The following is a 57302-nucleotide window of genomic DNA, read 5'->3' on the forward strand; positions in this document are numbered from 1 at the left end:
GGCAGATAGCCCGGATAGTCCCTCCACCTCGGCACCCTCAGTCGCTGCGTCTGAAGGTGCTGCCCCGAACATACAAGCCCGGATGCAATCCGGGGTTCACTGTGGACGCTGAGACCCCGGATTTCATCCGGGCTACCGGTCAGCCGAGGCTGGGCAGCATCACCCTCGGCTCGAACTTCGCCCGGTGCACGCTGAAATAGCTCTTCACATTGCGCACGTTCGCATCTTGCGTGAACAGGCGCTGCACCAGCGAGTGATAGGCCGGCATATCGGCCACCTGGACGATCAGCACGAAGTCGGGGCCGGGGGCGACGCGGTAGCACTGCTGCACCGCTGCGTCGAGCAGCACACGCTGCTCGAAGGCCTGCAGATGCTCGGCACCCTGGCGGTCCAGCGTGATTTCGACGATGGCCGAGAGGCCGACACCCAGCTTCTCGGGTGACAACAGGGCCACGCGACGCTCGATCACGCCGCTGTCCGTGAGGCGCTTGACGCGGCGCAGGCAGGTGGCCGGTGAGACATGGGCACGCTGGGCCAGATCCTGGTTGGACAGCGAGGCATCCTGCTGCAGCAAATCCAGCAGGCGCAGATCGGTGGCGTCCAGTTCAATCGATGTGACGGAATCATTCATATGTCATCGATGTGTGAATTAATTCATCACGAATTGCATTGGGTGGTTGATTGTTGCAATTTATGTCGAATTTTGAAAGCAACTAATTGGCAAGTCTGCCTACGATGCCGCCAGAGTTCAATTCACCGGAGTCAAACCATGTGTGGCATCGTCGGCGCAGTCAGCAATCGCAACATCGTTCCCATCCTGATCGAGGGCCTGAAGCGGCTGGAGTATCGTGGCTATGACTCCTGCGGCGTGGCCGTGCACCAGGACGCCGAGCTCAAGCGCGCCCGCAGCACCTCGCGCGTGGCCGAGCTGGACGCCCAGGTGGCCGAAGACCATATCCACAGCGGCACCGGCATCGCCCACACCCGCTGGGCCACCCATGGCGTGCCGGCGGTGCACAACGCGCACCCGCACTTCTCCAAGGGCCCCGGCGTCGACCCGCAAGGGCCGGGCCGTATCGCCCTGGTGCACAACGGCATCATCGAGAACCATGACGAGTTGCGCGCCGAACTGAAGGCCCGCGGCTACCAGTTCGACAGCCAGACCGACACCGAGGTCATCGCCCACCTGGTCGACCAGCTCTATAACGGCGATCTGCTGGAGGCCGTGCAGCAGGCCCTGCTGCGCCTGCGCGGCGCCTATGCCATCGCGGTGTTCTGCCGCGACGAGCCGCACCGCGTGATCGGCGCTCGTCATGGCTCGCCGCTGGTGCTGGGAGTTGGCGAGACCGAGAACTTCGTCGCCTCCGACGCGATGGCCCTGGCCGGCGTGACCGACCAGATCGTCTATCTGGAAGAGGGCGATGTCGTGGATCTGCAAATGGGCAAGGTCTGGATCTCCAACCGCGATGCCCAGGGCCGCTACCAGGCCGTGCAGCGCGAGGTGCGCACCGTGCACGCCCATACCGGCGCGGCCGAGCTGGGCCCCTATCGCCACTACATGCAGAAGGAGATATTCGAGCAGCCGGTGGCGATAGCCAACACCTTGGATTCGGTTGAGGGCATCTCGCCCGAGCTGTTCGGCGATGGCGCCTATCGCATCTTCAAGGACGTCGACTCGGTGCTGATTCTTGCCTGCGGCACAAGCTACTACGCCGGCCTGACGGCCAAGTACTGGCTCGAGAGCATGGCCAAGATACCGACCAGCGTCGAGGTGGCCAGCGAGTACCGCTATCGCGACAGCGTGCCCAACCCGCGCACCCTGGTGGTGACGATCACGCAAAGCGGCGAGACGGCCGATACGCTGGCGGCACTGAAGCACGCGCGATCGCTAGGCATGGAGCACACGCTGACGGTCTGCAATGTGTCCACCAGCGCGATGGTGCGCGAGTGCAGATTGGCCTACATCACCCGCGCGGGTGCCGAGATCGGCGTGGCGTCGACCAAGGCCTTCACCACCCAGCTGGTGGGCCTGTTCCTGCTGACGCTGGCGCTGGCGCAGACCCGCGGCCATCTGAATGACGAGCAGGAAGCCGAGCACCTGAAGGCGCTGCGCCATCTGCCGGTGGCCGTGCAGGCGGTGCTGGCGCTGGAGCCGCAAATCATTGCCTGGAGCGAGGAATTCGCGCGCAAGGAAAACGCCCTGTTCCTGGGCCGCGGCCTGCACTACCCGATCGCGCTGGAAGGCGCGCTCAAGCTCAAGGAAATCAGCTACATCCACGCCGAGGCCTACCCGGCCGGTGAACTGAAGCACGGCCCGCTGGCCCTGGTCACCAGCGCCATGCCGGTGGTCACCGTGGCGCCCAACGACGCACTGCTGGAAAAGCTGAAGAGCAATATCCAGGAAGTCCGCGCCCGCGGCGGCGAGCTGTTCGTGTTTGCCGACAGCGATACGAAGATCGAGAGCGAAGCCGGTGTCCATGTGATCCGCATGCCCGAGCACTACGGCGCCCTGTCCGCCATCCTGCACACGGTGCCGCTGCAACTGCTGGCCTATCACACCGCCTGCGCGCGGGGCACGGATGTGGACAAACCACGCAATCTGGCCAAGAGCGTGACGGTCGAATGACCGACGCTCAATACACGACCTTGCCGCAGTGGCCCAACGCTTATCCGGCCAGCGGCGCCAGCGCCACGCTGAAGCTCCTCAACGAGGATTTCATCGTGACCGAACTGCCGCAGCAGCTGCCCTCCGGTGAGGGCGAACACATCTGGCTGGACGTCGAAAAGAACGGTGCCAACACCGCCTTCGTCGCCCAGCAACTGGCCGAGGCCGCCGGCGTGCAGGAAAGGGACGTGGGCTATGCCGGCCTCAAGGACCGATACGCCATCACCCGTCAGTGGTTCAGCATCTATCTGCCGAAGGGCGAGACGCCCGACCTGGCCCAGCTTCGGCACCCGGAATTCAAGGTGCTGACTCAGAGCCGCCACGTGAAGAAGCTGCGCCCCGGTGATCTGCAGGGCAACCGATTCCGCATCGTGCTGCGTGACGTGGCCGGAGACCGCGAGGCCATTGAGGCCAATCTTCAGGCCGTTGCGTCACAGGGCGTGCCCAACTATTTCGGCGCTCAGCGTTTCGGCTTTGAGGGCGGCAACGTCGAGCAGGGCCGCGCCATGCTGGCGCGCGAAATCCGCGTGCGCAACCCGAAGAAGAAGGGCATCTACCTGTCGGCGGTGCGCTCCTTCGTCTTCAATGAAGTGCTGGCGCTGCGAATGCGGCAGGGACTCTGGGGCAAGACCCTGCCCGGAGACGTGATGGACGAGGCGGGCCGGCCCACCGGACCACTCTGGGGACGGGGCCGCGTGATCACCACCGATCAAGCGCAGGCCCTGGAAATGGGCGTGGCTGAACGTCACGCCACCCTGTGCGACGGCATGGAACACGCCGGTCTGGATCAGGCGCGCCGCGCCCTGGTGGCCAGGCCGGTGGACATGTCATGGGATTGGCCGCAAGCCGATCAACTGGTGCTCACGTTCTCTTTGCCCGCCGGGAATTACGCCACTTCCGTTCTGAACGAAATCCTCCGCACCACGGAGCCTGAGCGGCACAACGAGTCTGCGGCTGTCGAATGACGTTGTCCTCACCTTGGGTCGAGGGTCCAGACCCTGTTTCTGGCACGGACGACAGCGGGTACTGACCTCGCACGGGGCGGGCAGCAGTCTGCGCGATCGTTGCATCGCTGCAGTGGCCTAGTCAACTCGAAACGGCCATTCAAATCAAGGGCTTGGAGGCTCCAGCGTCGCTCCCAGCAGCAAGGCGGGCGTGTCGGGATCGTCGGCGTCGGTCACCATCAGCAGTTGCAGCAGGCCGCTCTCGACCGTGACGGCAATGCCTTCTGTCTTGCATCTCAAGGACAGGGGCAGCAAGGTGCGTAGTTCGCCATTGCCAGCGACGATGCCGACTGCGGACCCGTGGCAAGGGCCGTCGGCATAGTTGTCGTCGGTGGCTTCGGCTGCAGCACAAAACACCCAGCCACCATCCGGCAGCGCTGCGCCATCGGTGAAGCATAAGGGCACGCCGTCAATGTCGCCGAGGTCGTACCGGGTGCTTGATACTGGCTGAGGCGCTGGGCCAACGCCACGCAGCCAGGCCTGGGTCTCAGCCCAGTCAAAGGCGATCAGGGCATTGATCGGGGCGGCTTCATTGCCCCGTTGCAGAAGGCAGAAAGCGCCTTCGCTGACAAAGGCGCCTTCGATATTCAGTTGTTCGTGCCGCGCGTGCAGCGGGGCATACAAGGGCGAAAGATCGAGCTCCCGGACGGCGCCATCGACCTCACCTGCGTCGTCAAGCGCCAGCAGAGCGGCGCGTTGTCGATGAATGCGCGACCCCGACCCCAAGGCCAGCAACGCGCCGTTCGGGCAGCCAGGGAATGCTGGCAGCAAGGCAAGCGACTCAAGGTCCGGCTTGGCGGCTTTGCGAGCCTTGCGCGAGGATGGCAACTCGCCATCGAAGATGCGCACAAGCGTGCCGGCTTGATCGTCCGCGAGGCCGAACATGCCAAGCTTGTTCTCGTCATCGGCGACGACATACAACCGGAGGCCGATCCGAACCAGGCCGCTGGCTGCGCTGAGCTGCCCTGGTCCCGCTTCGGTATCAACCAGCAGTGTTCGTCGCACCTGGACAGTCAGCATCGCACGGCCTTGAGGGAAAGCATCCCCGATGGTAATCATCTCGCCCCGCTGATCGACCCGGACGGGCACCTGTGGGGCGCGTTCTGGATGGATCCGGCGGCGCTGGGCCCCTTGGACAGGCCCTAGCACGATGAAGCTCCAGCTGTGCATCGATGACCAGACCGCCAGCGAGGTGGCGGATGGCAGGGTCGAGCCCGTCTCCGAAGGGAGCTGGAGGTACTTCGGCGCCTGAGCCTGCCCGCCGGCGCGTTCAGCGGGGTGCGCGCTTGCGGCCGACGGCGAATGCACCCAGCAGGGCAATGCTCACCAGCGCGAGGCTGGCCGGCTCCGGCACCTGGCCGGCCGCATCGCGCCAGGCGAAGATGCCCACCGCGCCATGGGTGGTGTCGCGCGACCAGTTGGTGCCATTGGTGCCGGTGTCGAAGGTCGCGGTGCCGGTCGTGCGGCCAATGGCCTCACCCACGGCGAAGCGTGCAATCGTCAGGCTGGTGCCGTTGCCGTAGTCCTCGTAGCCGTGGACCCAGGGGTTGCCGCTGCTGTCGAGCCACGGAATTTGATGCTCCATCAAGTCATTGAGCAGCACCGCCGCCGCATAGCTCGCGCTCACCGGGTTGAAGTTACCGTTGGCGTTCACTGCGGACGCCCCGGCATTCAGGAAGAACTGCGTGATGTCGGCGGTGGTGCCCAGGTGGAAGCCCTTGCCGGCATAGATGCTGGAGGTCAGGAACTGGTTGACCGACATATTGGTCGTGTGCGTGACGTCGACCCACTCCCGTTGGGTCAGCGAGTCGAAGATCAGCAGGCCGTCGTTGGCCGAGGTGAGATCGTGCTCCACGAGTGCCGCCTGGGCACTTGCCGAGACCAGCCCCAGCAGGGCGAAGAGGGCGGTCGAAACGGGCTTGCGGAGCAGGGGGGTCATGTGTTGATCTCTAAGGTGGGAGTGCTCCGATGATTGTGGGCGGGGCCATTGCCAGCAATCCTGTGCATCGGGGGGGGGCCACGCGGACCGTGATGTTTGGCACGATCAGGACATGTCATTGATCTCGACCCTGCTCGAACATCCAGCCCGGAGGCCGGACGGCCGATGGCGGAACTACTTCAAGGCAAATCGCACCTGGATCGCCTTCTTGCCGGGCAGCATGACCGTGGCCACGGCCTTGCTGCCGGGGGCGAGCTCGAACGCACCCCTGGCCTCCAGGCGCTCGCCCGCCGGGGCCAGCTGCAGCTCGCTTTTCTCTGTGCCGCTGAGCAGGGTCAGCCTCGCACTGGCGCCTTGCAGGCCGACCGGCTTGCCATGGTCACGCACAAGCAGGGCGATGACATCGGCCCTGGCCACCAGTTCCAGTTCCAGGTGGGCGGCCTCGGCCACGACGCCGCCGTGCAGCGGCTTGGGCTCGTGGCCGTGCTCATCGGCGGCGAAGCCGCTGCCGGCCAGCGCCAGCAGGGCGGCAGCGATCAGGAGTTTGTTCTTCATCATGGGTCCTTGGTTGAAAATCAGAAGGCTTCGGCGTTGCGGTCATTCATCAACGCTTCAGCATCGCGGCGGCCGAACAGCCAGAACATGGCCGGGGTCAGAAAGGTGTCGAGCAGGGTCGAGCTGATCAGGCCCGAGAAGATCACCACCGCCACCGGATGCAGGATCTCGGTGCCTGGGCGCTCGGCCTCGAACAGCAGCGGCGCCAGCGCGAAGGCCGTCACCAGGGCCGTCATCAGCACCGGGCTCAGCCGTTCGATCGAGCCGCGCACAACCATTCGGTGGTCGAAGTTCTCGCCCTCGAAGCGCATCAGGTTGATGTAGTGGCTGACCTTCAGGATGCCGTTGCGCACCGAGATGCCGGCCAGCGTGATGAAGCCCACCAGGGCCGCCACCGACAGCGGCTGGCCCGACAGGCCCAGCCCCACGACCGCGCCGACCAGGGCCAGCGGGATATTGGCCATGATCAGCAGCGCTAGCCGCGTGCTCTTGTAGCGGCTGAACAGCACCACGAACATCAGCCCCGCCGAGACGATGGACAGCAGGCCCACCAGGCGCGAGGCCTGCTCCTGGGCCTGGAACTGGCCGCCCAGGGTGACGAAATAGCCCTCCGGCAGCTTGGTCTCGGCGACCGCGGCGCGGATGTCGGTGACGATGTCGGACAGCGCCCGGCCCTGGGCATTGGCCGACAGCACGATGCGGCGCTTGCCATCGTCGCGGCTGACCTGGTTCGGGCCGTCGCCGTCCTCGATGGTGGCCAGCTTCGACAAGGGCACGCTGCCCGAAGGCGTGGCGATCAGTATCTGCGCCAGGCCCTCGACCGAGCGGGCGCTCTCGGGCAGGCGCACGACCAGCGCAAAGCGCCGGCCGGCCTCGACGATCTGCGTCACCTTTTCGCCCTCGACCAGGGATTGCAGGGTGGCGAGGATCTGCGGCGCCGGAACGCCATAACGCGCGGCGGCCGCGTAGTCGATGCGCACCTTGATCTGCGGCGCCAGCACCTGCTTCTCGATCTCCAGATCGGCCACGCCGGGGATGGCGGCCAGCCTAGCCCGCAGCACATCGGCCTGGCCACGCAGAGTGTCGAGGTCGTCGCCAAAGATCTTGATCGCGATCTGCGAGCGCACGCCCGACAGCATGTGGTCGATGCGGTGCGAAATCGGCTGGCCGATGCCTATGGCCGCCGGCAGATTGACCAGGCGGGCGCGGATGTCGGCATTGATCTCGTCCATCGAGCGGGTGATCTCGCTGCTGGGCTTGAGCCCGACATCGAGCTCGCTGACATGCACGCCCTCGGCGTGCTCGTCCAGCTCGGCGCGGCCGCTGCGACGGCCCACGTGCGTGACCTCGGGCACCTGCTTGACCAATACCTCGGCCTGGCGCGCCAGCGCCGAGCTCTCGGCCAGGGTCACGCCCGGGTTGAGCCGCAGGCCCACCAGCAGGGTGCCCTCGTTGAACGGCGGCAGAAAGGTGGTCGGGAAAAAGGGCACGGCCGCCGCCGCCGCCAGCACCGCCAAGGTGCCGGCGGCGATGGCCGCCTTGGGGTGGTTCAGCGTGGCCTGCAGCGCGCCACGATAGCGCACCTTCAGCCAGGCCAGCAGCCTGGTGTCGCCATGGTCCAGCGACTTCATCCGCGGCAGCAGGTACAGGCTCAGCACCGGGCTGACGGTGACCGAGACGATCAGGCTGGCCAAGGTGGACACAATGAAGGCAATGCCCAGCGGCACGAACAGCCGCCCCTCCATGCCCGGCAGCGCAAACAGCGGCACGAACACCAGCACGATGATCACCGTGGCATAGAGGATGGCCGAGCGCACCTCCAGCGTCGCCGCCGCCACCACCTCAAGCGGGTTCATTCGGTGCTCGGGATGCTTGATGCGGTCTTCCTTGAGCCGGCGCATCACGTTTTGGCTGCGGCCGGCCGCTGACGCGTCCTTCACATCGGCTGCGCCGATATGAGCCTGCGCCGAAATACGCTGCCGCGCCTCTTTGAGGCGCCTCAGCGTGTTTTCAATGCCCACCACGGCATCGTCCACCAGGCCGCCGATCGCGATCGCCAGGCCGCCCAGGGTCATCGTGTTGATCGACAGCCCGAAGTACCTGAACACCAGGGCGGTGATGAAGATGGACACCGGAATCGCCACCAGCGCGATGATGGTGGTGCGCAGATTGCCCAGGAACAGCAGCAGTATCACCGCCACAAAGGCCGAGGCGCCGATCAGCTTGCCTTGCAGGGTGGTGATCGAGGCCTCGATAAAGCTCGCTTGGCGGAAGGTGACCTTGGGCGCCTCCATGCCGGAGGGCAGCGAACGCTTCATCTCGTCGAGCGCGGTCTCGATGGCCTTTGTGACCGCGATGGTGTCGGCGGTGGGCTGTTTCTGTATGCCCAGTATCACGGCCGGCCGGCCCTCGAAGCCGGCGTCGCCGCGCTTCAGCGCCGCAGCGAACGTGACCTCGGCGAGCTGGCGCAGCAGGATGGGCTGGCCGTTGCGCGCGGTCAGCGCGAGGTTCTTCAGATCCTCCAGATTCGAGGTGCGGCCCAGATGGCGTATCAGATACTCGCGGCCGTTGAGCTCCAGGAATCCGCCCGAGCTGTTGGACGAATAGCCCTTCAGCGCTGCCTCCAGCTGTTCATGGGTGATGCTCAGCTCGGCCATGCGGGCGGTGTTGGGCTGCACCTGGAACTGACGCACCTCGCCGCCTATCGGAATCACCTGGGCCACGCCGGCAATCGACATCAGGCGCGGGCGTAACACCCAGTCGGCGTACTCGCGCACGGCCATCGACGACAGCTTGGCCGTGTCGATAGGAATCGCCACCTGCATGATCTCGCCCATGATGGAGCTGATGGGCCCCATGCGCGGAATCACGCCCTCGGGCAGGCCTTCCTCCATGGCCGAGAGCCGCTCCGACACCATCTGCCGGGCGCGGAAGATGTCGGTGCTCCAGTCGAAGGTGACGTACAGAAAGGACAGGCCGGCGCTGGAGGTCGAGCGCACCGACTCCACGCCGGGCAGACCATTCATCGTGGTTTCGAGCGGGAAGGTGATCAGCTGCTCCACCTCCTCGGCGGCCATGCCGCCTGCCTCGGTCATCAGGGTGACGGTGGGTTTGTTGAGATCGGGGAACACATCCACCGGCGTGCGTGACAGGGTGAACGCGCCATAGGCCATCAGCACGAGGCTGGCGATGATGATGAGCAGCCGGTTGGCCAGGCTGCTGTCTAGGAGCCACTTGAACATGATGGTGAAGCTCCTTAGCGGATCTGGTTGAGCAGGGCGGCGCCAATGGCGACCACGCGCTCACTCGACTTCAGTCCGGAGGTGATCGCAATAGAAGCGCCGTCCAATGGCTCGACCATCACGACTCTTGGCTCGAAGCGCTCCGCCGCTGTCTTGACCCAGACGATGGACTGGTTGGCCGGGTTCTTCATCAGCGCTGTTGCCGGCACTGCCACGCCAGAGACCTTGCTGCGCGATTGCACGACCACCTTGACCGGCTGACCGACCGCCAGCTGGGTCAGCCCTTCACCATGGGCCTTGAAGCTCAGCGGCAGGGCCTGGTCGCGCAGGCTGCGCGCCGCGCCGACAAACGTCAGCGCGACCTTGGCGCCGCCGCCGACCGGGATGTAGGCGCTGTGCACATCGCCGGCCACGGCCGCGTCATAGGCCAGGGCCTCGACCCGCAGCTGCTGCGGATCCACCACCTCGAACAGCAGCTCGCGCGCATCGACCACCTGGCCGGCCACCGCATGGGCCGAGGCGATCACGCCGCTGGCAGGCGCCAGCAGGGCCTCGCGGCCGGACAGCCCGCCGCCCACGGCCTGCGCACGCTCGCCAAGGCTGGCGACCTCGCTCTCCAGCGCCTCGATGTCCTTGCGCGGCACGGTGTCGGCCAGCTCGCGCAGGCGCGCCAGGCGCTTCTCGGCCAGCTGGCGTGCCGCGTGCAGCTCTGCCAGCTGGGCGATCTGGTTGGCGCGCTCCAGGCTGCTCGCCGAGGGCGTCACATAGGCCAGCAGCTCGCCCTTGCGCACGGTCTGCCCGAGCGAGGGCAGGCCGCGAGGGCCGGGCTCCAGACGGCCGGCGGCCATGGCCTGTACCTTGCCGCCGGCATTGGGGTCCATCACCACCAGGCCGTTGAGTTCCAGCGAACGGGGCAGCTGTTGCTCGGTGCTGACCAGGGTGCGCACGCCGATCTGGCGCTGCGCCGGTTTGGGCAGGAAGACCGAGCCATCGGGCAGACGCTGCGGGCCGTTGGAGTTGCTCGCGGCGGGCGCATCGCCATGGTCATGGCCCTCACCGCCCTGTGCGGGGCCCTGGGCCATCAGCAACGTGGCGGCCAGCAGCGTGGCAGGAAGCAGGCGCCTGTTCATGCTGCAGCTCCGGTGCGCAGCGCGCGAGCGCCGATCAGGCGACGCGCCAGCAGGCCCACGGCGATCAGCGCGGCCAGGGCCGAGCCCGTCCAGATCGCCCACTCCTTCGCGCTGTGCACATGGGCCTCTTCGGCATGGGCGGCTTCGTGGATGTCGAGCTCGCCGGCCAGCAGATCGGAGTCGCTGGCGGTGGTGACCGTGGCCATCACCGCCAAAGCGCCAGGCTGGGGCTCGGCATCCAGCGTCAGCGTGAACTCGCCATCGCCATGAGGCTTGGGCGTCAGCTTGCGCGGGCCGAACTCCAGTTCCAGCTTGGCGTTCTTGACCGGGGCATTGCTGTCCGCGTGGTCCAGATACAGGGTCAGCTGCGTGCCCTGGAGCACGCCCACCAGCTCGAACAACTCGGAGCTGGCGGTGAAACGCGGCAGGGCCGGGCCGGCGGCAGCGGCCGGGGCTTCGCCATGGTCATGGCCTTCGCCGGCGCGTGCCGCGCTTGAAGCGAAGAAGAGGACGACGGCCAATAGCGCGGCCGCGGGAGAGAGAGGGAATCGTTGCATGGAGGTGTTCTCTTGAATGGATGTGTTGTTCATAGCGGCAGCAGGCCAAGCGCCTGCCGCAGCGCCGAAATGGCCTGGCTGACGCCAATGCCGGCGCGGGCCTGCTGGCGCTCGGCCTCGAAGGCCTCCTGCTCGACGCGCAAGCGGCTGGGCAGGTCGGCCTCGCCGAGGCGGAAAGCCTTTTCGATGAAGCCGCGGGTCTCTCGCGCCAAGATGGCGCGGCGGGCTGCCGCCTCGGCGCCGGCCCGCGCGGCCGTCAGGCGTGCCTGGGCGCTCTCGACCTCGGCCCGCAAGCGCCGCTGCTCCAGGGCCAGCAGGGTTTGCGCCTCGATCTGATCGGCGCTGGCGCCGGCCTGGCGGGCTTGATGGGCGCCGGCCGATCCGAATGGAATGCGCAGGCCCAGCATCACCGTCTGCGCCGAAGACTCGCCATGGCTGGCCCGCTGGCGCGTGGTGCTGAGCAGCAGCTCGGGGTTGCCGCGCCGCTGGCGGCTGGCCAGTGCCAGACTGCGCTCGGCCAGCCGTGCCCGGTCGCTGAGTTCCCGTAACGCCGGATGGGCGGCTTCGAGCTCGCGTGCCTCGGGATTGGGCTCAGGAAGGGCCATGTCTTGCCGAGCCAGGTCGGGCGCCAGCCCCCAGCTGCGCAAGGTCTGCGCGGCCTGGGCCAGTGCCGCCTGCGCCTGGGCAGCTTCCGCCTCGGCCGTGGCCACCGCAGCATCGGCCTGGTGCTGGTCGGCGCGGGACAGGTCGCCAGCGGCAACACGGCGCGTGACGTCACGGGCCAGCTGCGCCGCTGCCGTGATACGTGTCTGCGCCGATTGCTGGTCCAGGGCGGCGAGCTGCAAGGCCCACCAGGCCTCGCGCACCGCGCCGGCCAGTCGCCAGCGGGCCGCGAGCTGCCGGCTGTCGAGCGCGCCCAGTTCGGCGTCGGCCAGGGCCAGGGTGAGCTGGCGCTCGCCCGGCAACCACAGCGCCGCGCTGACGCCCAGCTCGATCTCGCGGCTGCCCTGGTTGCGGTTCAGCCGGTCACTGCGACCGGAGAGCTCCAGCACCGGCGGTGCGGCCGTCCAGGCCCCAGCGGCGTTCTTGCGGCCCTGGGCCGCATCGCGCCGCGCCGGGGCGGCGGCGCCTTCGGCTTGCTGGCTCCAGGCCTGCTTGAAGGCTTGTGCCAAGGTGGCGGGGATAGCTTCATTGGCCCGCGCCTGGCCGGCGCCCAGCCACAGGGCGGCGCTGCATGCCAGCAGCGCCCCCATAGGGGATCTCGATGTCATGTGTGTCCTCGTTCTCGACGGACAGCGTCCGCCGATGCCAGATCGGCGCCGCGCGCAGCGCGGCGATGGCGGCGCGCAGGCTCAGGGCCTTGCGCGCGCGTCGTCGATCAATGGCTGAGGTGAGGAGGGCGTATCAGCCGCTCGGGCAGGCCCTGGGTGATGGAGCGCCGATAGGGGGTGAGCGCGGCGTCCTGCGCGGCCAGTGGCGGCGGCAGCTCGATGGCCACCAGCAGCGCGCTCATGCCGGCATGGCAGGTTGCGCAATCGGCGTGGGCCACTGTGTCGGGTGACGGTGTGTCGGCCGAATCGTCCATGTGCTGGTGCTCATGGTGACCCAGATGTACGGCTGCGCTGCCCATCTCATGCTCGCACACGCTGGCCACCGCCGCCCAGGTCCATTGGGCGGACAGGATCAGCATCAGGAGGACCAGCAGGGTGCGGCGCATGGGTCGGCAGTGTAATCGCTAGCCGTCAGCCTGGCTTCAGCCAAGGAACACCGGCTCGCCCAGGTTCAGCATCAGCCGGTTCGCCCAGGCGAAGATGGCCACAGCGTGTATCAGGTCCAGCACCTCCAGCGCCGAAAGGCCGGCGGCACGCACCGCCTGCAGCTGGGCTGCGCCAAACTGCGCCGGCCGCAAGGTCAGGTCTATGGACAGCTGCACGATGGCGCGCTCGCGCGCATTGGTGCCGGCGCCATGCGGCTCGGTGAACACCTGGTGGATCACATCATTGCGCTTGGTGATCTGCTCGAAGCGCTGGGCATGGACCGAGGCGCAATAGACGCAGCCGTTGACGCGCGACACCACCGCGCTGGCCAGCTCGCGCTCGGCCCGCGACAGGCCGCCCGGCGCATACATGATGGCGTTGAAGACGATGGAGCGCTCTTCCAGGATGCGCGGCTGCTGGGCCAGGGTCAGGTAGTAGTCGCTGCTCTTGGCCTTCGGATGGCTGGCTTCCAGCACCGCCAGCTGGGCGGGTGTGGCCTGATCCAGCTGCAGTACCGGCAGCCAGGCCTTCCAGTCCAGCGTCTCGCTGGTGAAGCCGTTGACGCGCAGCGGCTCGCCGGGCTTGGGCAGATTCGCCGGGTGGACGAAGGGCGCTTCGGGGGCATCGGCCACGGCGGGCGTATCGCTGGCACCCGATTCGACCAGCGCCTGCAGACCGGCGACCACGCGCAGCTGGTAGGCGACATAGGCGATCAGCTGGGCCAGCGCCACCACCTCGGCCGTGCTCAGGCCGGCGGCCGGCAGCTTCAGCAGTGCGGCCTTGTCGCCGTCCACCGGGCGCTCGGTCAGCGTGCGTGTGAAGCTGAGGATGGCCTGCAGGCGGCCGTCGACGGCCTTGCCATCGAGCGCGGCCCTTTCGCTATCGGTCAATGCGGGCAATGCCAGCAGCTGCTCACGGTAGTGCGCCTGCAGCACCTCGCTGCCGGTGAGGCCTGCGATCAGATGGGCCGCCAGCAGGCGCTCCGCCAGCGTGGGCCCGCCCAGCGCCGGGTCGAAGATCGCGTCGTGGCTGCCCTGCGTGCCGGCGACGACCTTGTCGCGCTGATGGCGCACGGTGTGCACGGCGCTGTCGGCGGCCAGGCGGGTGAGGGCATCGATCAGATCTGTGGTCATGGTGTTGTTTCCAGGAGGGCCCTCAGGCCTATTTCGACTGCACGGCAAGATTGAGAAAGCGCAGCACGCCGGCCCAGGAGGCCTCGTCGGCCTGCGCGTTGGCAGCGGGCGCGCCGCCGGTGGTGCTCAGCCGCCCCGACACCGGATGGGCATAGACCAGCTGCGTGGTCGGCACATAGGGAAAGACGATCGAGTGGCCGGCACCCGCGAAGTCGAGATGCTCGACCGGGTGCGGATGCTTGAAACCCCGCAGCCGCTCGACGACCATGGCGCCGTAGAGGCTGGACGGCCAGGAGCCGTCGTCGGTGGCGCTGAGCAGCATCACCGGCCCGTTGATGTGCTCCACTCGTATGCGCGCCCGCTCGACCGCGTCCGCATCCTGCAGCGCAGTCAACAACGCATTCGTGTGGCGGCGCGGCTGCGGGCCTTCGTCCCAGGGCTTCCAGCTCGCGGTGCGGTTGTTCTGCCACAGATGGGGCAGCGGCTGGCCACGGAAGATCCAGGCCGGGCCTTCGCGACCGGTGGCCGGATCGCAGGCGTTCTGCGCGCTGTGCACGACGGCGCCCGGCACATAGCCGATCACCGCCGAGACCAGATCCGGGAACAGCGAACCCAGCAGCAGCACCAGTTCGCCGCCGCGCGACTGGCCGCTCAGCGCGACGAAGCCATGCTTCGGCTTCACCTCGTCGTGCAGCCAGTGCAGCGCCGTCTCGAACAACTCGAGCCGCGTGTTCGAGATGTAGTCCGACAGTCCCGGCGCCTTGAAGTAGCCCAGCGCCAGTGCCGCGTAGCCATGCGAGGCGTACAACGCCGCGCGCGGCTCGTTGATGCCGCCGCCGGAGCCGTTGAGCACCATCACGGCCGGATGCGGGCCGGCGCCTGCGGGCAGGAACAGCGTGCCGACCAGGCCCTGCTCGCGGATCTCGCGGCGCGTCACGCCGTCTGCAGAGAGGCGCTGCACGAACGAGCGCTGCAAGGTTGTCGCGTCATCGCGTGTCACGGTGATCTCGGTCACCAGCGCCGCCGCCGGCTCGGCCGCGAACACCTCGCGCGGCGCGCCTTCGACTTCGGGTGCCTGTGACCAGATCAGGCCCATGGCCGATACGCCCGTGTAGCTGCCCGACACCGGCGCATCGCGCGTCAGGTCCACTGCGCCAGCCTCATCAGCGCGGAAGTTCGCCGACGATTGCCACTGCACGCCCGGCCCGCGCACCGTGCGCGTGCTCAAGGTGACTCCCTCGCCCGGCCGCAGGCCTTGCACCGCGATGCGCCGCGGCACATCGATCAGCGCATCGTCCGGCGTGATAGTCAGCAGCATGGCCTTACTTGCCGACCTTGGTGACCTGCATAGCCGTCGTGCGGTCGCTCAGCAGCGGCACGACCTTCAGCCCCTTCTTGGCGGCCCAGATGTTCTGGTAGTGGAACAGCGGGATGTGGCCGACGTCATCGGTGACCAGCTTGACCGAATGGCGGAACATCGCGGCGCGCCGGCCGGCGTCGAACTCGACGGTGGCGGCGTCCAGCGCCTTGTCCACCGACTCATTGCTGTAGCGGCCCCAGTTGTTGGAGCCACGGCCGCGCTTGGCGTCGTTGGTGGCCAAGGTCTGCAGCAGGCCGTAGCCGGCCTCGCCCGTGCCATTGCCCCAGGCGATCACGCTGACGGCGAACTCGTTCTTGGTCGCGCGGCTGGAATACACCGACCAGGGCACGACCTCGACCTTGGTCTTCACGCCGACGCGTGTCCAGAACTGGGCCACCGCCTGCACCGTCTCGGGGGCCTGCGGATAGCGGTCGCCGGGCACGTGTATGGTGACCTGGAAGCCCTGCGGGAAGCCGGCCTCGGCCAGCAGCTTCTTGGCCTGCTCGGCGTTGTAGGCAATGTCCTTGACCTCGGGGTTGTAGCCGAAGGTGCCCTTGGGCATCCACTGGTTGGCCTCGGTCACCGTGCCCTGCAGGACGCGGTCGGCAATGCCCTTGCGGTTGATGGCGATCGACAGCGCCTGGCGCACGCGCTGGTCCTGCAGCGGGTTTTGGGCCAGCGGCTTGCCGGCGTTGTCGGTGATGAACTCGTTGGGCCCGGGGCGGAAGCTGGGCTGCAGCAGCAGCACGCGCAGGCCGGGGTAGGTGTAGACGCTGACCGAGGGTGTCTTGCGCAGCTTGTCGACGTCGGTCACCGCGACCTTGTCGATCACGTCCACGTCACCCGACAGCAGGGCTGCCGTGCGCGCCGCGCCGTTGCTGATGAAGCGGTAGTTGACCTTGTCCCACAGCGGCTTGGGGCCGTAGTAGGTCGGGCTGCGCTCGAACACGGTGCGGTCGCCGGGGCTGTACGACACGAACTTGTAGGGGCCGGTGCCGATGACCGCACGCCCGGCGTTGTAGTCCTCGGTCTTGGACTTCTCGCCGACATGCTTGCTGACGATGTAGATCGAGGCAATGTCCAGCGGCAGCATCGGGTTGGGCGTGTTGGTCTTGATGATGACCGTGTGCGGGTCTTTCGCCGTGGTGGACTCCACCGTGCGCAGCGCGCCGGTGTACGAGGCCACCGTGCCCGGCACGCTGCGCGCGCGCTGGAACGAGAACACGATGTCATCGGCGGTGAACGGCGTGCCGTCCTGCCACTTGATGTCGTTGCGCAGCTTGAATTCCCAGGTCTTGTCGTCCAGCGCCTTCCAGCTGGCGGCCAGCGCCGGCTCCAGCTTGCCGCCGTCGCGCGAGTTGATGATGGAGTCCCAGAAATGAAGGGCCAGCGAGCGGTCGCCGGCATGGTTGTTCAGCTGCGGATCGACCGAGGAGATCGGGTCGGCAAAGGCGATGGACAGGGTCTGGGCCGAGGCCAGCGAGCCGGCGGCGAGCAGGGCGGCGGCGATCAGGGTGAGCTTGCTTGAAGAGTTCATCTGGGAGTCCTTTTCAACGGGTGTGCGTAGGTTCAGCCGCCGTCATTCAGATGGCAGGCGCTGGTGTGATGGATGGCGATGCCGCGCAGCTTCGGCACTTCCGTGCTGCAGCGAGGCATGGCCTGCGGACAGCGTGGATGGAAATGGCAGCCGCTGGGTGGTGCGATGGGGCTCGGTATCTCGCCGCGTATCGTGTTGAACGCGGTGCGGCGCATCGCGATGCTCGGGATCTCGGCCAGCAGCGCCCGCGTGTACGGATGATTGGGCCGTGCGAACAGCTCGTCGACCGGCGCGCTCTCGACGACACGGCCCAGATACATCACGACGACGCGGTCGCACAGATGCTTGACCACGCCCAGGTCGTGGCTGATGAACAGATAGGCCAGGCCCAGCTCGTCGCGCAGGTCCATGAACAGATTCAGTATCTGCGCCTGTATCGATACATCGAGCGCGGCCACCGCCTCGTCGCAGACCAGCATCGAAGGCTGAACCGCCAGCGCGCGGGCAATGCCGATGCGCTGGCGCTGGCCGCCGCTGAACTGGTGCGGGTAGCGGTGGCGCAGGGCCGGGTCCAGCCCGGCGCGCTGCAGCTGGGCGGCAACGTAATCGTCCTCGCCGTCGGCATCGGTCAGCCCGTGCAGACGGGCCGCCTCGCCGACGATGCGCGACACGCGCAGCCGCGGGTTCAGGCTGGCGAACGGATCCTGGAACACCATCTGCACGCGCAAGCGCGCGGCCAGGCGCTGTTCGGCATCCAGCCCTTCGAGCGCTTGACCGTTGACCCGCACCTCGCCCTCGGTCGGCTCCAGCAGGCCGGCGGCGATGCGGCCCAGCGTGGACTTGCCGCAGCCCGATTCACCGACCAGGCCGACGACCTCGCCGGGCTTGACGGACAGGTCCACCCCATCGACGGCGTGGGTGACGACCGGTGGATCGTTGAGCCCCAGGCTGCGCATCGCGCGGCCGACCAGTCCCGGTGCGGGCCGCGCGCCGAAGCGCATCGCGATGCCCTGCAGATCGACCAGCGGCAGTTCGTTTGGCGCGCTCATGCCGTGACCTCCACTGCTGGGCCGGGATGGAAGCAGCGCACCTGGTGGCCCGCCTGCTCGCTCATCTCCGGCATCTCGTCGCAGACACTGCTGGCGCGCGGGCAGCGGGGCGCGAACGCGCAGCCGCCGGGCATGTTCAGCAGATTCGGCGCCATGCCGGGGATCTGGCGCAGCCGCAGGCCGCGCTTCTTGGCACTGGACAGATTGACCTGATTGACATCCGGCAGACTGGCGATCAGGCCCTGGGTGTAGGGGTGCTGCGGATCGTCCAGCACCTGGTCCACCGTGCCGTGCTCGACGATGCGTCCGGCATACATCACTGCGATCTCGTCGGCAAGACCCGCCACCACCGACAGATCGTGGCTGATCCAGATCAGCGAGGTGCCGCGCTCGCGCACCAGCTTCTGCATCTCGGACAGGATCTGTGCCTGTATGGTCACGTCCAGCGCCGTGGTCGGCTCGTCGGCGATGATCAGGTCGGGCCCGTGCAGCAGCGCGATGGCGATGGCCACCCGCTGACGCATGCCGCCCGACAACTGGTGCGGGTAGGCGAGCAGGCGCTCCTCGGGGCTGGCGATGCCCATCAGCTCCAGCGTGCTGGCGGCCAGCCGGCGCGCCTCGGTATTGGACATCTTGACGTGGGCATGGACGGCCTCCAGCATCTGCGCATCGACGCGCAGTACCGGGTTCAGGGTGGCCATCGGGTCCTGGAAGATCATCGCGATGCGGTTGCCGCGCAGCGCGCGCCGCTCGGGTTCGCTCAAGCGCAGCAGATCCTGGCCCTTGAACAGCACCTGGCCGCCTTCGATGCGGCCCGGTGCATCGACCAGACCCATGATGGAAAAGCCGGTCACCGACTTGCCCGAGCCCGATTCGCCGACCAGGCCCAGCACCTTGCCGCGACCCAGCGTGAACGACACGCCATTGACCACCGGCAGCACGCCGCCGCGGGTGTGGAAGCGGGTCTGCAGATCGCGCACCTCGAGCGTCGGGATGTTGTCGCTGGCGCTCATTTCTGCAACCTCGGGTTCAGCACATCGCGCAACTGGTCGCCGACCAGATTGATCGCGATGATGGTGGCCAGCAGGGCCACGCCGGGGAAGAAGCTGATCCAGTATTCATTGGACAGCAGGTACTGGTAGCCATTGGAGATCAACAGGCCCAGCGAGGGCTCGGTGATGGGCACGCCCAGGCCCAGGAAGGACAGCGTGGCTTCCAGGGTGATGGCGCGCGCGATCTGCAGCGCACCGATGACCAGCAGCGGCGGCAGGCAGTTGGGGAGGATGTGGCCGGTCAGGATGCGCCAGCGCGGAATGCCCTGGCCGCGCGCCGCCTCTACATACTCGCGCCGCGTTTCCACCAGCGCCTGGCCGCGTGCGGTGCGGGCGTAGTAGGCCCATTCCAGCAGCACCAGGGTCAGCACGACATTGCCGACACCCTTGCCCACGTAGGCCAGAATCATCAGCGCCATCAGAATGGTCGGGAAGGACAGCAGCAGGTCCACCAGCCGCATCAGCGCCGCATCGACCTTGCCGCCGGCATAGGCCGCCAGCAGCCCGACCAGTGTGCCTATCACCGCCGCGAACAGCGCCGAGCCCACACCCACCAGCAGGCTGATGCGCAGGCCGTAGATGATGGCCGAGTAGAGGTCGCGGCCCTGGCCATCGGTGCCAAGCCAGTAGGTGTAGCCGCCGGCGCTACTGGGCGTGCCGGGGTGCAGGCGGGCGTCCAGCACGTCCAGCTGCATCAGGTCGTAGGGGTTCTGCGGCGTGATCCACGGGGCGACGAGGGCGGCCAGCACCACGAGCCCAAGCACGATCAGCCCGCCGACGGCGACGCGCGATTGCAGGAAGTCGGCGGCGACTCGCCACCAGATCGAATGCTCGTCGAAGTTCTTCTTCTTGCCGCTCATCGCGTGCCCTCCAGCCGCACGCGCGGGTCCAGCAGCTTGTAGAGCAGGTCCACCAGCAGGTTCAGGGTGACGAAGATCACCACCACCACCATCAGGTAGGCGACGACGACGGGCCGGTCCAGCGAGTTGATGCTGTCCAGAATCAGCTTGCCGGCGCCGGGCCAGGCGAAGATGGTTTCGGTGACGACGGCGTAGGCAATCGTCGCGCCCAGTTCCAGGCCCAGCACGGTGACCAGCGGAATCAAGGTGTTGCGCAGCACATGCATGATGACCACGCGAGCCGGGCTCAGGCCCTTGGCGCGGGCGAACTTCACATGGTCCTGCGGCAGCACCTCGCGCACGCCGGCGCGGGTCAGGCGCAGCACCAGCGAGATCTTGAACAGGGCCAGATTGAAGGCCGGCAATATCAGGTGCTGCAGGCCGTCCAGCGTCAGCCAGGACCACTGGATGCCCAGCAGCTCGCGGGTCTCGCCGCGGCCGCTGGCCGGCAGCCAGCCCAGTTGTACGCTGAACACCATGATGAACATCAGCGCCACCCAGAAGGCCGGCAGCGAGAAGCCGACGATGCTGGCCGCCATCAGCGTCTTCGAGACCGGATTGTCGGGCTTCATGCCGGCGTACAGGCCCAAAGGTACGCCGATCAGAACAGCCAACAGCAGCGCACCGACGGCCAGCTCCAGCGTTGCCGGCAGGCGCTGCAGGATCAGCCGCACGGCGTCTTCCTGGTAGACGAAGCTCTTGCCCAGATTGCCGTGCAGCGCGCCATCGACAAAGGCCAGGTACTGGCGCCACAGCGGTTGGTCCAGGCCCAGCCGGGCGATCGCCTCCAGCCGCTCCTGCTGGTTCATGTCGTCGCCGATCAGGATGTCCACCGGGTTGCCGATCGCATGCAGGCCGGCGAACACGATCACCGTCATCAGCACGACGACCAGGGCCGCCTGGGCGATGCGGCGCAGCAGCCAGCCGGTCATGGTTGCTGTTCCTCATAGGCGGGGAAGGTGGCCGGCGTCCATTCGTCGCCGTCCAGCTCGGGCTCGGAGAAGCGCGTCATCGCGGCGAAGTGCGATTCCACATCCTCGGCCAGCAGCTGCGCCGCCAGGCCGCGGGCCAGGCGCTGGGCGCCGTCACTGATCTGCGGGATGTCGCCAGCGCTGGCGCCCTGCGACAGCGCGGCGGCGTAGTTGAAGCAGCGGATGCGCTCCAGACCCGGGCAGGCGCCGGGTGTCTTGGGCTGGAACTCGTACAGCGGGCCCAGGTCCGGTGATTCGCTCAGCTCGGCATCGTCCTCGCCCTCGGGAGCGGCGAAGCGGTCCTGCCACAGCCGCACCTGGGGCGCGATGGCGGCGAACTCGGGGCGCAGCGACCAGTCGGTGCGAAAGCCGGTGCAGCAGATCAGGAAGTCGGCCGCCAGCGGGCCCTTGGCCGTGTCCACGCGCAGCACGCCATCGGCGCGCTGACTGGCACCGCTGACCGGCGTGCCGAGATGGAAATGCGCATTGGCGTGGCGCGACACGCGCAGGGTGCTGCCATGCGGCGGCGGCACCTGCTGCACATTGATGTAGTGGCGGAAGCGCCATTTCCACTCGTCCGGCAGCGACCAGAAGCCCTGGGCCATGCCCGGGTTGCCGGCGCCCTTGCCCTTGTTGACGCGGGGCAGGTCGGGCCGGCGTATCAGCAGGTCGACGCGGGCGGCGCCGCCCTCCAGCGCGGTCGCGGCGGCGTCCATCGCAGAGGCACCACCGCCGATCACGGCCACGCGCAGGCCCTTCAGCGAAGCTCCGTCCCAGACATCGGAGGAATGCGCCCAACGCTCGCCCGGCAGCGCCTTGACCCAGTCCGGCACCCAGGGACCGCCCAGGCCGTCGCGGCCGGTGGCCAGCACGACATGGCGGGCCAGCACCTGGTAGGCCCGTCCGCCATCTTCATCATCGGCGAAGTCCAGCTGCACCAGGCCGTTGGCGCGGGGCAGCACGGCCAGCAGGGACTGGCGGTTGCGCACATCGAGGCCCAGCACCGCTCGGTACCAGCGCAGATAGTCGGCCCATTGCAGGCGCGGGATCTTGTCCAGCGCCGCCCATGCGTCGGCACCGAACTGGGCCTCGAACCAGGCGCGGAAGGTCAGCGCGGCAAAGCCCAGCGCCGGCCCGGTCAGCTCCTTGGGCGAGCGCAGCGTCTCCATCCGCGCGGTCGTGGCCCAGGGGCCTTCGAAGCCGGCGGGCGAGCGGTCGAAGATGCGCGTCTGCACGCCCAGATGGGTCAGCGAGGCGGCCAGGGCCAGGCCGGCCATGCCGCCGCCGATGATGGCGGTGTCCAGCACCTCGGCGCCGGCCTCGGTGCGTGCAGGAACCCAGCGCTTGGCCGGCAGGCACAGCTGCTGCAGGTCCTGCTGCAGCCGGGCTTCGAGCGCGGCCAGGCCGCTGCTTGGGGTGGTCATTGATCGGACTTCCGGTTGGGGCCGCTGTCGTGCAGCAGCTTTGCATGGTGGGCGACGTCGTGCTGCACAAAGCCCGGCAGGGACGCCGCGGCCCGCAGCAGGGCCTCGGCCAGCGCCGTCAGGGCGGGGCTCAGCGGCCGCGACTGGGGCGTGATCACGCCGAAGAAGAAGGGGATGTCGGTGTCCAGCGGCCGCAGCACCAGGCCCTGCAGCGGCGCGCCATGGGCCGTCAACGGCTCCAGCACGGCCACGCCGAGGCCGGCGCGCACCAGGGCCTGGGCATTCATCGACGAATTGGTTTCGATCAGCGCCTCTCGCCGCGCGCTGCCGGCCTGGGCCAGTTGGGCGTCGAGCCGGTTGCGCAGCCGGAACGGGTTGCTCATCGTGATCAGCCGGCGCTGTGCCAGCTCGGCCAGCGGAATGCGGTCCAGCGCTGCCAGCGGGTCATCCTCGCGCAGCACGGCCACGCAGGCCAGTTGCCCAATCCAGTGCACCTGCAGGCCTCTATGCTCCAGCGGCAGGCTGCAGGCACCGAGTTGGACCGCGCCGCTGAGCACCGCATGCACGACCTGCTCCGGCGAGGCGGTGCGCAGCTGCACCGGCGCCGCGCCATGCAGCGCCTCGACGCTTTTCAGCGCCTCGGGCAGCAAGCCTATGGCCAGGGCCGAGGTGGCGGCCAGCAGCAGCGGCTGGGCGTCGCCACGGGCGATCTCGGCGGCGCGGGCATGGATCTGGCGCAGTGCGGACAGCGCACGCTCGGCATCCTCATAGAGCAGAAAACCCTGTTCGGTGGGCGTCACCCGCGGGCCGTTGCGGCTGAACAGCGCATAGCCGATCTCGGCCTCCAGCTCCTGCACCAGGCGCGACACGGCCGGCTGCGAGCGCTGCAGCAGCTTGGCCGCGCCGGTGACGCTGCCGGTCGACATGACGGCCGCGAAGGCTTCGAGTTGGCGGAGTTCCATGTGATCCAGTATTCAGATGGCGGATCATGATGCATAGATCATGCCATTGACAAATACTAAATACAGATGAGCTTATGCATGGCAAGCTGATACGCCGGGCGCCCGGCGCCGCGCTCAGGCAATCAGCGAACCGCGGATACGGGCCACATTGCCATCCATCTGGTGGCGTATCAGCCGCTGGTAGAGCCAGCGCTTGGGGCCGCTGAGGTTGACGCCATGGCGGGCATAGAAGGCATCCGGGCTTTCGAACAGGCCGAAGTCGTGGTTGATGCCGTCCTTCTGGATGAAGGTGTCGCCGCCGCACCAAATGACCGGCGGGCGCTGCAGATCGGGCGTGGCCGCGCCATAGCCGCAGAAGGCGCCGCGGTGAAGTCCATGCCGGCATTTGAAGCTCCTTAGCTACTCCAGAGTCAAGCGCGCTGGTCGCGGCGGGTCGCGGCGCGGCGCTCGTCATTGTTAGGGATGTGTAAGTAGTGCCATCAGGTGTGCAATCGCACCTCCTTGCTTCAGCCTGACAGGGGGGCCCATGAGCTCGTCTTGGAATGCCGCAAAGTGGGCGCTGATCGCGCCGTCGCTGTGGGCGCTCGCCGCCTGTTCCACCTTGGCGCCGCAGATCTTCTCCGAGCGGCTGCGCATCGAACACGGAGCCGATGGCAAATACGCCGGCGGCAAGGATGACAGGCCGGCCACACTGGAGGAGATCTATGCCGACGTGCGCCTGGTCCAGCGCCGCTATGTCAGCGCCGTCGAGGAGCAGGCGAATGCGGTGCCGCAGCTGTCGGCCGGGCTGATCGGTCTGTCGGCGCTGGCGCTGTTCAAGACCGTGACCCACCCGAACACCACCGATATGGCCGCGGTGGGTACCGTGGGCGCGGCCGGCTATGCCTATGGCAATACCCTGATCTCGCGGCCGCGCTGGGGCGTGTATCGCGCCGGCGCCGACGCACTGATGTGCGCGCTGAATGCCGCCGAGCCCTTCCGCAAGGGCCAGGCGATGCTGGGCCAGGCCGGCGATGACGGCACGAAGGTGACGCTGTACGGACAGCGGGCCGCGCTGCGCCGGCATTCGGCGGAGCTGCGCGCGCTGCTCGACCGCCATCAGGATTTGAACCAGGCCCGCCTGGCCGAGGTGCCGTTGGTGAACCGCAGCTGCGCCGACCTCAGGCCGAAGTGCCCGACGGTGCCGCCTGGTGCCACGGCCGAGGAGGCAAGTCTGCTGCTCGGCGACTGTCGCGTCCGCCAGCGGGCCTGGGACGCCCGCTGCACCGGCACCAGCGGCGGCGGCTCGCGCACCGAGCTGGCTGCGCCCGAGGTGAAGAGCCTGTTTGCCCTGGCACAGACCGAACTGGCGGCGGCCGACCGCGCCGCCCAGCATGCCGGCAAGGTGATAGGCGTGCTGGAGGAGGCCGGCCCCCTGCTGTGGGACCGTGCGGTCAGGATACAGCTGAAGGTCAGCGAGGAGGTGGACAAGACCCTGCCCGATCTGGCCTCGGTAATGGCCGCCGGCCAGGGCCTGCGCGAGACGGCGCTGAGCGTGAGCGGTGCCGATGGCTTCAAGTCCAAGACGAGCGACGTCGGCGCCGCGCAGGGCAAGAGCGACGCGACGCGCAGGCTGAGCCAGGACGACAGGGCCAGGCTCGACAGGATCGAAGGCGCGCTGACCCAGCTGCGCGCCGCCCGGGTACGCCTCGACGATCTGAACCAGGACTCGCTGGGCGCCGGCTATGCCAAGGCGCGCAAGGCGATGGGCGAGTGCACGGTCAAGGTGAATGGCTCGCTGCTGCGCGTGTTCCCGGCCGGGGACAAACTCAGCCTGGCGCTTGGCGACACCATCAGCTTCTTCGTCAGCAGCGGCGGCAATGTGCCGACCGCGCAGGTCGAGGCCGGCAACAACAGCACATCGCTGCCGGTCAGGCTGGAGGGGGGGCAGTTCCGCTTTGACTACACGGCCAGCGGCGTGGCGACCGGCGATGTGCTGACGGTCCATATCCGCGACAGCGGCAGCACCGCCGAGCACGTGGCCCAGTTGACCATCACCGAGCCGGTGGCGCGCGCGGCGCCGGCCCCGGGGCCCGCCTCGGCCCCGGGCGCAGCAGCCGCTGGCCGCGAGACGCCGCTCAGCGCGGTGCCTGCCGAGCTGCGCGAGGCGATGGGCCTGACGCTCGAGTCCAAGCCGGAGGACATCCGCCGCGCGGCGACGAACTGCCAGGCCACCAATGTGCCGCCGCTGGCCAGGACAGGCCTGCTCGACGACAACACATTGAAGGCGGTGATGGCCCAGACCTGCAAGCCCAAGGGCTGACGAGGCCGATGATGCTTCAGCGCGCCCTGCATCTGAACAGTACCCGCGCCGCGCTCAATGCCCTGCTGCGCGAGGACGGCCGAGACCCGGTGCTGGCGCACCGGCTGGGCCTGGCGCCGGGGGCGGCCATGGCCCTGTGCTGGCTGCACCAGCCGCTGGCGCGACGCGTGGGCGAGGGACCGGCGTTCATGCTGGGCTTCGACGACAGCTGTGCCGGCCGCTGGCTGCCGACAGAGCTGCGTTCGGCGCTTGACGGGTCGCCGTTGCCGGTGCGCAGCCTGCGTGGCGCCCGTCATGGCCTGGCGCAGAGTTGGGTGCGCACCGAGAACCTGTCGCACAACTTCCTTGACGGCACCCTGGCCGCGGTGCTGCGCCGGCCCAGCAATCCCTCGCGGCTGCTGGCGCTGACGGCAGGCCATGTGCTTGGCGCCGGCATCGGCTCGGCCAGCGGCGATGACATCATTTTTCAATACGATGGCGAAGACACGTCCTCGTTCAGTGGCCGGCTGTTCGACTGGCAGCCCAATTTCGAGGGCCTGCCGGCCGATACCCGCATCGACGCCGCGCTGGCCGAGGTGAGCATTGCCGCGCTGGCGCCGCTGGCCGCCCGACCGGCGGACTGGCCCCGCGGCGTGGCCCCGACCTTTGCCGATGACCGGCTGCGGCTGCGCACCCGCGGCCGCGAGATCGGGGGCGATTCGCCCGGCTTTCTGAGCGCCCGCCTGTGCGTGGCCGGCGATCTGAGCAAGGTCTATCGGCTGCAGGATGCGCTGTGCTGGCGCAGCGCCGAGGCCACAGAGGCGGGTGACAGCGGGGCGCCGGTCTGGAACGACCGGGACGAGTTGGTCGCCATTCATGCCGGCGCGGCGCCGGAGGGAGCGTTGCTGAATGCGGTGGCGGTGCCTATCACGCCGATACTCGACTGGGCCGGCGCCCAGCTGGTGCGTCGCGGCGAGCCGCTGCTGCGCCAGACGATGCCGCGCGACAGCGCCGTGCCGCTTGCGCCTGCGGCCGTGTCGCCGGCCGCGCCGTCCGGCGGACCGTCCAGCAAGGCGGTGACCCTGGCCCGCACGATGTGGGGCGAGGCCCGCGGCGAGGCCGGTGACGGCATGGCCGCCGTGGCCCATGTCGTGCTCAACCGCGTGGCGCGCCAGACCTACTGGGGCCGGGACGTGATCGCCGTCTGTCAGAAGCCCTGGCAGTTCAGCTGCTGGAACCGCAATGATCCGAATCTGCCGCAGCTGCTGAGAGTGGACGGCAGCGATGCGCGCTTTCGCCTGGCACTGGACCTGGCCGGCCGGCTGCTGGCGCAGCCGCGGCCGCAGCGCGAGGCCGCCGACCCGACCCGCCGGGCCACTCACTATCACACCTGCAGCCTGAATCCCCGGCCGCGCTGGGCTCTGGGCCGCGAGCCCTGTGCACGCATCGGCGCGCACCTGTTCTACAACGACATCGCTTGAGGGGCCGAGCATGGACACCCGAATGATCGACGTGGTGATTGGGCTGGCCCTGGTGTTCGCGCTGACCAGCCTGCTGGCCACCGCGCTGCAGGAGATATGGACCTCGCTGCGCGGCCTGCGCGGGCGCTATCTGCTGAAGGCGGTGCAGTCATTCTTCGCCGATGACCTGAAGTTCACCGAGGCGCTGCTGAAGCATCCGCTGATCGTGTCCATGGCTCAGCAGACCAAGCAGCAGGAGGGCCGGCCCTCCTATCTGGCGACCGATGTGGTGGTGACGGCGCTGATTGCCCATCTGTCCGAGCAGGCCGGTGGTCAACGCCCGGCCACGCCGGGCGAGTTTGTCGCGCTGGCGAAGGCCGCGTTGCAAAAGCCCGGGGGCCTGGCGGTGCCCAATGCCGACTTCGTGGCCGGCCTGAACAGCCTGGTGATGGGGGTCGAGCATGACTGGCCGGCCTATGAGGCCCGCCTGGGCGCCTGGTATGACGCCGTGGGCAGCCGCTCGATCGGCTGGTTCAAGCGCCATACGCAGGTCACCGTTTTCGTGTTTGGTTTTCTGGCTGCGGCGCTGGCCAATATCAACCCGGTGGTGATCTCGTCGAGGCTGTGGGAGGACGAGGCCCTGCGCAAGGCGACTGTGGCCGCGGCCGAGCAGGCCACTGCCGCCTATGCGGCGCAGGCGGGGGCCAGCAAGGTGCCGGTCTTGCCGCTCGGCCAGCCCGCGGCGCCGGCGGCATCGCAGGCGGCGCGGGCCCCGTCTGCGGCCGAACCGGCCAGGCCGACCGATGGTGTCAGCGAGCGCTTCGCGGCGCTGCATGCGGCCACGCTGGCCGCGCGCAAGGCCTCGCCCGATGGCCGGACGACGGCAGCGTTGAACCAGGCGCTGGGCGGCTTGATCAGGCTGCGCAGCCTGCTGCAAGCGCAGGCGCCGGATTCGGCCGCCATGCGCGAGCTGATGGCAGAGATCGGCGCGGCCCTGCCCGCCGACGCCATGGCGCTGCGCGGTGCCCATGCGCGGCTGGGCGAGGCCGTTGCCGGGCCGTCGGCGCCCGCGGCCAAAGCGGCAGCGCCTGGCCCCGCGGCGTCGGCCGCGGCGCGGGCCCTGCCGCGTGACTGCGCCGCCAAGCCCGAGGGGGCGGCACGCGACTACTGCATCACGATGAACAACTTCGGCGTGCTGCAGAGCGCCGGTCTGCCCATCGGTTGGGACGCCTCGGCCTGGCCGCGCGCCTTCGCCGATGGCTGTGACTCCGTCGATGACAAGGGCCGGCCGGTGGCCGCCAACTGCCAGGGCCTGGGCGTGCTGGGCAACCCGCAATGGTGGGGCAACTATGTGCTGCTCAGCCTGTTCGGCTGGTGTGTCACGGCGGTGGCCTGCACGCTCGGTGCGCCGTTCTGGTTCGACGCGCTGAGCAAACTGGTCAAAGTGCGCAGCAGCGGTGGCAGGGGTGAAGGGGGAGGAGGTGGTAGCGGTGGCAGCGCAGCCGAGGCACCCAAGACGCTGCTGGCTCGCTCGCCGGCCACCGCGGCCGCTGCCGCCGCGCCCCCCGCCGCGGAAGCCGGCGCGGCGATGAGCGATGCCTTGAACGATGCCGAGCGGGCCCTGTCGGTGGCCGAGGTCGAGCGCCTGCAGCGCAGCCTGAAGCTCAGCGGCGTGCAGGTCAGCGGCCATTTCGACGGCGCGACGCGGCAGGCCATCAAGGCGTGGCAGGTCTCGCGCGGCTTCGAGCCCCTGGCCGAACTGACGGCGCTGCAGATCCAGGACCTGTTGGGCCTAGCGCCCGGGAGCGACGATGATGGCTACCTTGCCTGACCCGCTGGCCGCGGCCACACCGCTGACGCCAGCCCGGCTGGCGCACATCAGCAACAAGCTGAACCTGCGCAGCATGCCCAGCCTGATGGGCACGCGTCTGGCCCGGCTCGAGCCCGGCCAGGCCCTGCTGGTCGATCAGGTGCTGGAGGGCGAGGCCTTTCTGGGCCGCACGCAGTGGTTCCGCGTCGCCAACCAGCAGCAGTATTTCTGGGCCGGCGGCGCCCGGCTCGACGAGGCGCCGGTGGCCACGCCGCAGCCCGCCGCCGGTGAGCGCACCCCCGATGTGCGCCGGCGCTCCAACGGCAGCATCCTGCCTTTGGCCCAGGCCGATCTGGCCGGCGTGTTCGGCGCCTTCCAGTCGCAGCCCGGGGCGAAGCGTGGCGCGGTGGTGATCAGCACGCCGGGCTGGGTGCAGCAGCACATCGTGGCCCTGCAACACCCGCTGCTGGAGGCGCTGGGCCAGGGCTCGGTGGCCGTGCACCGGCTCGCCCTGCCGCATTTCCAGGCGGTGTTCGACACGATTGCCCAATCCGGCCTGGCCGATCTGCTGCTGACCTTCGACGGCAGCTTCGTGCCGCGCCACAAGAACTGGGACCCCAACAACCCCGAGCTCAGCTCGCACAGCTGGGGTGTGGCCATAGACATCAATGCCCGCTGGAACCCGGCCGGGCAGGCCCCGGCCCTGCCCGGCCGCCAGGGCTTTCTGGGTGATCTGGTGCCGCTGTTCAATGCCCAGGGCTTTGCCTGGGGCGGGCACTTCATCAACAACCCGGACGGCATGCATTTCGAGTTGGCCCGGCGCGACCCCTGACGGCTCAGGCGGGTTCGGCGGCGGGCATGTCGGCCATCAGCCGCGCCAGCTCGCCGTGCTGCGCGCGCACGAAGTTGCTCAGCCGTTCGACATAGTCCTCGGCCACGGCACCTTGCACCGAAGGTCGCTGGGTCAGCGCCCGGCGCCAGGCCTGTACCCGGGGCAGGCCATCGAAGACACCGAAATCGGCGATGCGGTCGAACAGCTCCCAGTAGCGGAACACCGGGGCGAACACCGCGTCGACGAGGCTGAAGCGTTCGCCGGCGAAGTAGGGGCCGGTGTCCAGCGCCTCCTCCAGCCGCTCGAACCTGGTGCGCAGCAGTTCGCGTTTGGCCTGTAGCTGGGTGACATCAGCGGCGGTGTAGAAGCCCCAGATGTCGTTCAGCACCGTGGAGCCGAACTCGATCCAGGCACGGTGGCGGGCGCGCTGCAGCGCATCGGCCGGATGCAGGGCCGGCGCCTGCGTGTCTTCCAGGTATTCGACGATCACCGCCGACTCGAACAGCACCTCGTCACCGATGCGCAGCAGCGGCACCTTGCCCAGCGGCGACAGGGCCTTGAACCAGGCCGGCTTGGCGGCCAGGTCGATATCGGTGCGCGTGAAGGGCAGGTTCTTTTCGCTCAGCGCGATCACCGCTCGTTGCACATAGGGGCACAGCTTGTGGCTGATCAATTCCAGATGGCTCATGACGGACGCTCCTTCAGGCCTGGCTGCGCTTTAGCGCCAGCTTGCCGTCGCCCAGCAGGATGTGGGCGACCGAGGCGACGAGCAGGAAAACCGGGTACTCCCAGCCGCCATTGCTGCTGGTGAAGACCCAGCCGTTGCCGGCGTGGATGACGGTGGCGCCCATCAGCACCGGCAGCAGGGCCAGCGAGGCCCAGCGGCCATGCAGGCCCAGCAGTATCAGCGTGCCGCCCAGCGTCTCGGCAATCACCAGCGGCCAGGCCAGGGCCGGCGGCAGGCCCTGCGTGGCCATCCACGCGGCCAGGCCGGCAATGCCGAAAGTCATCAGCTTGAGCAGGATGGCGTGGCTGAGCCACATCAGGCCCAGCGCGATGCGCAGCAGGGAGGCGCCCAGGGCGGGCGAGGCTTGTGGGGGCAGGGCGAGAATCATCGGAAATCCTTTCACAGGGTTGCTGGCTTGTTGCCGGTGAAGCCACTGTAGATTCCGCGTATTTGCACGACAATTCACATATTCCGCATTGAGATTATGCGAATTCGCATATTGAAGTGAAGCGATCACCATGTCGACAAGCCCCCCCGAGCGGCCCCTGAGCTGGGACGATCTGCAGTTCTTTCTGGCCGTCTGCCGCGCTGGCTCGGTCTCGGGTGCAGCGACGCTGCTGGGCGTCAACCACTCGACCGTGCTGCGCCGCATTGCCAGCCTGGAGCAGACGCTGGCCACGCGCCTGTTCGACCGCCTGCCCGGCGGCTATGCGCTGACCGCCTCCGGCGAGTCTTTGGCCCGGCAGACCAGCGGTTTGGCCGAACAGATCGAGGCGGCGCAGCGCCGGCTGATGGGGCTGGACGAGGAGATCAAGGGCGTGATACGGCTGACCGCCCCCGACACCCTGGTCCATGCGCTGCTGATGCCCCTGCTGCAGCGCTTTCGCGCGCTGCATCCGGGTGTGCAGATCCAGGTGGTGGCCAACAACAGCTTTCTGAGCCTGAACCGGCGCGAGGCCGATGTGGCGCTGCGTGGCACCAACCGGCCGCCGGAGAACCTGATCGGGCGCCGCGTCGGCGACATCCAGACCGCGCTCTACGCCTCCGGGGCCTATCTGCAGACCCTGGGTGAGGGGGCGGGCTTCGACGACTACAGCTGGGTGGCGCCGGACGAATCGCTGGCCCACCTGGAGCAGCTGAAATGGCTGCACCAGCGCGTGCCCGACGAGCGCATCGCCCTGCGCGCCGACAGCCTGGTGGCCATGGCCGATGCGGTGACCCAGGGCCTGGGCGTGGGCATGCTGCTGTGTCCCCTCGCCGCACAGCGGCAGGGGCTGGTGCAGCTGGCAGCGCCCGAGCCCGCGCTGGACACGCAGATATGGATACTCAGCCACCCCGATCTGCGCCAGGTGGCCCGCATCCGCGCGTTCACGCAGTTCCTGTTCGAGACGCTGAGCGCGGACGCCAGGCTGCTGCATTGAACTCCTTGCCGATGTACAGCACTTTCCACGGATTCAAGGGCCGGAGTTCCTATGCCTTAGGGATGGGTAAACCCCGGGCCAGGGCATAGAAAGCGAGGTCAGTTCGGCCGGTACCTGAGCGGTCTGGCCGATCCAGGGAGCGCAACAATGACCGAACCTCGTCCGATGCTTGATCGCGCCACGGCCCACGGCCCGCGCGCGCCCGGCGCACACCGGGACGCACTGGACGCCATCGTCGGCAACAGCCCCTCGCTGCGCGCGCTGCGTGAGCGGCTGCCGCTGCTGGCTCGCTCCAGCTGCAGCGTGTTGATCACCGGCGAAACCGGCACCGGCAAGGACGTTGCGGCCCGCGCGCTGCACGAGCTGGGCCTGCGCCGCGACGGCCCCCTGGTCAGCATCAATTGCGCGGCCCTGCCCGACAGCCTGCTCGACAGCGAGCTGTTCGGATATGAGCGTGGTTCGTTCACCGGCGCTCACGCGGCCTACCCGGGCAAGATCACGCTGGCCCATGGCGGCACGCTGTTCCTCGACGAGATCGGAGACATGCCCCTGCATGCCCAGGCCAAGCTGCTGCGCGTGATCGAGACGCGCGAGGTCTTCCCGATCGGCGCGCTGCGCAGCCGCAGCATCGATGTGCGCATCGTTGCCGCCACCCATTGCGCTTTGGAGCGGGCGGTGCGCGATGGGCGTTTCCGCGCCGATCTGTTCTACCGGCTGAATGTGGCCCGCATCGAGATGCTGCCGCTGCGCGAGCGGCCCGAGGATGTGGCCCCGCTGTTCGAGCACTTTGCGCAAGCGTTGGGCGCCGGCAATCTGGCCGGCCCGGTGCGGCTCAGTGCGGCCGCGCTGGAGCGCCTGCGCAAGCACGACTGGCCCGGCAATGCGCGCGAGCTGCGCAATCTGGTCGAGGCCGCCGGCATCATGTTCGATGGCCGATGGCTGGAGCCGGCGGACCTGGCGCTGGCCCCCGTCCCCGAGGCCGGTGAGTCCACGCGCATTCTCGAAGCGCTGGCGCGCTGCGAATGGAACCGCAGCAAGACCGCCGAACTGCTGCACTGGTCGCGCATGACGCTGTACCGCAAGATGAAGCAGTTCCATATCGAGCCCTCGCGGTAACGTGCACTGTCACATCGCGATGTGACACCGCAAGTGCTTGATTCTTCACTGAAAGGCGTCATTGCCTGTCACATTGCGGCTGTGACATGCGCATCTCGGAAGACGTGCACAAACGCCCCCAAGTCCTTGATACGCCTGCATTTCTGAGCTTCGGACTGCGGTGGCACGTCGCTTGCAACAGATCAGCCATGGATGCCCGGCGACCCCATGACGGAACGGTGTTCGGCGCTGCCGCCGAGGCGCGGGGGTATGTCTATGTGAACCAGTTCGAGGTCGGCTACAGCCGCGACGAGGTGCTGCTGCGCTTTGCCCAGGCCTACGAGGGTGCCGGCGCCCAGGTGGACCAGGCGCGCATCATCATGACTCCGTCCTACGCGCGGGCCCTGCTGCAGCTGCTGGACAGCGCGATGGCCCGCTTCGAGTCCGAGTACGGCGAGCTGCGGCCGGCCGGCGGCGGTGTCGTTGCCAGCGACGGCGAGGGCTGAGTGCCATGGCCAATGAGTTCGCGCTGATCTCGCTGGCCGACTCCCTGGCCAATCGGCTGGCCAACGCCTATCCCGAGTCGCTGCGCCAGCTGCATGCCTGCACTTTTCAATCCGTGGGCAGCGGTGGCCTGCTGGCCGATCTGGGCGGGCAGGGCGGGGCGGTGCTGAGCATCTGGCCGCACCGCGTCACCGTCAATGAGCAGGTGCGCAACAGCCGGCCGGCGCCCTTGCCGACGCCGGGCCGACGCAACCGGCCGCTGTCGCTGGACGTGCATCTGCTGCTGTCGGTATGGAGCGGCAGCGCCGACAGCGAGCTGACGATCTTTGCCTGGATGCTGCGCGAACTGCACCGCGACCCGCTGCTCGATGCCTCCACGCTCTCGACCAATGGCGGTTGGCGGCCCGACGAGGTGGTGCAACTGATACAGGCCGAGATGTCGGTCGAGGACATGATGCGCATCTGGGAGTCCATTGCCCCTGGCTACCGGCTCAGCGCGCCCTTTGTGGCCCGCGTCGTCACTCTCGATGTCGAGGAGGACGAGGCTGCACCGGTGATCGCGCGGCGCTTTGACTATGGGCGGGTGCTGTCATGAGTGCGGCCGAGTTGCTGGTCATGGAGGCTGACGTGCGGCGCATCTGGGCCGCGGTGCGCTTTGTCGACGCGCCCTCGCAGCGCACCGTCGAGGCGCCGCTGCAGGTCAGCGCGCGCGGCGTGCGCTGGGTGCGCAATCTGTCCGGCCTGCATGTGCTGGCCGAGCTCGATGAAACCCTGCTCGCGGCGGCCGATCGTCCGCCGGGCCTGGCCCGCCAGCTGGCCGTCTACGAGGCCGCGTTCGAACTGGCCCCGGCCGTGCCGGCGTTGGCGGTGAGCGGGCGTGTCAGCGATCCGTCCGGGCGCTATCTGCCGCGCATGTTCACCGTCAATCTGCCGCGGGCCCAGCTGCCCGCCGGCCGCCTGGCCGAACGATTCATCCCGGTCGAGGTGCTGCTCGACCCATCGCCCGCCGCGCCGCTGCTGGGCAGCTGGGCGGCGCTGCGCGTCAGCCTCACCCATGCCGGCAGGCCCGCGGCCCACGCCGTGCTGCGCCTGCACCGGGTGACCGGCGGCCAGCTACTGGGCCGGGCGATGAGCGATGCGCGCGGCCAGGCCCTCTTGATTGCTGCCGGCATCACCCAGGTCACAGTGGGCCAGGGCGAGCTGGTCGTCGAGCGCGAGGTCGAAGCCGATCTGACCGTCAGCTTCGATCCGGCCGCCGATCCGCTGCAGCCACTCGATCCCGATGCGCTGGCGCTGCGGGGCGGCGTCGTGCGCCGAATCCTGCGCCGCAGCTTTGCCAGCGGCCGTGTCGAGTCCTTGACCATCGCCCTGCCATGAAACGCGCATCCAACGCTCCATCCTCACTCTCCGGAGGTGTCCCGTGCCCGAATATCTAGCCCCAGGCGTCTATGTCGAAGAGACCAGCTTCCGTGCCCGCTCGATCGAGGGCGTGGGCACCAGCACCACCGGCTTTGCCGGCCTGACCCGCAAGGGCCCTGTCGCCACCGCCGAGCTGCTGCCCGAGATCCTCACCAGCTATGCCGACTTCGAGCGCATCTACGGCGGCTATGCCGATCTGGCGCCGACACCACCGGCGGCCACGGCGGCCGTGCCGACCAACTACCTGGCCCATGCGGTGCGGGCCTATTTCAACGAGGGCGGTTCGCGGCTCTATGTGGCGCGGGTCTTTCTGGGTGACGGCGGTCGGGCCAGTACGGCCGATCTGCGGCCTGTGCCCGAGGTGGATCCGCTGCCAGCCGAGGACGAGACCAACCGCATCCGCTTCGTCGCCCGCTTCCCGGGCCGCAGCGGCGACGGCGCCGTGCCGACCACCGAGCTGCCCGGTCTGAGGGGCATACAGACCCGCGAAATCATCGCCCCGGCCCCGCGCCGCACGCTGGACATGGCACCCGATGGCTCCCTGGTGCGCACCGGCAGCACCGAGGCCGCATTCGCCTACTTCGTCAAGCGCACCGGCGTCTGGCGGGCGCTGACGGCCGCCGGGGCCGATGGCGCCGCGGCCGAGCCCGATGACGGCCTGGTGGGCGACGAGCTGGCTTCGGTGGCCCTGATCACCCTGGCCATCATCACCACCGACGCCGACGGCGGCAGCCTGGCCATGGACGACCTGGGCTATGACCGCGACCATCCGCGCTGGCTGGGCACGGTGATGGCCGAGATGCCCAACCGACGTGCCGACCAGATCGAGAACCTGTATGCCGCGCGCATCGGCAGCGCCGTCAATGCGGCGCAGCTGCAGGCGGCCCTGTTCCCTGTGACGCAAAGCACGGCCGTGACCCGCATCAGCGGTCGCCGGGGCTCGTTCGCGCTGACAGGTGGCAATGACGGCGCCATGCCCACCGAGGCGGCGTTCGCGCCGGCCTTCGCGGCACTGGCCAAGATCGATGACATCGCCATCGTCGCCGCGCCCGGCTCTAGCGCCTACCCAGAGCGCAACGCCATCCGCAATGCGCTGATCAGCCACGCCGAGGGCCGGCGCATGTACCGCATCGCCGTGCTCGACACCGACCGCGGGCTCAATGCCGGCGACGCCCGCATCGCACGCTCGACCATCGATTCCAAGTACGCGGCGATGTACTACCCCTGGGTGGTGATCGCCAACCCGAATGCGCGGCCGGGGCGCGACGACATTCCGCGCGAGATCGCGCTGCCGCCCTCGGGATTCATCTGCGGAATCTATGCCCGCAACGACATCCAGCGCGGCGTGTTCAAGGCGCCGGCCAATGAGGTCGTGCTGGGCGCGCTGCGCTTCGAGCGCGACATCAGCTTCGGAGAGCAGGAGATGCTCAATCCGCTGGGTGTCAACTGCCTGCGCTTCTTCCCGGGCCGCGGCTACCGCGTCTGGGGTGCGCGCACGGCCAGCTCCGACCCCGAGTGGAAGTACGTCAACATCCGCCGCTACTTCAATTACCTCGAGGCCTCGATCGACCGCAGCACGCAATGGGCCGTGTTCGAGCCCAATGGCGAGCGCCTGTGGGCCAGCATCCGCGAGACAGTGGCCTCCTTCCTGTTCAACGAGTGGCGCAGCGGCGCCTTGCTGGGCACGCGGCCGGAGGAGGCCTTCTTCGTGCGCTGCGACCGCTCGACGATGTCGCAGAACGATCTGGACAACGGCCGCCTGGTCTGCCAGATCGGTGTGGCCGCCGTCAAGCCGGCCGAGTTCGTGATCTTCCGCATCGGCCAGAAGACCGCCGACGCCCGTGACTGACATCCCTCTGGAGCAAACCCATGGCCAACCGCAATGTTCCCTACGGTGCCTTCAACTTCACCGTCAGCTTCGATGGATCCGAGGTCTTCGGCGGCTTCTCCGACGTCTCGGGCCTGGGCTCGGAGATCACCGTCGCCGAGTACCGCTACGGCAATGACAAGGAGAACCATGTGCGCAAGATCCCCGGCGTGCACAAGGTCGGTGACGTCACGCTCAAGCGCGGCATCATCGATTCGGGCCCTGTCTGGGACTGGATCAAGAACACCCGCACCAACGGTGTCAATGCGCAGAAGGATGTGGCCATCACCCTGCTCGACGAGGCGGGCAAGGCGGTGCAGAAATGGCTGCTGCGCAAGGTCATACCGATGAAGTACACCGGCCCGACCCTGGCCGCCAAGGGCGGCGGCGATGTGGCGATGGAGGAACTGGTGCTCAGCGCCGAGGGCCTCGAGATCGAGGCGGCCTGACCCCGACCGGCCGCAGCCCACCATGTTCGGTCTCAGCTTCACCGACGCAGCAGCCGCCGAGCGCACGCACTCCGCGCGCGCCGATGTGGCCCTGTTCGTCGGCTGGACGACACGCCGCGCCGGTGCCGCCGTGCCTCGCGCGGTGGCCGACTGGCTGCGCGAGCGCCGCTATCCAGCCGACACCCTGCTGGACACGCCGCTGCCCATCGACAGCTGGACGGTGTTCGACGCGCTGTTCGACTGGCATGCCCGGCCGGTCAGCGAGGGGGGCACTGACACTGCCGATGACTATCTGGGCCTGGCCGTGCGCGACTTCTTCGCCAACGGCGGGCGCAAGTGTTATGTCGTGTGTCTCGCGGCGCCGTGGAGCGTGCTGACCGAGCTCGACACGGATTTGCGCGAGGCGCAATGGCGCCGACTGCTACCGCTGGCTGGCATCTCCGGCTGGCAGAACGAACAGCTGCATGGCATCGAGCATGCCTGGGCGCTGGACGATGTCAGCCTGGTGCTGGTGCCTGATCTGCCCGACCTTTGCGCCAGCCCGCGCGGCGCCATCGCAGCCGAGCCGGCGGTCGTGCCCGGTCTGCCCGAGGTGTTCGTCGAGTGCGGCGTGAATCTGGTCGGCGATGCTGCCGTGGCCGGCGTCCGTCGGGTCAACGCGCCTCGGCTGGACGACGAGGCCTGGACGCTGTGGAAGCAATCGGCCGAAGCGCTGCGCGCACGCGTCGCCCAGCGCCGACGTGACCTGATGCTGCTGCTGGCTCTGCCGCTGGCTGCACCGCGAGCAGGGGCGGCGCGCGATCCGGTCGCGACCCTGAACCAGGAGCCTCTGCTGCGGTCCAGCATGCTGCAGCTGGCGACGCCCTGGCTGAGACCCACGCGCGAGCAGCGTGTGGCCGAGGGCCTCCTGCCGCCCGATGGTGCGCTGGCCGGCCTGGTGGCCGCCCGCGTGCTGGCGCGCGGCGCCGCCGCCACCGCGGCCGGCCAGGCGCCGCTGGGCGTACTGGGCGTGACGCCGGCACCGTCCGACGAGCTGCTGCGTCGCTTTGCCAACAGTGACGACCAGCGGGACACCCTGCTGACCCGCTGCGCGCTATTCGGCCCCACGCCCGATGGCGTGCGCCTGCTCAGCGACCGCAGCACCAGCCGGCGCTCCGGCTGGAGCCATGCCGGCGTGATGCGCCTGCTCGGCCAGCTGCTGCGCACCGCCCGCCGTGTTGGCGAGACCCTGGTCTTCGAGCCTTCGGGCGAGGCGCTGTGGACGGCCACGCGCAGCCGCTTCGAGGACATGCTGACCCGCTTCTGGCAGGCCGGCGCGCTGCGCGGCACCAGCGCCGCCGAGGCCTTCAGCGTGCGCTGTGACCGCACGGTGATGAGCCAGGCCGATATCGACAATGGCCGCGTCGTCGTGCTGATCGACTTCATGCCGCAGCTGGCGATTGCCCGGCTGCGTGTCGCCCTGGCCTTGGCCGAGGACGGCGGCGTGCAATGGACCGATGCCGATCCGGTCGCGGAGCTGACACCATGATGAGCAACCCTGGCGCCGCCCGCGACGCACCCTTGGGTGTGTTCAATTTCCATGTCAGCTTCGCCCGCGACGAGGTCGAGGGCGATGGCGGCTCCGAGACCATCGCGCTGTGCCAGGGGGCCTTCGCCGAGGTCACCGGCCTGGAGGCGACGATGGAGCCCCGCGCCATCCGTGAGGGCGGCCGCAACTGGGGCCAGCACCAACGTGCCGGTCAGATCAGCTTTGCCACCGTGGTGTTCAAGCGCGGCATCACCGCCGCCCGCGACCTCTGGTGGTGGTTCGAGCTGATGGGCAGCGGCACCTACGCGGCCCGGCTGCGCGCCGACATCGAGATCCGCGACATCGAGGGCCAGCGCGTGATGGGTTGGACCCTGCGCCACGCGCTGCCGGTCAAGTTCAAGACCGCCGACCTGAATGCCCGCGGCAGCGATGTCGGCGTCGAGGAGCTGCATGTGGTCCATGAAGGTCTGGAGCACTCGATATGAGCGCACAGCAACTGGCCAAGGCGGAGCTGGTGATCGCCGGCGAAACGATCGCCGTGCAATTCAATCCGGTGTCGTTGCAAGTGGAGATCACCAACAGCGCCAGCCCGCAGGGCGGCAGTGGCGCCACCACGCAGGTTGCTACCCAGTCCAGCGCAAAGATGAACCTCGAGCTGCTGTTCGACACCAGCTCCAGCGGTGAGGACGTGCGCAACAAGACCCGACCCCTGCGCGCCACCGTGCGTGCACCCGACCAGAGCAGTGGCACCTCCAGCGAAGCCGGCGCCGCCTTTGTTCCTCCGCACATCGTGTTCCAGTGGGGCACCTTCATGTTCGCCGGCATTGCCGACTCCTACCGCGAGACCCTGGACTTCTTCTCCGCCGACGGTGTGCCGCTGCGCGCCCAGGTCGCGCTGGCGCTGAAGGAGCAGCCGAACGAGTTCACCGCGCTGGAGCGGCCCAATCCGCGCGGTGCGGCCAGTGCCAATGCCTTCCAGGTGCCGTCGGAGTTGCAGGGCTTGAGTGGCGCGGCGGGCGTGGCCAGCATGGGCGGTGATCTGCGCGCCGCGCGGGCCATCGCCGGCGCCAACGGCGAGGTCAGCCTGCGCTTTGGCGGGGCCAAGACGCTGTCCGTCGAGGCCGGCATCCAGCTGCGCGAGCCGGTTGGCTTCGTCGCCGAGGGCAGCGTCTCGGTCAGCGCTCCGGCGCTGCGTTTCGATGCCAGCCGATTGACGACGAAGCAGCCCGGCAACCGCCTGGCCACCGATGTCGGCGCCGGCTTTTCCATCGATGGCCGCGCGCTGCCGCAAAGCCCCTCGGGTCTGCGCAGCGATGTGGGCCAGAACAAACCGCTGTCGGCGCGTTTGCGCTTCGACGCCTGATCTGTCCGGGAGACTGAAGTGAGACTGATTTCGATGATGGCGCGGCAGAGGGACCGGGGGGCCGGCCACAGCTGGCTGAAGCTTGGATCCGTCCTGGACGGACCGACCTCCAGCTTCCTTATGCCTGCTGTGGCCAGCCCCCCGGCCCCTCTGCAGATGCGCCGGTGGCGGCCAACCCGGAGTGGGGCGCGTCTTGCCGACGTCGAGCTTGCACACCCGCTGCAGCAGGGGCGAGGGCGTGCCGGTTGCAGCGGGCATAAAGAAGCCGAGGTTCGGTCCGTCCAGGGCCGGACGATGCTTCAGCCCGCAGCGACCGGCGCGCCCTCGTCCCTGCCGCTCCATGCTTCATCAAACGCGCCAAGCGCAGAGGAGGATTCGAGATGCCCGTAGTGATCGATGAAGTGATCGTCGATGTGCCCAGCAGCGAGTCGACCTCGGCGCCGGTCGCAGGACCGACGGCAAGCGCAGGCCCCGCCTGGACCGCGGAGCTGGCACGTGCGTTAGATGAGCAACTGCGCCTGGCCATCGAGCGCCGCGAACGGCTGCTCGCCGACTGACTGAGCCAAGACCATGCCTAACGACGTTCAGGAAGCCCCGGTCTCGCAACGCGCCGCCTATGCGGTGCGGCCGACGGTGTTCGTCGATGGCCAGCAACGGGCCGATGTTCATGCCAGCCTGCGCACCTGCGTGGTCAGCGAGCAGGAGGGAGGCATGAGCAGCCTGTCGCTGTGCCTGTCGAACTGGGGCGTCACCAGCGGCTCGGTCGGCTTTCTGTTCGATGCCGGTGGCCCTTTGCATCTGGGCACGCGGCTGAAGGTCTATTTCGGTGAGACCAGCGCGCCCTGCGGCCTGTTCGAGGGGGATGTCCACGCGATCGAGGCCAGGGGCTCGGTGGGCACGCCGCCCGAGTTGGTGCTCTTGGCCGAGGACGATCTGTTTGCGCTGCGCTGTGCGCGCCGCACCGCCTTCTACGAAAGCCAGGCGATCGGCGACCTGGTGCAAGCGATCGCCGGCAACCATGGGCTGCAATGCGATCTGGGTGATCTGCCCACCGGTAGTGGCAACTGGGCGCAGCTCAACGAGAGCGATCTGGCCTTTCTGCGCCGCGTGCTGGCCCGCCACGACTGCGATCTGCAGCTCAACGGCCGTACCCTGCAGGTGCGCCGCTGCGGCGAGGGTGATCGCGGCACCTTGAGTCTGGCGCTGTACAGCCAGCTGCAGCAGGTGCGCGTGATCGCCGATCTGGCCCAGCAGGTGTCGGCCGTCACCGCCAGCGGCTTCGACGTGTCCGGCGGTTCGGCCTTCACCGCCACCGGCAGCGGCGCGCATCTGGGCGCCGGCAGCGGCACAACTGGCGCGGACCTGCTGCCCGGCAATCGCAGCGAGCATCTGGGCGGGCCGGTTGCGCCCAATCAGGGCGAGGCCCAGGCCTTGGTCGATGCCGCCTTCGACCAGCGCGCCCGCCGCTTCGTGCGCTTGGCAGGCAGCACCGAGGGCAACCCGGCTCTGCGCGTCGGCACGCGCCTGCGGATCAGCGGCATCGGCCAACGCTTCGACAACAGCTATGACGTGATCGAGGCCCACCACCGCTTCGACCAGAGTCACGGCTACCGCACCGACTTCACCGCGCAGTCGGCCTTTCTGGCCCAACCCTGAGCGCCTGCACCATGGACCGCGCCCAACCCCTGTCCCTGCTGCCCGCCTGCACGCCGCCCGTGCTGGGCCCGGCCTGGGCCGGTGGCCTGTTCCTGGCCGAGGTGATGGACCTGAAGGACCCGGACTCGCTGGCCCGTGTGCAGGTGCGTCTGCATGCCACGGCCGGCGTCGCCGATCAGGACGGCCCCGTCTGGGCCTCGGTTGTCAGCGGTTTTGCCGGCGACCAGCGCGGCGCCTTCTGGATGCCCGATGTCGGCGATCTGGTGGTCGTCGGTTTCGCCCAGGGCGATGCGCGCATGGCCTTGGTGCTGGGTGGGGTGTGGCATGGCGGCGCGGCGGCGCCCGAAAGCATGGACGGCGCCGGCAACAACTATCTGAAGGTGATCCGCTCGCGCAATGGCGTGACGATCACGCTGGACGACCAGGACGGGCAGGAGAGCATCACCCTGGAGACACCTGGCGGCCAATCGCTGAAGCTCAGCGACGGGCCGGGTGTCTGCCTGCTGGAAGACTCCAACGGCAACAGCATCAAGCTCGAATCGTCGGGCATCACCGTCACGGCCAGCGCCAAGGTCACCGTCAATGCGCCGCAGGTCAACGTCAGCGCCGGCATGGTCAAGGTGGATGCCGGCATGTCCAAGTTCTCCGGCGTCGTCAAGTGCGACACCCTGATCGCCAGCGCCGTGGTGTCGTCGTCGTACACGCCGGGTGCCGGCAATGTCTGGTAGAGCCGCCATGCCAATCGTCAGTCAGGCCACCCACGCCCACCACCCGGTCAGCCTGCGCGGCCCGTCGGCACAGCGCCCCGGCGCCCCGGCCCTGCTGGTGGACCTGCAGGTCGATGATTTCGTCGCCGCACTGTCGGCCGGCCTGAAGGGCGCGACCTGGCCCCGCTTCGGCTGGCCGGCCACCCTGCCGTTCGATCAGTTGGCTTCGCTGGGCGCGCCGCGGGCGCTGTTCCAGCCGATTCACCGCCGCTTCAATCTGGTGCTGCTCGACACCTGCTGCGCGCTGTTCGGCACGCCGCGGTTGGACCCGCGCAAGATCGAGTCGTCCGGCTTTGTCGTGCGCCGCTGGATTGGCCCCAACGCCCACGCCGGCATGCCCAGCGCCGCCGAGCTGGCCCACCACGCCCACTGGCAGGCCTGGCAGGAACGCGACGGCGAAGGCCTGGGCTGGCAGGGCTTCAACACGGCCCAGCAGTTCGATGCCGACCCCGAGCCAGCACGCCGTCCGCAGGCCCGCACCGGCAATGCCGTCGTCGATGCAGCGCTGGCCGCGCGCGCACCGCAGGCTGCGGCCGAAACCACGCAGCAGCTCTATGCGCTGGCGCCCGAGGTCTGCGACCATGCGCAACGCACGCTGCTGTTCGGCCTGGTGCCCTGCAGCGAGGCGCAGCGCCTGCAGCGCGGTGCGGCGGTGGACTACAGCGCCGTCCATGCGCCGGGCGCCGATCGAGACGATTTCATCGCCCATCTGTCGCCGTACCTTAGGCGCACCGCCGGCGCACGGGCCTTGCCGGGCGCCGGCGGCCAGTTCGACGCGTCCTGGCTGGCCGAGGAGGATGCGCTGGCCGCCGAGGCGCTCGACCCCAACCCCGGTACCGATCAATTGCTGCGCGCCCAGTTCACCGCCTTCATCCGGCAGCTAGCGCTGGAGTTCGGCCTCGGCGGAGAGGCCGACGGCGAGGCCCTGGTGCCGCTGCTGGATGAGCTGCAGCTGGTCACGATAGTCCGCTCGGAGTTCGAGGTCCGCTTCCAGGCCCAGGGCGCCGGCACCTTCCTGCTGGCCTGCGCCCGCATAGTCCATGACGCCGCCGCGCCCGGCGTAGTGATTCCCGATCAGCTGGCTGCCATTCCCTCTGGCTGGATCGAACGTTTCGTCGATGCCGCCCTGGGTGTGCTGGAGGCGCGCAGCGTCGAGGCACGCACCCTGGAGGGCCGCTACGACGACGATCAATCGCTGTTCGCGATCCGCGCCTTTGTCCGCGTGCGTGGCGAGCCGGGCTGCCCGACGCGCCTGGTCTGGAGCGAGATGACGCCGCTGTATGCGGTCGCCCCCTGGCATGCCTCGACCGGCACACCGCAGGCGCGCATTGCGCTGCCGTCGCTCAACGCCGCCTCGCTGAAGGCGATGAAGCCCAATGTCGCCTTCGAGCTGCCGCCCGAGCTGCAAAACCTGCTGGCGCGCAACTCGCCGAAGGCGATGCTGGCCGGCAAGGCCGAGAAGGGCAGCGAGCTGGGCCTGGGCTGGATCTGCTCATTCTCGATTCCCATCATCACGATCTGCGCCTTCATCGTGCTGAACATCGTGCTGCACCTGCTGGAGATCATCTTCCACTGGCTGCCCTTCGTGAAGATATGTCTGCCGATTCCGCGCAAGAAATGAGCGGCCCGCCATGACCATCCACAGCCAACTCAAGAGCCCGATAGGCTGGCCCCTGCTCGCCGGCCCGGACGCCAGCGGCCAGTGGCGCTGGCCGGGTCTGGAGCGCAGCGTGTCCGACGGCCTGCGCGCGCTGCTGTCCACCCGACCGCGGGAGCTGATGATGCATGCCGACTACGGCGCGGGCCTGCAGGACTTTCTGCATGAGCCGAACACGCTGGCCGTGCGCGCCCGCATCCTCGAGCGCATCCAGACCGCCGTGGCCCGCTACGAGCAGCGCGTGCAGCTGGACCGCGTTGAGGTCAGCGAGGACGAGCGTGATGCTGCGGCCGTGCGCATCGAGGTGCACTACCGCTTGCGGCGCACCGGTGAGCCTCAGCGCCTGGCCCTGGCCTTGAGTCTGGGAGGCTAAGGTGAACTACCCCCACGCTCACTTCGTTCACTGCCCCCCGAGGGGGCGCTCAATGCCCTTCGGGCGGCCGGGCGGGCATTGATATGACTTTGCCTGTTCCTTCCTTGGACGACCGCCGCTTCGACGACCTGGTGGCCGAGCTGCTGGACCGCATCCCGGCGCACACGCCGGAGTGGACCCATCCCAGCCCGGGCGACCCGGGCCGCACCTTGATCGAGTTGTTCGCCTTCCTCGGCGACACGATTCTGTTCCGGGCCAACCAGGTGCCCGAGCGCCAGCGCCGCGTGTTCCTGAATCTGCTGGGTCTGGGCCGCAAGCCGGCCCGACCGGCGCGTGGCCTGCTGGCCTTGCGCCTGCCCGACGAGGCCCGCGAGGCGGTCGACCTGCGGCAGGGCGCCCGGGTCGAGAAGCCGCTGCCCTTCGAGAGTCGGCAGGAGGTGTCGATCGCACCGGTCAGCGGCGAGGTCTATATCAAGCGGCGCGTCGGCGTCGACACACATCCCGAGCTTGCCGAGACGATTGCCCAGCTGGGTCAGCTCTACGGCGCCCGCGAGCTCGACACCTACGAGACCACGCCGCTGTTCGCAGATGGCCTGGCCCAGCCGGCCGGTGTCGACATCGTCGGCGATACCGTCGACCGCTGCCTGTGGATCGCCCTGCTGGCGCCGAAGGCGGCGCGCGGCGAGGACCCCGCCGCCTTGCGTCTGCGCATGCGTGACCAGCTCGCTCGCAATGCCGCCGGTGCGCCGCGCCTGCTCAATGTCGGCGTGATCCCGGCCCTGACCCTGCCCGATGACCAGCGCGTCGCCGCGCCGCTGCAGATCGCCGCCGAATGGGAACTCTCGGTCGGCGGCGGCCGCAACACCGATTACCAGACTCTGGACAAGGCGCTGGACGGCACCGATGGCCTGCGCCGCGCCGGCGTGCTGCGCCTGGTGCCGCCAGGCCCATCCCTGATCGGCGTCGGCGACTCGGCCCGCGCGGTCGACACTCTCTCTGGTGTCGATGACGAGCCACCGCGCCTGGACGACGCCGAACGCCAGGCCCGCTTGGTCGCCTGGTTGCGGCTGCGGCCGGCCGCCGGTGTGCAGCAGCTGCGCCTGTCCTGGGTGGGCCTGCATGCGGTGACCGTCGAGCAGGGCCAGACCCGCGGCGCGCTGATCGTGGCGCAGACGCGCGGCGACCCTGGCGAGAGGGTGCAGCTGCCGCTGACCAATATCGTTGCCGACTCGCTGCAGATCGCCATCGCCGAGCAGGGCTCGGACTACCAGGCCTGGACCCGCGTCGATGACATTGCCCTGGTCTCGCAGCGCGCCGACCTGGCCCGGGACGCGCGGGTCTACGAGCTCGACCCGCAGTCCGGCGAGATGCGCTTCGGCGACGGCGTGCGTGGTCGTGTGCCGCCGACCGGCGCACGGGTCAAGCTGGTGAGCGCGCGCAGCGGCGGCGGCCGCGCCGGCAATCTGGCGGCCGGCACCGTGCGCGAGCTGACCGGGCAGCGCATCGAGGACGGCTGCCTGGTGCCGCTGAAGGCCACCCAGCCGGCCGCCACCGAGGGCGGCGAAGACGCCGAAACGGTGGCCGCTGCCGAGGCGCGCATTCCTTCCTACCTGCGCCATCGCGAGCGGGCGGTGACCGCCGACGACTACCGTGTACTGGCCCGCGAGACCCCGGGCCTTGACGTGGCCCGCGTCGAGGTGCTGCCTCGATTTCTGCCGCGCACGCGGGCCTTTGGCATTCCGGGCGTGGTCACGGTGATGGCCCTGCCGGGCACGGTCAGCGGCATGGTCGGCACCGCCCCGAACCCGCGTGCCGATCAACCTTTCATCGAGGCCATCCATGCGCAGCTCGAGGCCCGCCGGCCGCTGGCCACCGAGCTGTATGTGATCGGCTGCGAGTACCTGCCGCTGGCCCTGTCGGTGGCCGTGGGCCTGCGCGAGGATGCGCCCGTCGATGCCACCTTGGCCGCAGTGCGCGCCGCGATCCGCCGCCTGCTCTGGCCGCTGGCGCCGGGCGGACCGGACGGTCAGGGCTGGGTCCTGGGTCGCGCCGTGGTCGATCGCGAGATCGAGGTCGAGGCTGCGCGGGTGCCGGGTGTTGCCAGTGTGGCTGGCGTCAATCTGTTCGAGCGCCAGGGCACCGCCTGGGTCTTGGTACCGCGCAGCGCGCAGGGCCTGCAGCAGATCGCGCTGCAGCCCTGGCAGCTGCCCGAGCTGATGCAGGTGCTGGTCGAGGTGGGCAATAGCGCGCCGGCCGAGCTGTCATCGCCGCTTAGCGGGGCTACTCGTGTGGCGGTTCCTGTGATCACGGAGAGGTGCTGAAGTGACGCCGACCGACTTGGTGGCTGGGCGGAGGGGTCGGGGGGCCGGCTACAGCGGGCCGAAGCTTTGGTCGTTCCTGGACGGACCGACCTCCAGCTTCCTTATGCCCGCTGTAGCCGGCCCCCCGACCCCTCTGCGGTGCGATGGTGGCCGCCAACCAAGAACCGATGCGAGCCTGCACATCAGCTGCAACAGGGGCGAGGGCGTGCCGGTCGCAGCGGGCATAGAGAAGCCGAAGTTCGGCCCGTTCAGGGCCGGACGATGCTTCAGCCCGCAGCGGCCGGTGCGCCCTCGTTCCTGCCGCTACACATCGAATAGGGCGGAGTAATCGAGGTGGACAGCAACGGTCAACGCTTCTGGATGTGGTCGCAGCCCGGCGACTGGACGTCCCTGTCCGCTTGCCGCGTCGCGCTGGCCACACATGAATCGCCCTACGGCGAAGCGATGCAACGCCCGCTGCTGTCGCTGCTCGACGAGCGCGCCCCGCCGCCACGCCGCGAGGGTGTCGAGCGGGCACTGCGTGCCGAGACTGAGCTGGCGATGCTGCCACTGCTGCGCGACCGCTTCGGCACCCATGCCCGCTGGGATCTTTCCACGCAGTCCTTGATGGCCTTCGGCGCCTTTGACGGCGAGGTGCCGCGCTATGCCACCTTGGCTGGCAGTGTGCCGCTGGATCTGGCGCTGGACGCCGACCAGTGCCTCCTGCTGGCGTTTGCCGACCGCATCGAGCTGGTTGATCTGCGTGGCCGCTTTGCGCCGCTGCGCCTGCCGCTGCCGCCGCTGGGCGGTGGACAGAACTTCCAGCCGCACGATCTGGCCTGCGACGGGCAGTCGAAGCGCTATGCATTGGATCGTGTACATCGCCGCCTGGCCCGTATCGCCGGCACGCCCTGGCCCGACCGTCCGGCGGTGGACTACGACCCTGGCACCTTCCGCCCCGCGCCGGAGAACCCCGATGCGCCGCGGGTCGAGCTGCTGCCGGTGGTGTTGCCCGCCAGCACGAGGCCGGTGCTGGTGGCCGCCAGCGCGGCGGGCCGGCTGGCGGTCGCTGCCTGGGGCAGTGACGGTGCGCTGAGCCTGATGCTGATCTCGGACGACGGTGCGGCCGTGCAGACCACGCTGCAACTGGCTGGCGCCGAGCATGGCCATGCCCTTGCCTGGCTGGACGAAGAGCACATCGCGCTGCGCCTGGCCGATCTGACCGAAGTGCTGGTCTATGCCCTGCCCGCTGCGCCGCAGGATGGCACCACCCTGCAGCCGCTGGGCCGCCGCTACCCCAGCGCCGACGCCGCCAGCGGCCCCTTCGTCGCCTCGCAGGACTGGCCGCCGCATCTGCCGCTGGCCGAGCCGGCGCCTCCTGTCGATCCGGGTGGTCCGCCGCGTTTCAGCCGGTCGCTGGTGCCGCTGGCCTGGCGGGCCTATCTGGCCGAGGGCCGGGCCGAGGGCAGGGCGCTGGACACGGCGGAACTGGATCTGCGCTGGCACCGCATCTATGTCGAGGCGGTGATACCCCCGGCCTGCGGCGTGCTGATCGAACTGGCCGCAAGTGACGAAGACCAGGCAGCCGATCAACGCCAATGGCATCCGCACTGGTTCGGCGATGCTGCTGCCGCACCCAATCTGCCCCCTGATGTGCCGCGCGGCCATTGGCTGTCCTTGCCCAGCGAGCTGCCGCACCGCGCCGGCCTGTTGGGCTGCCCATCGCAGCCACAGCGCGTCGGCCTGTTCTGTGCGCTGGCCCAGCGCGCCGGCCTGCAGCTGCGCGAGCTGCGCGGCCGTCACCTGTGGCTGCGCGTGTCGCTGTTCGGCAATGGCCGGGCCACGCCCGAACTGGCGGCGGTGCGGGTCTGGGGCCAGCGCTTCTCGTACGTGCGCAACTACCTGCCCGAGCTCTACCGCGACGAAGACGTGTTCGACCGCAGCGCCGCCGGCCCGGCCACGCGCTACGACTTTCTGGAGCGCTTCACCCAGCTGTTCGAGGGCGTGCTGACGCCGCTGGAGGACCGCATCGCCGATGTGCGCGTGCTGACCGATCCGGACAGCGTGCCCGAGGCCTGGCTGCCCTGGCTGGCCGGCTGGACCGGTGAGCGCTTCCCTGCGCGCCTGCCGACCGCGCGCCGGCGCGAGTGGCTGATCCAATCCGTCGAGCTGAAGCGCCTGCGCGGGACACTGCAGGGCCTTCATCTGGCACTGGATATTGCCACCGACGGCGCGCTGTCGCTGGGGCGCATTGTCATCGTCGAGGACTTCCGCCTGCGCCGCACGATGGCCACGCTGCTGGGCATAGACCTGAACCGCAGCGACGATGCGCTGCTGCCCGGCCTGGTCGTCTCGGGCAATTCCTTTGTCGGTGACACCTTGATTCTTGGCGACGCCGATGACCAGCAGGCCAAGGCCGAGTTCCTGGCCCTGTTCGGTGAGCGCATTGACAGCGAGGCCGAGTGGCTGACGGTGGCCAGCGTCTACGAGCGCACCGCCCACCGCGCCACGCTGCTGGTGCACGAAGGCCTGGACGACGAGCTGCGCGCGCTGGTGGCCAGCATTGCGCAGGAGCTGGCCCCGGCCCACGTGCTGATCAAGGTCATCGCCGCGCGCGAGCCCTTGCTGGTGGGCGTGGCGTCGCTGGTCGGCATCGACACGTATCTGCGCGCGCCGGTGCCGCTGGATCCGGTGCGTGTCGGGCGCAGCGCGCTGGGCCGCGGCGACCGGCTGATCGGCGGTGGCGCGCTGGACTGGCGGCTCGATGACGGCGTGCCAGGTTTCGATGAAGACGACGGCCTGCCTCGGGCCGTGCTGGTCGGACCCAGCGAGGCCTCGACCCTGGGACCGATCGTGCTCGACGGCAGCCAGTCCGTTCCCCCCGTCGGCGGCGCGATCCGGCGCTGGCGCTTCACCCACCGATCCTCATGACAGTTGTTCAACCAAAGGAGTTCCTCCATGGCAAAGCTCGTGCTCAACACACCGTTTGAAACCGACCAGCCCATCATCACCGTCGAGGTCGATCCGCTGAAACCGCTGGCCCGCGGCCGGCAGATGTTCGAGTTGGTGGTGGTCGATGACTCGGGCAATGTCTCGGCCGCCGACCGCTTCATCGTCATCGTCGCCGACCGCGAGCGGCCCACTGCCGTGCTGCAGGGGCCGTCGATCGCCGACATCGGCAAATCGTTCGACCTGAACGGCGCCAAGTCCTTCGATGCCGGTGGCGGCACGATCAAGACCTATCGCTTCACTTATCTAGGGCCACAAATCACCTGATGCGAGCGCCACCGCCATGACCCAGCTGACGCTGAACAAGGCCTTCGACAGCGCCGAGCCGGTGCTGCGGGTCGAGAACCGCCTCGCCGCCGGCAGGCATCGCTTCTCGCTGGTCGTGATCGACGCGCAGGGCCGCGCCAGCGAGGCCGATCTGCTGGTGGTGACGGTGCAGAAAGTGCTGGTGCCGAGCCCGGGCCCACGTATCCCGCCGGCCACGCCGCGGCGGCCGGTGCCGGCAAGGCCCGATCGTTGAAGGAGATCGACCATGGACAACACAGACTTCGTCGCTGTCGATCCGCTGCCGGCCGCGCTGCGGCCCGACCGGCCGTATTACGACACCGGCGTGCTGCTCGACCGCGAGGACTTCACCGACGAGCAGACCTACCACCGCAGCCGGCTGGCACGGGGCCTGGGCTATCTGTCCGGCAGCGGCACGCTGGCCGGCTTGAAGGCCACCGCCCGCCAGGACGGTGGCGTGACCGAGCTGGCCGTTGGCGGCGGCCTGGCGCTGGACCGCTTCGGCCGCCTGATCGAGGTGCCGCGCCCCTGGTGCCTGCGTCTGGGGCGCTGGGCCGATGCCCACAGCGGCGACGCCCTGCGCAACGCACTCGGCGCGCAGGGGTTGGTCGCCGATCTGTACCTGCGCTTTGTCGCCTGCGGGCGTGGCCGCACGCCCGCCTTTGCCCATGGCGCCTTCGATGCCACCGATGCACTGGTGCCGGCCCGCGTGCGCGATGCCTTCCGGCTGGAGCTGGTGTTGAGGCCCGAGGCCAGGGACGACCCGGCCGCACCCAACCATCTGCCGCGACAGCGCTTTGCCGATCTGCGCGCACTGGCGCCGCAGCAGCGTGTCGATGCGGCTCGAGCCCATCTGCTCGATGCCTGGGACCTGTCCCTGGCCCGGCCCGACGGCGCACCGCTGGCACGGCTGCAGGAACATGCCGTGAATGTCGATCCGTCGGCCGTGTTCCTGGCGCGGGTGTGCATCCCCAGCACCGGCCTGGCGCCCGATGGCAGGCCGGTGCTTGATCTGCCGGCCTTTGCGGACGCGAACATCGACAACGAGAGCCGCGCCTTTGTTGTGCCCACCGACATGCTGGCCGCCATCTTCGGCGCCTGAACTCAGCGAGGTTTCCCCATGGCCACCCTTCCGCCACGCACCCTGATTAGCAGCGAGCAGGCCCGCCAGCTGCGCGAGGCCAGCCTCCTGGTCGATGAATCGCACCGCGTGCGGCCGCGCTACTTCGACGGGAAATTCCTTTCCGCGCGGGACCTGACTCGCGACCAGAGCTACTTCCTCGCGCGCCAGGCAGGCTTTGCCCGCGCGCTGGGTCCGGGGGTGGTCGAGGGCCTGGAGGTCAGTGCGGGCGTCAGCAGCAGCGACCTGCTGGTGCGCCCGGGCTTTGGCTACACCAGCGCGGGTGAGCTGGTCTCGTTGAGCGCCGTGGTGCGGGTCTCGCTGGCCCAGCTGTTCCGGCTGCAGACCCTGGCCGTCCAGCTCGGCACCCTGCGCCAGCCGCGCCCGCCGCTGCGCAACCGCACCGGCCTATTCGTGCTGGGCCTGCGCGCGCTGGAGTTCAGCGCCAATCCGGTGGCCGCCTACCCGACCAGCCTGGACGGGCCGCGCCATGTCGAGGAGGGCGACATCATCGAGGCCAGCGCGCTGACGCTCAGCTACCTGGCCGACGCGCCGCCCGACCGTATCGATGCGATGCGCAGCCGGCTGGCCCGCGATGCCTTCGTCAGCGATGCGCTGCCGGCGATGCCGGCCGAGCTGCTGCCGTTGGCCGTGCTGGCCCTGCAGGGCGATCAGGTGCGCTGGGTGGATACCCATCTGGCACGCCGCGCGGCCGGCCAGGCGCACGCCGATGTGCTGGGCTTCGGCTTTGCGCCGCGGCTGCTGCGCGAGGCCCATCTGGCCCAGTACAGCCAGCAGCTGCGTGAGCTGATGTCCCGTTCGCTGGCCGGCCGGCCCACCGCGAGCCAGTACTTTGCTGCGCTGCCCCCGGCCGGGCCGATGCCGGCGGCCGCGGTCAACACGCAGGACTTTAGCCAGAGCTGGTTCCCGCCCGGCGTGCAGGCCGATCTGTGCCTGGTGCCCGAGGACGAGATCGCGCTGCTGGTCGAGGAGTCGCTGCTGCTGCCGCCCATCGATCTGAGCCTCAACGCCGAGGCGCTGGCCGCCACCGCGTTTGCCATCCTGGTGCCGGTGGCGCGCGAGTCGCTGATGCGCACCGCCGCGCGCCTGCAGCGCCGCATCGAGCGGCCAGTCAAGGCGCTGGCGGCGGCCGGCAACGTCAAGCGCTCGCCGCTGGATGCGATGCGGGCCTTCGAGGCGCGGCGGCTGTTCCAGCTGCCGACTCCGGTGGCCGAGCCGCCCGATGGCGTCGACGGCGTCTGGACCGAGCTGCTCGCAGCCCAGCCCCAGCTCTGGTACACGCGCCGACGCAATCTGGCGATGCGGCCGCAGATCGAGGGCGAGGTGGTGGCCGTGCTGGGCGCCGACGAGGACGAGGACGCGGTCATCAAGCGGCGCTTCCCGGTCGAGCTGCTGCCGCGCGTGCAAAAGGTGCTGGAGAAGTCCAGCGTCGGCGCGCGGGCCGAGATGGTGCGGCTGCTGGCGGCCGACAAGTTCGACTCGCCGGTGCTGGCCCAGGTGCTGCTGGGCGGCCTGGAGGGCAAGGGCAAGGTCGGCACGGCCGAGGTCGCACAGATGGCCGAAACCCTGGGCGCCCCCGGCGTGGGCAGTGGCCTGGCCAAGCTGGCCGCCGAGCGGCCCGAGCTGCTGCAGGACGCCGACGCTGTGGCCAAGCTGGCCGGCAGCGACCGCTTGCTCGAGCTGGACCGGGCGCTGGCCAATGCCAACCGCTTCGAGACCGCGCGGATGGCCACCGAGCTGAAGATTCCGGCCCGCGGCAAGCTCAATCTCGACCGCGTGCTGGTGCGCTAGCTGGAGACCGTGATGCGTATTCTTCAACCCCCAGGTCGCGCGCTGAATCTTGCCCAGGGCGAGATGGCGATCGCCGTGAGTCCGAAGCTGGCGGGCCGTGTCGACGCCGACGGGCAGCGGCGCATGAATGCCTTTGCCGGCCGCGCGCTGACCGATGCACTGCTGCATGCCGAGCAGGACCACCGCAGCCGGCGCCTGGCCCTGTTGCAGCAGGCGCTCAGTGCCGGTGTCGTCGAGGGCCTGGGCCTGTCGCTGGATCTGGGCGGCGCGGCGCCGGTCGATCTCAGCACGGCGCGCGGCGCTACGCTGGACAGCGGCCTGGCCCTGGCCGCCAGCGGTGAAGAGGTGGTCGTGCCGCAGGCCCTGCACTTCGACCTGCTGGACCTGCCGGTCTGGGCGCCCGGCTGGCTGCTGGCCGGCGAGGCGCCGCCGCCCGGTCCGGGCGAGGCCGACGGCACGGTGCTCGAATCGCGCCACCTCGGCCGCAGCCTGCGCGAGGAACTGACGGCGGGCATGGCCCTGCCGCGTGCCGGCATCGTCGTGCTGGAGCCCATAGAACACTACGCTATCGAGGGGGTCGACCCCTTCGACCAGTGCGAACGCGATCTCGATGCCGAGGCCTTCGAGGATCAGCTGCGCCAGGACGCCGGCCGCCTGGTCTGGTACGCCTGGCCCGACGAATGGCTATCGCTGCCCGCGGCCGATGCGACCTGGCGCAACCGGCTGGCCTATCGGGTGTTCGATCGCGAGGCGCGCCTGGGCTCGGCGCAGGCCATGCCCTGGAATGGGCTGGGCATACCGCTGGCCCTGGTCGGCTTCGACACGGTCTGGCAGCCGCTGTTTGCCGATGGCTCAACGGTGGTGCGCAGCGGCGGCCGCCCGCGTGCACGGCAAGGCAGCAGCGGGGCCGGCGACCGCTTTCTCTGGCAGGCCCGCATCGAGCAGCTGGCCGAGCAGATCACCGAGGCCCGCCAGGCCGGCACCGACACCGCCGCGCTGGGCGCACAGCTGCCGATGCTGCCGCCAGCCGGCCTGCTGCCCGCCGATGCGATCGATGTCCGCGCCACGCTGAACCGCTTCTTCAGCAGCCAGCTCGATGTGTTTGCCGCGCCGGTGCCGCTGGAGCAGCTGGACCTGCTGCTCGAAGAGTCGGCCGGCCTGGCGCCGATCGACACCTCGGTGCGCGAGCGCCTGGCCGTCTATGTGCCGGTGCCGCAGGCGCTGTTCGATCCGCAGCTGCTGGTCGTCGAGCGGCCCGATGCCGACGGCACGATAGTCGCCGCGCTGAACCGCTTCATCGATGCGCGCAGCGACTGGCTGCGCCGGCGCCAGAACCTGCGCGACAAGCAGCTGCTGCAGCGCCGCGGCCTCGACGGGGCCAACGTGAAGCCACCACCGGCCGAGGACCCGCAGCGCCTCGAAGACGAGGCCAGCGCGCCGCAACAACCGCCACCCGCCGGCCTGCTGCACCGCTCGGCCCTGGCCCAGGGCATGCACCAGCATGTGCTGGAGCAGGCGGCCACACCGCTGCGGCCCGCGGACGGGGCAAGCTTGTATGCGTGGGTGCAGCTGGACCGCGAGCATCCGCCGCAGCAGCTGATGCTGCAGTTCAATGTCAATGGCTGGGAGCACCGCGCCTACTGGGGCGTCAGCCGGCTGAACTGGGGCACCGAAGGCACGGCGTCGCGCAAACAGCAATCGGCCGAGCTGCCGACGGCCGGCAGCTGGGTGAGGCTGACCGTGCCGGCAGCCGATCTGGGCCTGGTGGACCGCGACATCTCCGGCCTGGCCTTCACCCTGTTCGGTGGGCGGGCCTGCTTCGGCCCGCTGGGCCTGCTGCAGGGCGAGCGCGAAGCGCCCTGGCTGACGCAGCAACTGCTCGATGGCGCCGGCAAGCGCTGGGGCGATGGCGAGGACTGGGATCTGGTCGATGCACAGGATCGCGATGCGCCGTTCGAGGCTTCCCTGGGCACCTCGGTGCAGGGGGAAACCCGTCGGCTCGCTGGGCTGGCCGAGCTGCTTGCCAGCGCCGACGTCAAGGGCCTGAAGATCACGCCCACCGTCGTCAAGCCGGGCACGCCTGCAGGCGAGTTCGTGACCCTGGCCGCGTTGCTGGAGGAACAGGGCCTGCGCCATATGGCAGCTGATCTGGCCTTTCGCATCGCCCAGGCCGACGACGTCATCAACCTCGGCTATCTGCGCTCGCAGACCGACCTTTACCGCTTGCGCCAGTCGGTGCTGAAGCAGACCCAGGCAACGCGCTTTGCCGTCTCTCCGGCGCTGACGCAGATCGCCGATCTCGACAATGCCAGCGCCACCCGCGAGCAACTGGCCGACTTCTATCAAACCATCAAGGCCGACAAGACGGTGCTCAAGCGCGAGACGGCTCCCCGCGAGGTGCCCGGGGCCCAGCCCGCCGGCCTGAACGTGGCCGGCCTGGGCCTGGACAAGGTCTCGACGCCCATCTTTGGTGGCGGTACCCGCGAACTTCCGGACAAGCTGATTCAGCGTGAGGCGCTGCGCGATGTTGGCGGCCTGTTCACCAAAGGTTCCGCAGCCACACCGCCGCCGGTCGACGACTCCGATGCGCTGACCGGCAAGGCCGAGATACGCACCACCTCGATTGCCGCACGGATGGAGCGGCCTCGCTCGATCGAGGCCAAGGACAACACGGTGGCCACCCGCCACGAGGTCGTGGCCAAGCTGCTGGCCCTGGGCCTGGACATGGGCGATCTGGAGGTCACCGGCCTGCCCGCAATCAAGGATGTGGGCAATGAAAACGAGCGCCTCTACGACAAGCTGACCGGCCAGCCGCACCGCACCGGCATCAAGAAACTGGCCGATCTGAAGCAGGATCTGTCGGTGCTGCTCAATGACCGCGACCCCGACCCCGAGCGCTCCGACGAATCCACCTTCTTCTACAGCGGCGTCGATCTGTCGGACCACACGATCGCGCTGCTGCGCCGCGCCGAGGGCGTGGTGCGGCGCTACCGCAATGTGCTGGAGCGCTGCCGCGCCGTGATAGGCACAACCGAGCAATGGCTGGCTCAGACCACGGCGCGCATCGCCGTCGTCGAGCGCGAGCTGGCCGAGGCGCGCCAGGACGTGGCCACCGCCCGTGCGCTGATGGCCGAGGAGGTCGAGCGGGCGCGCAGCCTGAACGAGCGGCGCGATCAGGTCATCGCCCAGCACGTCAAGTTCCTCGCCTATGCCCGGGTGCGCGTGCTGCAGCGCTCGGTCGGCACGCAACTCGCGGCACCGGTGCGCGAGCTCGAATCGTCGCTGGAGCCCGACGCCGTGCCCGCCTGCCTGGCCGATCACGAAGACCCGCCCGAGGACGTGGCCGCGATGCTGCAGGTGCTGCGCCGCGCGCCGGTCGACTGGTTCCCGGCGCTGCGTCCCCATCTGCAGCTGATAGACCGGCCGCTGCTGGCCGATCGCTTGATCGCCACTCTCCGCCCGGCGGTGGCTACCCAGCTGTCATTCACGGCGATGGCGAGTACAGCGGTGATGCAGGCCTCGTTCAGCGCCGTGCAGGCCCATGCCGAACAGGTGCAGCAGGTCCGCGCGGTGGCCCTACCGCAGCTGCAGGCCACGCTCAGCAGCGGCGCCGCACTGGCCAGCAAGATCGCCCTGATCGGCAAGGCCGCGTCGATCGCCGACCTGCTGGCCGCGGCCGCCGAGCGCGGCGAGCTGCAGCGGCGCGTTGCGGCCGAGTTCGAGCGCATGGCCGCGATAGCGGGCTGCCTGCATGCGCGGCTCTCGGGCGTGCGCGCCGGCATACGCCTCGAATGGGCCGAGCGCTTCAGCCAGTTCGACGGAAGGCAGGACCTCGGCGATCTGACCGGGTTGCCGCGCTTTGACGAGCTGCCGCGCGATGACCGCGAGGACATCCGCGAGCTGGCTGTCTGGCTGATCGGTCGCGTTGACCGGAGCAATGCGCGGGCGGTGGCGCTGATGGCCGATCTGCTGCGCGTCTGCCTGCTCGCCGCCAGCCACTCGCCGGTGGGCGAGATCATCAGCGGCCGCATCATCAAACCGGTGCCGCTGAACCCCGGCATACGCCTCGATGTGCGTCCGCTGCTGCCGCAGAAGGTGCGGCTGGGCATGGCCGTGCAGCTGTTCGAGGCGGGGCAGGTATCTGCCCATGCGGTGGTGGAGGACCTGGTCGATGGCGTCGCGGCGCTGCGCATCACGCAGACGCTGGTGGCCAATGTGCAGACCAGTCTGGCCACGGCCGTGCACTTCATCAACCGCTGAGCCATGGGCAGCGACGCGATCACCGTCCACTGCCTGCGCGTCAAGGCGCCGCGGCGGGCGGCGGCGCTTGG

The 57302-nt window shown here is 69.1% G+C and carries 50 protein-coding genes (1 of these 50 running past the window's edge); 30 read left to right on the forward strand and 20 right to left on the reverse strand.

The window, feature by feature from the left end; genetic code table 11:
- Positions 1-139 precede the first annotated feature (139 nt).
- Positions 140-631, reverse strand: a complete 492-nt coding sequence (locus DES47_RS25675; RefSeq protein ID WP_133703639.1) for an Lrp/AsnC family transcriptional regulator — start codon at positions 629-631, stop codon at positions 140-142.
- 138 nt (positions 632-769) lie between these two features.
- Here DES47_RS25675 and glmS point away from each other — a divergent pair, with 138 nt between their 5' ends.
- Together glmS and truD are read left to right on the forward strand one after the other, a co-directional pair.
- Complete coding sequence (glmS, locus tag DES47_RS25680) at positions 770-2626, forward strand: glutamine--fructose-6-phosphate transaminase (isomerizing) (protein ID WP_133703640.1); 1857 nt, start codon at positions 770-772, stop codon at positions 2624-2626.
- Complete coding sequence (gene truD / locus DES47_RS25685) at positions 2623-3630, forward strand: tRNA pseudouridine(13) synthase TruD (RefSeq protein WP_133703641.1); 1008 nt, start codon at positions 2623-2625, stop codon at positions 3628-3630. The genes glmS and truD overlap by 4 nt, the downstream gene beginning before the upstream one ends.
- A 144-nt stretch (positions 3631-3774) precedes the next feature.
- Here the strand turns inward: truD and DES47_RS25690 are convergent, their stop codons facing one another.
- The 17 genes from DES47_RS25690 to DES47_RS25770 form a co-directional block, all read right to left on the reverse strand.
- The gene (locus tag DES47_RS25690; RefSeq protein ID WP_133703642.1) at positions 3775-4728 is read right to left on the reverse strand and encodes a DUF6929 family protein; all 954 of its coding nucleotides are present in this window, start codon (positions 4726-4728) and stop codon (positions 3775-3777) included.
- Positions 4729-4939: 211 nt separating this feature from the next.
- Entirely contained in the window at positions 4940-5608 is a 669-nt protein-coding gene (locus DES47_RS25695; RefSeq protein ID WP_133703643.1) for a PEP-CTERM sorting domain-containing protein, read from the reverse strand.
- Between the two features lie 174 nt (positions 5609-5782).
- Positions 5783-6163: a hypothetical protein gene (locus DES47_RS25700; RefSeq protein WP_133703644.1), complete on the reverse strand. Its 381-nt coding sequence runs from the start codon at positions 6161-6163 to the stop codon at positions 5783-5785.
- A 20-nt stretch (positions 6164-6183) separates the two neighbouring features.
- Positions 6184-9405 carry an efflux RND transporter permease subunit gene (locus tag DES47_RS25705; RefSeq protein ID WP_133703645.1) on the reverse strand — a complete coding sequence of 1074 codons (3222 nt, stop codon included), beginning with the start codon at positions 9403-9405 and terminating at the stop codon, positions 6184-6186.
- A gap of 14 nt (positions 9406-9419) precedes the next feature.
- Positions 9420-10535 carry an efflux RND transporter periplasmic adaptor subunit gene (locus DES47_RS25710; protein WP_133703646.1) on the reverse strand — a complete coding sequence of 372 codons (1116 nt, stop codon included), beginning with the start codon at positions 10533-10535 and terminating at the stop codon, positions 9420-9422.
- Positions 10532-11092 (reverse strand): hypothetical protein, encoded by a 561-nt coding sequence (locus DES47_RS25715; RefSeq protein ID WP_133703647.1) that lies wholly within the window; start codon positions 11090-11092, stop codon positions 10532-10534. The genes DES47_RS25710 and DES47_RS25715 overlap by 4 nt, the downstream gene beginning before the upstream one ends.
- A 29-nt stretch (positions 11093-11121) precedes the next feature.
- Positions 11122-12363 carry a TolC family protein gene (locus DES47_RS25720; protein ID WP_243748467.1) on the reverse strand — a complete coding sequence of 414 codons (1242 nt, stop codon included), beginning with the start codon at positions 12361-12363 and terminating at the stop codon, positions 11122-11124.
- A 107-nt stretch (positions 12364-12470) separates the two neighbouring features.
- Complete coding sequence (locus DES47_RS25725; protein ID WP_133703648.1) at positions 12471-12809, reverse strand: DUF2946 family protein; 339 nt, start codon at positions 12807-12809, stop codon at positions 12471-12473.
- Between the two features lie 36 nt (positions 12810-12845).
- Positions 12846-13982 (reverse strand): CMD domain-containing protein, encoded by a 1137-nt coding sequence (locus DES47_RS25730; protein ID WP_133703649.1) that lies wholly within the window; start codon positions 13980-13982, stop codon positions 12846-12848.
- Between the two features lie 28 nt (positions 13983-14010).
- On the reverse strand, positions 14011-15300 hold the full coding sequence (locus DES47_RS25735) for an acyl-CoA thioesterase/BAAT N-terminal domain-containing protein (RefSeq protein WP_133703650.1): 1290 nt from the start codon (positions 15298-15300) through the stop codon (positions 14011-14013).
- Between the two features lie 4 nt (positions 15301-15304).
- Positions 15305-16879 carry an ABC transporter substrate-binding protein gene (locus DES47_RS25740; protein ID WP_133703651.1) on the reverse strand — a complete coding sequence of 525 codons (1575 nt, stop codon included), beginning with the start codon at positions 16877-16879 and terminating at the stop codon, positions 15305-15307.
- 32 nt (positions 16880-16911) lie between these two features.
- Positions 16912-17928, reverse strand: coding sequence for an ABC transporter ATP-binding protein (locus DES47_RS25745; RefSeq protein ID WP_133703652.1), 1017 nt, complete (start codon positions 17926-17928; stop codon positions 16912-16914).
- Positions 17925-18941, reverse strand: coding sequence for an ABC transporter ATP-binding protein (locus tag DES47_RS25750; RefSeq protein ID WP_133703653.1), 1017 nt, complete (start codon positions 18939-18941; stop codon positions 17925-17927). Before DES47_RS25750 ends, DES47_RS25745 begins: the two co-directional genes overlap by 4 nt.
- Entirely contained in the window at positions 18938-19840 is a 903-nt protein-coding gene (locus tag DES47_RS25755) for an ABC transporter permease (RefSeq protein WP_133703654.1), read from the reverse strand. Before DES47_RS25755 ends, DES47_RS25750 begins: the two co-directional genes overlap by 4 nt.
- Entirely contained in the window at positions 19837-20811 is a 975-nt protein-coding gene (locus tag DES47_RS25760; RefSeq protein ID WP_133703655.1) for an ABC transporter permease, read from the reverse strand. Before DES47_RS25760 ends, DES47_RS25755 begins: the two co-directional genes overlap by 4 nt.
- Complete coding sequence (locus DES47_RS25765) at positions 20808-22274, reverse strand: SidA/IucD/PvdA family monooxygenase (RefSeq protein WP_133703656.1); 1467 nt, start codon at positions 22272-22274, stop codon at positions 20808-20810. The genes DES47_RS25760 and DES47_RS25765 overlap by 4 nt, the downstream gene beginning before the upstream one ends.
- Positions 22271-23236, reverse strand: a complete 966-nt coding sequence (locus DES47_RS25770) for a LysR family transcriptional regulator (RefSeq protein ID WP_133703657.1) — start codon at positions 23234-23236, stop codon at positions 22271-22273. The genes DES47_RS25765 and DES47_RS25770 overlap by 4 nt, the downstream gene beginning before the upstream one ends.
- A 216-nt stretch (positions 23237-23452) precedes the next feature.
- Between DES47_RS25770 and DES47_RS28845 the strand changes: the two genes are divergently transcribed.
- The 5 genes from DES47_RS28845 (at position 23453) to DES47_RS25795 (ending at position 29619) form a co-directional block, all read left to right on the forward strand.
- Positions 23453-23635 (forward strand): hypothetical protein, encoded by a 183-nt coding sequence (locus DES47_RS28845; protein WP_166652174.1) that lies wholly within the window; start codon positions 23453-23455, stop codon positions 23633-23635.
- Between the two features lie 127 nt (positions 23636-23762).
- Positions 23763-25538 carry a hypothetical protein gene (locus DES47_RS25780; protein ID WP_133703658.1) on the forward strand — a complete coding sequence of 592 codons (1776 nt, stop codon included), beginning with the start codon at positions 23763-23765 and terminating at the stop codon, positions 25536-25538.
- An 8-nt stretch (positions 25539-25546) separates the two neighbouring features.
- Complete coding sequence (locus DES47_RS29060) at positions 25547-26998, forward strand: cell wall hydrolase (protein WP_208115121.1); 1452 nt, start codon at positions 25547-25549, stop codon at positions 26996-26998.
- A 10-nt stretch (positions 26999-27008) separates the two neighbouring features.
- Complete coding sequence (locus DES47_RS25790; protein ID WP_133703659.1) at positions 27009-28808, forward strand: peptidoglycan-binding domain-containing protein; 1800 nt, start codon at positions 27009-27011, stop codon at positions 28806-28808.
- Positions 28792-29619, forward strand: coding sequence for a M15 family metallopeptidase (locus DES47_RS25795; protein WP_133703660.1), 828 nt, complete (start codon positions 28792-28794; stop codon positions 29617-29619). The genes DES47_RS25790 and DES47_RS25795 overlap by 17 nt, the downstream gene beginning before the upstream one ends.
- A 4-nt stretch (positions 29620-29623) precedes the next feature.
- Here the strand turns inward: DES47_RS25795 and DES47_RS25800 are convergent, their stop codons facing one another.
- Together DES47_RS25800 and DES47_RS25805 are read right to left on the reverse strand one after the other, a co-directional pair.
- Positions 29624-30307 carry a glutathione S-transferase family protein gene (locus tag DES47_RS25800; RefSeq protein ID WP_133703661.1) on the reverse strand — a complete coding sequence of 228 codons (684 nt, stop codon included), beginning with the start codon at positions 30305-30307 and terminating at the stop codon, positions 29624-29626.
- 13 nt (positions 30308-30320) lie between these two features.
- Positions 30321-30734, reverse strand: a complete 414-nt coding sequence (locus tag DES47_RS25805) for a DoxX family protein (protein WP_133703662.1) — start codon at positions 30732-30734, stop codon at positions 30321-30323.
- A 130-nt stretch (positions 30735-30864) separates the two neighbouring features.
- On the opposite strand from DES47_RS25805, the gene DES47_RS25810 reads away from it, so the two are divergent.
- The 23 genes from DES47_RS25810 to DES47_RS25915 form a co-directional block, all read left to right on the forward strand.
- A complete protein-coding gene (locus DES47_RS25810) occupies positions 30865-31767 on the forward strand; it encodes a LysR family transcriptional regulator (RefSeq protein WP_133703663.1) in 903 nt (300 codons plus the stop codon).
- A 147-nt stretch (positions 31768-31914) separates the two neighbouring features.
- On the forward strand, positions 31915-32883 hold the full coding sequence (locus DES47_RS25815; RefSeq protein WP_243748468.1) for a sigma-54 interaction domain-containing protein: 969 nt from the start codon (positions 31915-31917) through the stop codon (positions 32881-32883).
- Between the two features lie 188 nt (positions 32884-33071).
- Positions 33072-33368 carry a DUF3467 domain-containing protein gene (locus DES47_RS25820; RefSeq protein WP_166652175.1) on the forward strand — a complete coding sequence of 99 codons (297 nt, stop codon included), beginning with the start codon at positions 33072-33074 and terminating at the stop codon, positions 33366-33368.
- Positions 33369-33373: 5 nt separating this feature from the next.
- Positions 33374-33961, forward strand: coding sequence for a Pvc16 family protein (locus DES47_RS25825; protein WP_133703665.1), 588 nt, complete (start codon positions 33374-33376; stop codon positions 33959-33961).
- Complete coding sequence (locus tag DES47_RS25830) at positions 33958-34743, forward strand: hypothetical protein (RefSeq protein ID WP_133703666.1); 786 nt, start codon at positions 33958-33960, stop codon at positions 34741-34743. The genes DES47_RS25825 and DES47_RS25830 overlap by 4 nt, the downstream gene beginning before the upstream one ends.
- A 43-nt stretch (positions 34744-34786) precedes the next feature.
- Positions 34787-36634 carry a phage tail sheath family protein gene (locus DES47_RS25835; RefSeq protein WP_133703667.1) on the forward strand — a complete coding sequence of 616 codons (1848 nt, stop codon included), beginning with the start codon at positions 34787-34789 and terminating at the stop codon, positions 36632-36634.
- Positions 36635-36654: 20 nt separating this feature from the next.
- A complete protein-coding gene (locus tag DES47_RS25840; protein ID WP_133703668.1) occupies positions 36655-37101 on the forward strand; it encodes a phage tail protein in 447 nt (148 codons plus the stop codon).
- A 22-nt stretch (positions 37102-37123) separates the two neighbouring features.
- The gene (locus DES47_RS25845; RefSeq protein ID WP_166652176.1) at positions 37124-38629 is read left to right on the forward strand and encodes a hypothetical protein; all 1506 of its coding nucleotides are present in this window, start codon (positions 37124-37126) and stop codon (positions 38627-38629) included.
- Positions 38626-39114, forward strand: a complete 489-nt coding sequence (locus DES47_RS25850; protein ID WP_243748469.1) for a phage tail protein — start codon at positions 38626-38628, stop codon at positions 39112-39114. The genes DES47_RS25845 and DES47_RS25850 overlap by 4 nt, the downstream gene beginning before the upstream one ends.
- Positions 39111-39992, forward strand: coding sequence for a CIS tube protein (locus DES47_RS25855; RefSeq protein WP_133703670.1), 882 nt, complete (start codon positions 39111-39113; stop codon positions 39990-39992). The genes DES47_RS25850 and DES47_RS25855 overlap by 4 nt, the downstream gene beginning before the upstream one ends.
- Positions 39993-40372: 380 nt before the next feature.
- A complete protein-coding gene (locus DES47_RS28850; RefSeq protein ID WP_166652177.1) occupies positions 40373-40549 on the forward strand; it encodes a hypothetical protein in 177 nt (58 codons plus the stop codon).
- 13 nt (positions 40550-40562) lie between these two features.
- Entirely contained in the window at positions 40563-41648 is a 1086-nt protein-coding gene (locus DES47_RS25860; RefSeq protein WP_133703671.1) for a phage late control D family protein, read from the forward strand.
- A gap of 11 nt (positions 41649-41659) precedes the next feature.
- A complete protein-coding gene (locus DES47_RS25865; RefSeq protein WP_243748470.1) occupies positions 41660-42376 on the forward strand; it encodes a phage baseplate assembly protein V in 717 nt (238 codons plus the stop codon).
- A gap of 7 nt (positions 42377-42383) precedes the next feature.
- Entirely contained in the window at positions 42384-44036 is a 1653-nt protein-coding gene (locus DES47_RS25870) for a hypothetical protein (protein WP_133703672.1), read from the forward strand.
- A 10-nt stretch (positions 44037-44046) separates the two neighbouring features.
- Positions 44047-44445 (forward strand): GPW/gp25 family protein, encoded by a 399-nt coding sequence (locus DES47_RS25875; RefSeq protein ID WP_133703673.1) that lies wholly within the window; start codon positions 44047-44049, stop codon positions 44443-44445.
- An 83-nt stretch (positions 44446-44528) separates the two neighbouring features.
- Positions 44529-46766 (forward strand): putative baseplate assembly protein, encoded by a 2238-nt coding sequence (locus DES47_RS25880; protein WP_133703674.1) that lies wholly within the window; start codon positions 44529-44531, stop codon positions 46764-46766.
- A 333-nt stretch (positions 46767-47099) separates the two neighbouring features.
- Positions 47100-49676 (forward strand): phage tail protein, encoded by a 2577-nt coding sequence (locus DES47_RS25885; protein ID WP_133703675.1) that lies wholly within the window; start codon positions 47100-47102, stop codon positions 49674-49676.
- A gap of 27 nt (positions 49677-49703) precedes the next feature.
- Positions 49704-50021, forward strand: coding sequence for a hypothetical protein (locus DES47_RS25890; RefSeq protein ID WP_133703676.1), 318 nt, complete (start codon positions 49704-49706; stop codon positions 50019-50021).
- Between the two features lie 16 nt (positions 50022-50037).
- Positions 50038-50274: a hypothetical protein gene (locus tag DES47_RS25895; RefSeq protein ID WP_133703677.1), complete on the forward strand. Its 237-nt coding sequence runs from the start codon at positions 50038-50040 to the stop codon at positions 50272-50274.
- 12 nt (positions 50275-50286) lie between these two features.
- Positions 50287-51141 carry a hypothetical protein gene (locus DES47_RS25900; protein ID WP_133703678.1) on the forward strand — a complete coding sequence of 285 codons (855 nt, stop codon included), beginning with the start codon at positions 50287-50289 and terminating at the stop codon, positions 51139-51141.
- Positions 51142-51159: 18 nt separating this feature from the next.
- Positions 51160-52971 (forward strand): hypothetical protein, encoded by a 1812-nt coding sequence (locus tag DES47_RS25905; RefSeq protein ID WP_133703679.1) that lies wholly within the window; start codon positions 51160-51162, stop codon positions 52969-52971.
- A gap of 12 nt (positions 52972-52983) precedes the next feature.
- Positions 52984-57231, forward strand: coding sequence for a hypothetical protein (locus tag DES47_RS25910; protein WP_133703680.1), 4248 nt, complete (start codon positions 52984-52986; stop codon positions 57229-57231).
- Between the two features lie 3 nt (positions 57232-57234).
- A protein-coding gene (locus DES47_RS25915; protein ID WP_133703681.1) for a hypothetical protein crosses the window boundary here: on the forward strand, positions 57235-57302 show its start. Its footprint extends 1330 nt past the window's final position; 68 of the gene's 1398 nt are visible here — the first part of the coding sequence; it begins with the start codon at positions 57235-57237; its stop codon lies beyond the right edge, outside the window.

The organism is Roseateles toxinivorans, from assembly GCF_004362525.1.
GTDB classification, from domain to species: Bacteria; Pseudomonadota; Gammaproteobacteria; order Burkholderiales; family Burkholderiaceae_C; genus Paucibacter; species Paucibacter toxinivorans.

Excerpts from the sequence above, each read along its gene's own strand:
- DES47_RS25675 (WP_133703639.1), bottom strand. The coding sequence starts at position 631 with ATGAATGATTCCGTCACATCGATTGAACTGGACGCCACCGATCTGCGC.
- glmS (WP_133703640.1), top strand. The coding sequence starts at position 770 with ATGTGTGGCATCGTCGGCGCAGTCAGCAATCGCAACATCGTTCCCATC.
- truD (WP_133703641.1), top strand. The coding sequence starts at position 2,623 with ATGACCGACGCTCAATACACGACCTTGCCGCAGTGGCCCAACGCTTAT.
- DES47_RS25690 (WP_133703642.1), bottom strand. The coding sequence starts at position 4,728 with ATGATTACCATCGGGGATGCTTTCCCTCAAGGCCGTGCGATGCTGACT.
- DES47_RS25695 (WP_133703643.1), bottom strand. The coding sequence starts at position 5,608 with ATGACCCCCCTGCTCCGCAAGCCCGTTTCGACCGCCCTCTTCGCCCTG.
- DES47_RS25700 (WP_133703644.1), bottom strand. The coding sequence starts at position 6,163 with ATGAAGAACAAACTCCTGATCGCTGCCGCCCTGCTGGCGCTGGCCGGC.
- DES47_RS25705 (WP_133703645.1), bottom strand. The coding sequence starts at position 9,405 with ATGTTCAAGTGGCTCCTAGACAGCAGCCTGGCCAACCGGCTGCTCATC.
- DES47_RS25710 (WP_133703646.1), bottom strand. The coding sequence starts at position 10,535 with ATGAACAGGCGCCTGCTTCCTGCCACGCTGCTGGCCGCCACGTTGCTG.
- DES47_RS25715 (WP_133703647.1), bottom strand. The coding sequence starts at position 11,092 with ATGCAACGATTCCCTCTCTCTCCCGCGGCCGCGCTATTGGCCGTCGTC.
- DES47_RS25720 (WP_243748467.1), bottom strand. The coding sequence starts at position 12,363 with ATGACATCGAGATCCCCTATGGGGGCGCTGCTGGCATGCAGCGCCGCC.
- DES47_RS25725 (WP_133703648.1), bottom strand. The coding sequence starts at position 12,809 with ATGCGCCGCACCCTGCTGGTCCTCCTGATGCTGATCCTGTCCGCCCAA.
- DES47_RS25730 (WP_133703649.1), bottom strand. The coding sequence starts at position 13,982 with ATGACCACAGATCTGATCGATGCCCTCACCCGCCTGGCCGCCGACAGC.
- DES47_RS25735 (WP_133703650.1), bottom strand. The coding sequence starts at position 15,300 with ATGCTGCTGACTATCACGCCGGACGATGCGCTGATCGATGTGCCGCGG.
- DES47_RS25740 (WP_133703651.1), bottom strand. The coding sequence starts at position 16,879 with ATGAACTCTTCAAGCAAGCTCACCCTGATCGCCGCCGCCCTGCTCGCC.
- DES47_RS25745 (WP_133703652.1), bottom strand. The coding sequence starts at position 17,928 with ATGAGCGCGCCAAACGAACTGCCGCTGGTCGATCTGCAGGGCATCGCG.
- DES47_RS25750 (WP_133703653.1), bottom strand. The coding sequence starts at position 18,941 with ATGAGCGCCAGCGACAACATCCCGACGCTCGAGGTGCGCGATCTGCAG.
- DES47_RS25755 (WP_133703654.1), bottom strand. The coding sequence starts at position 19,840 with ATGAGCGGCAAGAAGAAGAACTTCGACGAGCATTCGATCTGGTGGCGA.
- DES47_RS25760 (WP_133703655.1), bottom strand. The coding sequence starts at position 20,811 with ATGACCGGCTGGCTGCTGCGCCGCATCGCCCAGGCGGCCCTGGTCGTC.
- DES47_RS25765 (WP_133703656.1), bottom strand. The coding sequence starts at position 22,274 with ATGACCACCCCAAGCAGCGGCCTGGCCGCGCTCGAAGCCCGGCTGCAG.
- DES47_RS25770 (WP_133703657.1), bottom strand. The coding sequence starts at position 23,236 with ATGGAACTCCGCCAACTCGAAGCCTTCGCGGCCGTCATGTCGACCGGC.
- DES47_RS28845 (WP_166652174.1), top strand. The coding sequence starts at position 23,453 with ATGGCGGGCATAGAAGGCATCCGGGCTTTCGAACAGGCCGAAGTCGTG.
- DES47_RS25780 (WP_133703658.1), top strand. The coding sequence starts at position 23,763 with ATGAGCTCGTCTTGGAATGCCGCAAAGTGGGCGCTGATCGCGCCGTCG.
- DES47_RS29060 (WP_208115121.1), top strand. The coding sequence starts at position 25,547 with ATGATGCTTCAGCGCGCCCTGCATCTGAACAGTACCCGCGCCGCGCTC.
- DES47_RS25790 (WP_133703659.1), top strand. The coding sequence starts at position 27,009 with ATGGACACCCGAATGATCGACGTGGTGATTGGGCTGGCCCTGGTGTTC.
- DES47_RS25795 (WP_133703660.1), top strand. The coding sequence starts at position 28,792 with ATGGCTACCTTGCCTGACCCGCTGGCCGCGGCCACACCGCTGACGCCA.
- DES47_RS25800 (WP_133703661.1), bottom strand. The coding sequence starts at position 30,307 with ATGAGCCATCTGGAATTGATCAGCCACAAGCTGTGCCCCTATGTGCAA.
- DES47_RS25805 (WP_133703662.1), bottom strand. The coding sequence starts at position 30,734 with ATGATTCTCGCCCTGCCCCCACAAGCCTCGCCCGCCCTGGGCGCCTCC.
- DES47_RS25810 (WP_133703663.1), top strand. The coding sequence starts at position 30,865 with ATGTCGACAAGCCCCCCCGAGCGGCCCCTGAGCTGGGACGATCTGCAG.
- DES47_RS25815 (WP_243748468.1), top strand. The coding sequence starts at position 31,915 with ATGACCGAACCTCGTCCGATGCTTGATCGCGCCACGGCCCACGGCCCG.
- DES47_RS25820 (WP_166652175.1), top strand. The coding sequence starts at position 33,072 with ATGGATGCCCGGCGACCCCATGACGGAACGGTGTTCGGCGCTGCCGCC.
- DES47_RS25825 (WP_133703665.1), top strand. The coding sequence starts at position 33,374 with ATGGCCAATGAGTTCGCGCTGATCTCGCTGGCCGACTCCCTGGCCAAT.
- DES47_RS25830 (WP_133703666.1), top strand. The coding sequence starts at position 33,958 with ATGAGTGCGGCCGAGTTGCTGGTCATGGAGGCTGACGTGCGGCGCATC.
- DES47_RS25840 (WP_133703668.1), top strand. The coding sequence starts at position 36,655 with ATGGCCAACCGCAATGTTCCCTACGGTGCCTTCAACTTCACCGTCAGC.
- DES47_RS25845 (WP_166652176.1), top strand. The coding sequence starts at position 37,124 with ATGTTCGGTCTCAGCTTCACCGACGCAGCAGCCGCCGAGCGCACGCAC.
- DES47_RS25850 (WP_243748469.1), top strand. The coding sequence starts at position 38,626 with ATGATGAGCAACCCTGGCGCCGCCCGCGACGCACCCTTGGGTGTGTTC.
- DES47_RS25855 (WP_133703670.1), top strand. The coding sequence starts at position 39,111 with ATGAGCGCACAGCAACTGGCCAAGGCGGAGCTGGTGATCGCCGGCGAA.
- DES47_RS28850 (WP_166652177.1), top strand. The coding sequence starts at position 40,373 with ATGCCCGTAGTGATCGATGAAGTGATCGTCGATGTGCCCAGCAGCGAG.
- DES47_RS25860 (WP_133703671.1), top strand. The coding sequence starts at position 40,563 with ATGCCTAACGACGTTCAGGAAGCCCCGGTCTCGCAACGCGCCGCCTAT.
- DES47_RS25865 (WP_243748470.1), top strand. The coding sequence starts at position 41,660 with ATGGACCGCGCCCAACCCCTGTCCCTGCTGCCCGCCTGCACGCCGCCC.
- DES47_RS25870 (WP_133703672.1), top strand. The coding sequence starts at position 42,384 with ATGCCAATCGTCAGTCAGGCCACCCACGCCCACCACCCGGTCAGCCTG.
- DES47_RS25875 (WP_133703673.1), top strand. The coding sequence starts at position 44,047 with ATGACCATCCACAGCCAACTCAAGAGCCCGATAGGCTGGCCCCTGCTC.
- DES47_RS25880 (WP_133703674.1), top strand. The coding sequence starts at position 44,529 with ATGACTTTGCCTGTTCCTTCCTTGGACGACCGCCGCTTCGACGACCTG.
- DES47_RS25890 (WP_133703676.1), top strand. The coding sequence starts at position 49,704 with ATGGCAAAGCTCGTGCTCAACACACCGTTTGAAACCGACCAGCCCATC.
- DES47_RS25895 (WP_133703677.1), top strand. The coding sequence starts at position 50,038 with ATGACCCAGCTGACGCTGAACAAGGCCTTCGACAGCGCCGAGCCGGTG.
- DES47_RS25900 (WP_133703678.1), top strand. The coding sequence starts at position 50,287 with ATGGACAACACAGACTTCGTCGCTGTCGATCCGCTGCCGGCCGCGCTG.
- DES47_RS25905 (WP_133703679.1), top strand. The coding sequence starts at position 51,160 with ATGGCCACCCTTCCGCCACGCACCCTGATTAGCAGCGAGCAGGCCCGC.
- DES47_RS25910 (WP_133703680.1), top strand. The coding sequence starts at position 52,984 with ATGCGTATTCTTCAACCCCCAGGTCGCGCGCTGAATCTTGCCCAGGGC.